Genomic DNA, 57,671 nt, shown 5'->3' with positions numbered 1-57,671 from the left:
ATCCTCTGTAATAAATCCTATCCCTGCTTTGATTGCATCAGAGGGATCTCTAATCGAGATTGGAGTGCCATCGATAAGTATTTCCCCGGCTTTACGTTTTGCAGCTCCGAATATAGTCTCCATGATTTCCGTTCTTCCTGCCCCCATCAGACCCGCAACACCAAGAATTTCCCCTGCTTTCACGTCGAAACTTACATCCTTGAAATGCCCTTCCCGTTCCAGGTTTTTCACTTCAAAAATCGTTTCCCCCAGTTGATGATTTCTTTCCGGAAACCTATCGCCCAGTTCTCTCCCGACCATCATTTTCACAATTTCATCAAATGATGTTTCATTCAATACTTTCATTCCCGCATATTCTCCATCCCGTAAAACAGTGATTCTGTCGCAAATATTAAATATCTCTTCCATACGATGAGATATATAAACCACTGCAACATTTTGACTCTGAAGAGAACGAATGACACTGAAAAGATTTTCAATTTCTTTATCCGTCAGAGCCGCGGTCGGTTCATCCATAACAATCATTTCAGCTTTAGTAGATAACGCCCGAGCAATCTCTATCATCTGTTGCTTACCCACAGATAAATCACCAGCTGTCTCATTCGGGTCTATATCTTCTACCCCAAGCATCGCGAGGTTCCGCTTTGTTTGTTCATACATTTCTTTTTGTCTCAAAATTCCGGTTTTCCCCCATGTCAATTCTTTACCAAGGAACATGTTTTGTGTAACTGTCAAGTAGGGGATAATGTTCAATTCTTGGTGAATAACGACAATGCCGTCTTTTTCAGCTTCTTTCGGACTGGAAAAATTCTGTTCTTTCCCTTTCACTTCAATTGTTCCTGCATCTTTACCGTGAATACCTGTAAGAATTTTTATTAAAGTCGACTTACCAGCTCCATTTTCTCCCATAAGTGCATGAACTTCTCCTGGTATCAAGGAAAATCGAACATCCTTTAACACTTGGTTTCCAGAGAAAGATTTATCGATCCCTTCCATAGAAACGAAAGGCTTATCGCTCATACAGTCACCTCATTCTCAAAAAATTACACCTGATTGTAAAATTGCATTAGCAAAAGGTGTCGCTTCTCCTGTGCGAATTACGAGTTTTGTTTCCGTCAACTTCTCCTTCAATTCCTTATGCTTAATAAAAGTTAGCGGAAGTCCGGTCTCACTGATAACCTTATGTACTTCCTCGTTATTATTTTTTATTTCTTCTGCAAGAGTCACTCTTTCAGTCTCCATCTCTTCAAGAAGAAGGGAAAACACCCTATTGAAAGAAGGGACGCCTATGTATAAAGATAAATCTACACATTCTACATTTTCCGGAATTGGAAGCCCACAATCCGCAATCACAATTGTATCTGTATGCCCTAATTTACTAAGAGCTGCATTTATATCTCTATTCAAAATACCGTGTTTTTTCATTTTAAATTGCCCCTAACACCCTGAAGATACTTTTCAACTTCTTCTTTTTCAGGCATTCCATTTTGGGCTCCGGCTTTTTCAACGGAGAGAGCTGCCGACGCATTGGCAAAATCTATAGCTTCATTCAATTCACTTCCAGAAGCAAGTTTTGCAGCCAAGCTACCATTGAATGTATCGCCCGCTCCGGTCGTATCGATTGCATTCACTTTATATGCCGCTACATGTTTTGATTGTTCATCTTGTGTGTAGCTGACCCCCTGCTCACCCATGGTGACGATTAATTTCTTTTGTAACCTTCCATCCATCCCTCCCGACGTAAGCTCTTTCACTTCTGTTTCATTAGGAGTGAAATATTTGATGGTTTCAAACAATTCTTCAGGGATTGGCTGGAATGGTGCAGGATTCAATATTGTTTTCACCCCGGCCTGATGAGCTAATTCCGCTGCTTTTATTACAACTTCGACAGGAGTCTCCAGCTGAAATAAAACAATGTCGGAATTTCTTATCGTCTCTTCCTGTTTTTTTATATCTTCCGGAGTGAGACTATGATTAGCTCCGGGGGTCACGATAATTCTGTTATCATTCTCAGCCAGTATGATAGTCGCAATCCCCGTAGGTACATCTTTTTTTCTTGTTACCAGTGACATATTTACCTTCTGTTTTTCTAAATGAGTCATCAGCTCCTGACCAAAACTGTCCACTCCAACTGCACCAATCAATGTGACATCTGCACCTGCACGAGTAGCTGCTACAGCCTGGTTCGCACCTTTCCCCCCTGGGTAAGTATGGAAGTCATCCCCCATCAATGTTTCTCCCTTTTCAGGCATTCGGGATGCAGAAACGACAAGGTCCATGTTTATACTTCCGACTACTGTAACTTTCGGCTTTCTCACGTCACTTCCTCCTTCCGTATAGTAGACCCGCGTTCTACAAGTTTTACTTGAAATTCTTTCATATCTATCAGGAGATCCGGATCTCTTATTTGTTGAATAAGCATTTCTACAGCAGCTGTGCCTATGTCATATATAGGTTGAGCCATTGTCGTCAGAGAGGGAGATGTTGTTTTGCCGAGCATGATGCCATCAAACCCTACAATGGATAGTTGATCAGGAATATTTATCCCGAGAGTTTCACATGCCTTTATCGCCCCTACTGCCATAAGATCGTTAGCAGCAAATAAGCCATCTATATCCGGATGGGCTTTTAACAACCTGGTTGTACTTGCCATAGCTTCCTCTATTCCGTATCCGCCTCTTTCAACCAGAGAAGACTGGAACCATGATTCTTGTTCCACTTCACTCATATAACCTCCTCTCCGTTGCTCAGCATTTCTAACGTCTTGAGGACCTGCTAAATGAGCGATTTTCTTACACCCTATTTCTTTAAGATATTTGACTGCTTCTTGCGCCCCTTCAAAATTATTCACTGTTACAGATGGTACTCCTTCATATAAAATTCTGTCCAGAGCTACTACAGGTATATTAAATTCCTTTATATACTCACTGATCATCGTACTCGAGACAATTACTAGTCCATCAAGTGACTTTTGTGTCAGGGCTTCCAAATACTTACGTTCTTTCTCTAAATCATCGTCGGTATTACAGAGAATGAAGGTGTATTCTTCCTTTTGTGCCACATCCTCTACAGCCCTCGCAAGTTCAGGAAAGTATGGGTTCATAATATCAGGAACAAACAGGGCAATTGTTTTTGATCTGCCTTTAAAAAGGTTTCTGGCTACGTCATTTGGTCGATAGTTCAACTCCTTAATCGCCACTGCGACCCGTTGCTTGGTTTCACTGTGGACATAACCATTACCATTTAGTACTCTGGAAACAGTGGCCGTGGATACTTGAGCCAACTTTGCTACATCTTTTATAGTGGCCATAATCTCTCACCCCTAGACATACAACTCATATGTAACCCGTTACACATGAGCCGAAAATTTTTTCTGTTTTTATACTGCTAATATGTAACCCGTTACATACAAAATAAAACGTTTTCAAAAGAAAGTCAATAACTCAAGTGAAACTTTTCTGAATTCTTTTTCGTATAAATAATTATAAGGAGTGATAGTTATGTTCACCATTGCAGATGAATTATTGCTATTGGCGTTACACAATAAAAAAGGATCAGTCGTATCAAGAGCCACTTCTTCCCTGAATTTCGGCCTTGCCGGAGCCTTCATCAGCGAACTCGCTCTTAAAGAACGGGTAGAAGTGAACGGCAAGAGGCTCGTCGTCAAAGATAGCACCCCTGTGGAGGACCCTTTTTTAAATGATATCTTCGAGCAGATCAAAAACTCCAAAAAGAATAGGAAAATCAGAACGTGGGTAGAGAAATTCGGTCATCGGATGAAAGACCGCAGAAAAGGCATGTCCCACCGTCTTGCCGAACAGGGAATTCTGGAAGAAAAACAAAAAGACTTCCTTGGTGTGTTCAAATGGAACATCTATCCTTCCCGCGATTATTCGTATGAACAGGAGATCCGCACAAGATTGACGGAAGCGCTAAAAACCCCGGAATCACTTGATGATCGCACACTTGTCCTTCTCAGCTTGATTGGTGCATGTGATATCGTAAAAGAAGTATTCCCGAAAGAAGAAGCCAAAGAGAAGAAAAAGCAGATAAAACAATGGACGAAGCAGAACCCTTATGGTAAAGCTGTAAACGATACAGTCCATGCTACGAATAATGCCGTCTATGCAGCAATAGGTGCGGCCGCCATTGCATCGAGCGGACCTTCCTAAAAAGGTTGCATGCTGTTTGCACCCCGGTGATACCCGTACCGGCGGGATAAGGAATGTAAAAAGAACCCCGTACACTGCCTTTATATAAGCATTGTGCGGGGTTTGTTTGTGTGATGGCTTTTGTATTCCGAGTTCTTTGTCGTTATTTAAGGCAAATCGTTTCCGGCAGCACAGTACAATTCATACCATTCTTCTCGCGTCAGTTCCACCTTCGACGGAAGAGATGATATGCTCTTTCGAAAAGTCGAAAAATCCGTCCCGGATCCCGCACTTCGACTGCAGAATCATTTTTTCACGTAATGAAGGTTCTATGGCATTAGCGAATACTTCCTCCGATTCCCCTTTTCCGTAGATATCGGCGTGATCGAAGAAGTCGATACCGAGGTCGAGCGACTTGTCGATCATAGCTCTCGCTTCTTTCGTGGAAAGGCCGGACATGCGCATGCATCCAAGTCCGACCTGTGGTACATTCAATTCACTTGTTCCAAGGTTCATTCTTTGCATTATGATTGTTCATCCTCCCATATCAAATTGACCGACTTTCAGCTGATGGTACACTTCATCTATGATTTCCTTATGCGTACCGGATGACATCATTTTTGCCGAAGCGATTTTCCTGTAGGTCTCCTTCGTCATTTCCTCACGCGCGTAAAGGCGATCGAGCATGGGAATACGGAATTGTTCCATCGAGAGATAAGCGATCATCAATGTATCTTTCCTGTTTTCAATGTAAACTTTCAATCCGATCAGTCTCGGGAACATCCCCTGTTCCACATCATACTTCAGATGAATATCTTCTTTGGCGGCATTTTCTGTAATCGGTAAGTGACTCGGGAGCGTAATGAAATAAACGAGTTGTTCAAACGAACAGTCGATCTTCTCAAGCTCCACTTCCAATTCTTTCATGTTCCGGCGAGCCGTAGAGCGGATTTCCTGAAAGTAAAAATACCGTCCGGTCAAGAGGACCGTCAAAAGAAAAGCGAAGCCCAGACTGATGATACTGAATCCACTCATAATACATACTCCTCTGTTGCCACGACTTTGTTTTTCCCGGAATTCTTAGCTTCATAAAGAGCCTCATCCGCAAGTTCGATAAACTGTGCCGCTTTCATCGAACGATCGATTTCCGTCGAGGACACACCTACACTTATCGTAAGTCGTTTGCCGGGCTGACTTGATTCGGAGGGGAAGACCGTTTTTTCCACCAAATCCCGGATTTTTTCAGCAATCTCCCTGGCATCGACCAAAGACGTCTCCGAAAGTAACAGAGCAAATTCTTCCCCGCCGAAACGATATGCAGCCCCGGAGGTCCCCACTGAACTACCGAGCATATCTGCCAGTTGAATCAGCACATCGTTTCCAAGCAGGTGGCCATTGGTGTCGTTGTAAACTTTGAAATGATCGATATCTAATAGAATAAGAGAAACCGGCCTCTGCTTCTTCGTCAAAAGGTATCGTTCAATATCCTCCTGAAAGATCCACTGATTGAAAAGACCTGTCAGTCCGTCTTTTTTAGCCATCTCTTCGATACGCTTGTACAATTGGGACTGGTACAGTGCAACAGAAGCCTGGTGTGTCAGCGGGAGAATCTGATCCACCCACTCCTCGGTGATCCGCTTTTTGCTCACCGGGTTATCGATGAACATCACCCCGATATCTCCCTGCTGATGAAAAAAAGGGATGACCGCGAACTCCTTCATTTGTAACGTACTTTTCAGTCTTTTCATCATGGGATCGTTTTCAATAATGCGTCTGCAGATAATCGGACGACGTTTCTGCACAGCCTGTTCGGCAATCGTGTTACCGGTCAGGCGCAGGGAAAGGTGTCTCACTTTTTCATTCAGGGGGTGATCGAGCGAGTTTTCCGTTTCCTTCATACGGAACAGATCATTCAGCTTATACTTATTTTCCGCAATCACTTGCCACGTCTTAAATCCTTCTTCCGGGGTTAATGGCCCGGTAGCCATCTCCCCTTTCAGATAGTTCCCGTCTTCGGAAAAAAGAAACACGGCCGCACGGTTAAAGCTGAAACCATACCCCGCCGTCACAGCAGTCAGCATAATTTGCAATACCTGGTCCTCCGTCCTCGTCTGCTGAATCTTGTAGCTGACTTCACGAAATATATTCAGCTGTTTAAATGCGTGTAAGGAAAGGTCGAGGCGGCGTTGACGCTGACACCGCAGCTTATCGATATAGTTCATAAGGAAGGCAAGTGAAACAGCGAACAGCGGATAAACCGTCATTTCTATCCACTCGAACGGAATGTCACGGCTCATCATATAACCTACAGCCAAAACATTAGTGAAAATAGTCCCATACAAGCGGAACGCGATAACTCCTATTCCGATAAACAAAAGTATAAACCACTCTATATCAAGAGGAGGATAAAGAAAGTCGATACATACAATGGTCACTGCACTGCCTGCAGTTACGATATACCGATTGAACCAGCCCTTACCTTTGAAACGAATGATATTCGTAAGCAGACCCAGAATAATCGTGAGTAATAAAGCATATGTATAAGCAGGCATAACGACCCTCTTTCCATTTATGTAGTATTAAATGCTCATTACATTTACTCTACCACAATTTCCCGATTATTGCTCTACAAAAAAATAATCTCCCTCCAAAATTATGGCAGGGAGATCAAAATGTATTTGAACGGAAAAATCCAAGAGTACCTATATTTATTTGATAACGAGTACGGGTTTCGAGGCCTTCTGTACAACGTTATTACTGACACTACCGAGAAGAAGCTTCTTGACACCGCCGAGCCCACGGCTGCCGATGACGATGATATCGACATCATTTTCTTCTGCGTATTCACAGATTCTCTCCCCAGGATTCCCTTCTGCATCTCCAACAATTACTTTTGTCTTAACAGTGATAGGGTCTTCCTTTTCAAGTTCTTTCTTAATAGCTGCCACTTCAGTCTCGTATCGTTCGGCTAGCTCTTTTCCTACGGATTCAGCCATCTTCGCATTCGTCACGGGGCCGGTAGTGCTCACAACAGTAATTATGTGGATTTCACCATCACGGGAATCCATCACCTGTTTTTTTGCTTCATCGACCGCGTGCTTACTCAAATCACTTCCATCGTATGCAACTAGAATTTTTCTAGTCATAATGCATCTCCTCCTTCATGATTTGGAACTATGTGCACTTTATATTATACTATACTATTCCCTTTATATGGTGGGGGGTTAAACGTACTTAGTCGTTTAATTGTGAATTACTTATGAATTTTTCTGTTCTGTTCATGTTACTTTTACGATTAGCTCTGTTATGGTTTATTGTTGATTTTTATCCCTACGGGTGGAAGCTTGCCGCGGGCATGACGTCAACTTCCGCGAACTCCCTGAAGAGGCAAAAGACATGGTCATGAATGCGGAAGTAGCTTTGAAAAACGGCCATTCTTTTATGATTTCAGATGTCCCGCCGGGTATTGGCATGCCTTTCCAGAAAGGCAACAACATTTCGATTACCATTACGACTGACGACAAAGAAGAAGCGAAAGCAATTTTTGGACAACTGGCTGAAGGCGGCAAAATCACTATGGAATTGCAGGAAACGTTCTGGAGCCCATCGTATGGGAGTGTCATCGATCGCTTCGGCATCGAATGGCAAATTTCGGTGGAACCAGTAACGGAAAAATAAACGCAGAAAAATCCCGTTTCCCGGAATATGCAGGGTAGACGGGATTTTTTCCTGCGTTGAATAAGTATTGTCGTTCAGTGCATGCTTCAAAGAAAGGGCAGAAAATAATAGTAACAGGAAGAAATAGGGAAGCTCCCCCCCCCCCCCCCTCACAATCACGCAACGTTCAAGTAACTATTCACATATAGGAAGCTGTCCGACTACATATGAACAAAAGCTAACAGAACTGAATTTTTTGTTATTTCCCGGGTAATACGTGCTGGAAGCATATAAATTGCAGGAATATCTTCTCTTCTTTACACTTAATCCTACATCAGTGACCAAAGGGGATAATGCTATCGTGAAGCAGGTATACAGTGACGTGTTCCAGTTCAGAGGCTCCCATTATGACTTCGGGTACCAGCAGGGGATTTGGCTGAAAGATTCACCGATTCTTCCTAACCGGAACAAGCAGTGGTCCGGTAGAAGAAACCGTCATTTCATCATAGATTACAATGAAATAAGAACTATATTCATGAAATTTTCCCCGGGGATCTGGGACGAAATTCACGGTCTCGCCGATGCCCTGGGTCTCCCTATAGAAGAAGCAGTGCAAAACTTCGGCGGCTACTATCTGGAATTCGGGAAAAGCGGGTGTTCTATCTATACAAATCCAAATATCCTCGTCCGGAACTACGACAGTGATCCTGTAGCCTATGAAGGGCGATACATGCTTTATCAGCCTACAGATGAAGGTTATGCCACTGTTGGTCCGTCCATGCAAATAACGGGGCGTACAGACGGTATGAATGAGCATGGCCTCGCCATGGGCTACAACTTCATCAATCGTATCGGGTCCGGTACAGGGTTTTTGTGTAATATGATCGGAAGAATGATTCTCGAAAATTCCCGGACCATTGAAGAAGCCATTGAATTATTGAGAAACATCCCTCACCGACGTGCTTTCAGTTATGTCCTACTCGATGCCACGGGGCGCTCGGTCGTCGTAGAAGCTTCCGCACGTGACGTGAAAGTGAGAGAAGGGAATATCAGTACGAACCATTTCCATCGACTCACCGAAGAGAATCGTTACCGGATGGACGATTCTATCAACCGTTATCAGACAATGGAGAACGCTTTGCCGGACGAGGTTTATAATTCGTATCAGCTTCTCAATAATACTAATGAGCAGGTGTTTTCTTATAAATACGGAGCCTGGGCAGGAACGATCCATACAGCCGCCTATGTTCCCGAGAAAAAGCAGGCGTGGCTTTCCCACGGTGCCGATCGGCTTCCGATCCTCTTCGACTTTGAAAGTTGGATAAAAGGGGAAAATACGAAAGTGAAAAAAATCAAAGGGTATCTCGACTCCCCTCATCCTTTCGTTAATATGGAATACCATTGAATCTCTTAACAAAACGAAAAGCCGAATCGGTAGTGAGAAACCGACCCGGCTTTTTGTTTTCAGTCATTTATTTCCGTTCTTCACCCAGGACCCTACTGCAATCGTACGTCTGGTCTGATGCTTAACGGCCTCTTCCACATCTTCCTGCATCTGACCTTCTCCACTCACCGTTACACTCGTACCGTATGGATTTCCGCCGGCAGCGAAGGTAGCGGGGTCGGAATAGCCGGGAGTCGCAATGATTGCTCCCCAGTGCATCATCGTCGTATACAGACTTTTCAGCGTCTGCTCCTGACCGCCGTGGGGGTTTTGAGCAGAACTCATAGCACTTACGACTTTATTCACCAGTTTTCCTTCCGCCCATAGTCCGCCGGCCATGTCGAAGTACTGCTTCATCTGGGCCGGTACGTTTCCGAAACGGGTCGGTGTACTGAACAGAATCGCATCTGCCCATTCAAGATCCGAGACCTCAGCTTCGGTCACTTCATCTTTGGTTGCCTCATAATGTGCTTTCCACGCCGGATTCTGTTCAATCGCTTCCATTGGTGCAATTTCCGGAGCCCGCACGAGTTTCACGTCTGCGCCATTTTCTTTGGCTGCTTCCTCTGCCCATTTGGCCAGCTCATAATTCGTCCCTGTCGAACTGTAATAAACGATTGCCAGCTTTACGTTTTCTATTTGCTCTTCTTTTTCCGGAGAGTCGTTGTCTCCTTTGAACATATCAAATAATCCCATGTTCTTTCACCACCAATTATAAGTATAGTCTTCAGTCCTTGTTCCTAATACTAGCATTGATTAAACCTTGAATTCAAATATCTTTATTTAAAGTGATTCGAATTATTATCAAAACGAGCTATTTTTCGATACTATATAAGAAAAAGGAGGATATGTAATGAACATATACGATATTACAGTCACAAAAGAAGACGGGGAAGAGTACAAACTCGACGCCTATAAAGGAAAGGTCATGCTGATTGTGAACACCGCTACGAAGTGCGGACTCCGCGGACAATTTGATGAGCTCGAAGAAATTTATAAGAAATACAATGATAAAGGACTCGTCGTGCTCGGCTTCCCGAGCAATCAGTTCGCTAATCAGGAACCCGGTTCAGCTCAGGAAGCTGCTGAGGAATGTCGCCTTTCCTACGGCGTGACCTTCCCGATGCACGAAAAAATCAAAGTGAACGGAAATGACGCGCACGAACTCTTCAAGCATTTGAAGGACGAAGCAGGTGGTATGTTCGGAGGCAGTATCAAGTGGAACTTCACGAAGTTTCTTGTCGACCAGGAAGGCAATATCGTGGAACGCTACGCTCCCCAGGCTTCTCCGATGAAAGCGGAAGACGATATCGAAAAGCTCGTATAAGAAAAAAACCATGAGTCCAGGATTCAACATCCTGAACTCATGGTTTTTTCATTTAGGTCGCTGCTTCTAGCAGCACTCATCCATTCCCAATAATACGAGGCGCGTGCCTTCTTCGGAATCCTCGCGGTCAAGCGTCAAACCTTCAACCTCTGAAGATACTTCGGGGTCGATTGCAACCGCGATTCCATTGCTTTCTTCCAGTTTATCCGCCGGCTCCGCTTCACCAAGAGCAAGGCCAAGTTGCGGACCGCAGCATCCTTCTCCCTGGGAGAATAAGCGAAGCCCTTCTTTCTGTTCCTCTTTCAATACCGTCGTCAGTACTTCTTTTGCCTGATCAGTGATTTTCATTGTGTCGTTTCCCCTTTTCTTTTGTGTAATTGCTCCTCTTTCATCCACGGGATGACAGCCATCTGTGCGGCTTGATGCCGGGCCACTTCATCGATCCAGCGATATTCCGCTTCGGCTCTTTTTTGCAGCAACGGGTCTTTCGTACCGGTTTCAGATAGACTTTGATTCACTATCCACCAGGAAGGTTCCATGGAGGCCCGCCGCAGATCCTCCTGAAGTCGTTCTGCTTCAAGTACCGGAGTCGCCTCCGGCAGAGTAACGATGAGAATTTCCGTTTCCTGCGGGTTCCGGAGCCTGGGCATCAGTCTTTTTACACTTTCAGGTACTTCTCCGGAAGACCGGTCCACTTCTTTGTGGTATCCTTCGGAAGCATCAAGAAGCAGCAGGGTGTGTCCGGTCGGCGCTGTATCAATAATCGTTATCTCTTCGGAAGCGTGATCCACCTTACTGGCGAATGCCTGAAACAGGGCGATTTCTTCGGTGCATGGAGATTCCAGATCCTCTTTCAGGTAAGCTAACCCGTCTGCATCAAGATGAGGAGCGTTTTTTTGAAGAATCTCTTCCTTGTACAATTCCACTTCTTCTTTCGGATCGATTGCATCTACACTCAACGTCTCCGGCAGATCTCCGTCCTCAAACATACCGAGGAGGTGTCCTGCGGGATCCGTCGTTGTTACGTGAACTTTTTCCCCCTTACCGGCAAGGCCCATAGCTATCATCGAAGCGACCGTCGTTTTACCGACGCCTCCCTTTCCCATCGTCATCAGGACTTTCGTTCCGTTCGAACGCACCCCGTCGATCACAGCTTCTATATCCTCATTCGTTTCTTCGCTCCGGATTACCGGAATGTCTTTATTCGAAGAAAATGTATAATGCTTCATCAGATACCTGAATTCCGTAATGCTCGTCAGTGCATAAGCGACGTAGGGCAACTGATAGACCGGCATCTGCTTCAGCGGATCCGGCAAGCTCTGTAATGCCTGCTGCTGTCTTTCATAGATTGCGCGGGAGGTAGCATCCTCTGCGATGAACTGTCCGAATACCCCGTTGATGATCAGTTGCTGGTTTTTCATACCGATATGCTTCAATTCCTCCGAAGACCGACCCGCCTCTTCCAATGAGAAACGGTCGGCACGGGCTACGAGGAAGAGAGTAGTGAATGTTCCATCAGCTAAAAGGGTCAGTGCTTTCTCATACTTCTCTTTTTTCTCCGACAGTCCGGATAGCGGACCGAGACAGGAAGCCCCGTGCGTACTTTCTTCGAGAAATCCGCTCCAGGCCGTCGGCAACTGCAACAGCCGGAGCGTGTGTCCGGTGGGTGCTGTATCAAAAACGACATGATCATACTGTTCATATATTTCGGGGTCCGATAAAATAGCCGTGAACTCATCGAAAGCGGCTATCTCTACGGTACACGCGCCGGAGAGCTGTTCTTCCATCTGGGAGACGACAGATTCCGGAAACGTACTACGGTAGGGACCGAGCACCTTTTCCTTATACTCCATAGCCGCCTGTTCCGGGTCGATATTACAGGCATACAGATGGGGAACCGTCTCTACGGATCGGGGGCGGCTGGATAATTCCTGTTGCAGCACATCCTGCAAATTCGAAGCGGGATCTGTGCTGACGAGCAGCACTTCTTTTCCTTCGTCAGCGAGATGAATCGCTGTGGCTGTGGCTGTCGTCGTCTTGCCGACGCCTCCTTTGCCGGTATAAAACAAAAACGGGGTACGGCTTACAGATGGATCGAATGGCTGGAACATAAATACCTTCCTCTCTATGTGAGGTCTGAAAGTTCGATCGTGACTTTTTGTGTCGGTCGTTCTTCGAGACTCCCTGCCTCGATACCGAACCACCCGGACAATTCTTCATTGGATGGATGCTTTTCTTTTTTCAATACTTCTCCGTCAAGAAGGGTGACAGGCAAAACGTCTGCGCCTTCTTCCTGCAACAGACGGTTCACTGTTTCATTTTCCGTAAATGCGCCCGGGTCCTCCGCAAGGTTAAAGCGCACTACGTCATACCCATGCTTCTTCAAAGAATGTACCGCAGAAGCGACACGTACGAGCTCCGGGTCCACCCCCGGTCCACAGACACCTGTGGAACAGCACATGGCAGGATCATATATCTCCAATTTTTTCATGATATTTTCCTCCGTCCCTTTATATAAGTATATGCTTATGTGTTAATAGTAATATATCTGACCTTTCTTGAAAACCCTCAACTTATTTTTTATGTATTCTATCAGCACACTCCTGACCTTTTTCATGCGTTCAGAGGAATATGCTCAGCACGAGCACTGTAAAACAAACATGATTGGGGTGCTCACACACTTATAAAGGTCGTGAGCACTTCATACATAGAGAAATGAGGTGTTCAGGGCTCCACCTCCACTTCCGACCACCTAATAAAATCCTTTCTTAAGGGCTTAGCCATCATTTATCGTTGATTTTTATGTTCGTTCTGTTCCAGGCAGGTATCTCCACCTTCCAGTTACATCATCAACGATCGCCTACACCAGAGCCGAAAAAAAGAAACCCCGCTTCTATAGCGGAGTTCCCTTCATAAATTATGCTTTTTTCCAGTTGCTGGTCAGTTCAACTCCAGCCGCTTCCATCGTTGTATAAACCGGGCAGCGCTGATCCGTAATTCTCTGAAGTTCTTCTATACGATCCGGAGACTCCGGTGTCTTCACTTCCGCATTGATCGTTACCGTCTGAAAGTAAGGGCGCATCCCTTCTTCTCCCTGCAAGCCACGCGGATCGATGGTGCCGCTTATATCAAAATCGATTCCCTGGAGATCAAAATCGATTTCATTGGCCACCATGGCTGCGACAACATTTTCACACCCGGCCAGCGCGGAGAGCATCATCGTCAGTGGATCGGGACCAGTATCCTGACCACCCATATTCGGTGGCTCGTCCACGACCATCGAGTGATTAGGTGTTTCCACGTCCGATCTCATCCCAGAGCCTTTCGATTCTATACGAAATGTCATTTCATTTGCCATTGTTCATCCCTCCTTCTCTCTTCATTCCTCGTTTCCTTAAGGGAAAAACAAATTCACGAAATTCCCCCTCACGTCCTACGCGATGATTTCAGCTGAAGGCTTTCCGAACATGTAGCCCTGAAACAATTGATATCCTTCCCGCTTCAACCACTCGAAATCTTCCGGTTCTTCGATTCCTTCCGCTAAAGGAACGGCTCTGTCCCGCTTCGCCTGGGCCAGAAATCTTTTCGCGACGCGTTTCTTTTCCTCATCTCCTGAGACTCCTTGCACGTATTTCATATCGAGCTTCATGTAATTCGGCTTGATGTCCTTAAGCATTTCCTTCGTGCTGAATCCTTCTCCGACATCATCAAGCGCATACTGGAATCCTTTCTTTCTATAGTACTCCAGTATGGTTTTCAGATGTGCGACATCTTCCACCTGTTCCGTTTCTACAACTTCAAACACCAGCTGTCTCGGGTCCACTTCAAGCTGCTCCGCCAACGCAGTTGTAGAACGAAGACCAAATTCCGGGTTATAAATCGATGTCGGAATGAAGTTGATAAACGCAAGTTTCCCTTTCAGATTCACAGAGTGTCGTACTGCCGTCATCCGGCACACAAGGTCGAGCGCATACAATCGCCCGCGCTCCTTAGCCGCACCGAATATTTCACCGGGAAATATCGTTTCCCCGTCCTCATTATAGAATCTCGCGAGCATTTCATATGCATACACTTCACCGTCCGCGGTCAAAATCAGTTGATAGTGACAAGTGACCAGTCGCTTTTTGATCACTTCATCAATCCATTTGTAATCAGACAACGCATAGATCTCCTCGATCGGATTTCATTCTTTATCCGGAACTTTATAAAAAATCAGGGAACGATCGAGATGGTCGCCGCTGAAATCAGCGAAGTCCACCGCGTCCCTCTCTTTCATGCGAAGTATGTAATTCTCCCCGTTCTTCTTCGTCTCCTCCGCTGGATGAATGACATCAGGCGAGGCATGGCTTCCAGGCTCTCTTCTCCCGTCACCTTCACCTCAACAACCAGTTCTCCTACTATACAGTTTTGACATCCCACTTGTCTTCTCCCCTTTGTTGTAGAGCTTAGTCTTCCATGTGAAAGACTTCTCTCACTCAAGATAAAACCGTTATAAACCATTTTATCATTTTTTACAATATACTGATACTTTATACCCAAAAAAGAGTTTCATATTCATCTCTCTTTCCTTTCAGAACCGTAAAGAAACAGAACCTCCGGAAAGAGATTCTGTTTCTTAAAATCAGGACAATTTGAATTTCTTCACTTCTTCGGCAAGTTCATCCGCAACTTTCGCAAGTTCTTCAGCACTCGAGGCTACGCCTTCCATGGAACCATTCGATTGTTCGGCGGACGCGGTCACCTGCTGGATGCCCGCAGCTGATTCTTCGGAAACGGAAGCGATCTCTTCGATAGAGCCGTTCATATCCGCGCTCGATGCTGAAATTTCCTTGAGACGAGATGAAATGCGATCTATTTTCTCCACCATATTCTTCACGGAACCGTTGATGGAGTCAAACGTCTCCCCGGTTTTCGATATCTGTTTCGATCCCTTCTCCACCTCTTCATATCCCTGTTCAAGAGATGAGGCTACAGTGCCGGATTCTTTCTGGATACCTTCTACGATTTTCGTAATGTCTCCGACAGAGTGGGTCACCTGATCGGCAAGCTTCCGCACTTCTTCAGCTACGACGGCAAAACCTTTGCCGTGTTCGCCGGCTCTTGCAGCTTCGATGGCGGCATTCAAGGAAAGCAGGTTCGTCTGTCCTGCGATGTCCTCGATGACCTGGACGAGCTGCGAAATTTCTTTCGACTGATTGTCCAGACCTTCCATTTTCGAGGCGGCATCTTTGACGAGATGGTCGATCTTCTTCATCTGTTCTACGGAATCCTGCATAACGGCGCGTCCTTCTTCCGATTGCTCGAGCACCTCTTTCGAAATAGAAGCCACTTCTTCCCCGTCTTCGTTCGCCTGATGCACTTTCACGCTGAAATCCTGCATCTGCTCCGACAGGCTCGAAGCATGCGTCGCCTGGGATTCCGAGCCGGAGGAGAGCTCCTGCATCGTGGAAGCGATCTGTTCACTTCCTTCTTTCACTTCGCTCGCGGACTGGTTCAGCTCTTCACTCTGGGCAATGAGGTTTTCGGAACTGACCGAGACCCGGCCCATCAGTTCTCTCACCGACTCCTGCATATCGTTCGTCGCCTGAGCCAGTTCTCCGGTTTCGTCTTTCGAGTTCACCTCGAGTTTCTCCCGGCTGACATCCCCTGCAGCGATCCTCTTCATACGTTCGGTCACTTGTACGAGAGGTTTCGAAATCCTGCGCGACAATATCATTGCGACAACCGCTCCGATGATGACCACGAGGATAGAAACGATGACACTCGTCACGAGAGTAGTACGACCATTGTCCACCACTCCGTTCCCTGCTTCCTGTATCAATCCTTCCCGCTCGGTAGCCATCTCTTCAAAACCGCTCATAATATCCCGGCCCATCGGCGTCGCTTCTTCGCGGAGAATCCCGAGCGCCTCTTCGGTATTTCCGTTCCGGTAAGGTTCGATGATTTCCGTCTGCACCATTTCTTCCCACGCCACACTTTCTTCGATCAAAGCGGCTGCTTCGGCTGAGTCACTGAGGCTGAGCACTTCTTCTTCAATAGCGATACTGCTTTGTGTATACTCATCAAAGCTTGTCAGGTATTCCTCCTCCTCAAACAGAACGTACCCTCTGATCAGCGCGATTCTCTGCGCCATATTAAAAGCGAGTTTTTCATCAGCGAACAGCAGTGGCAGCTGATGATCCATGATCTGCGTCGTGTTTTCATTCGAATCCTTCGTCTGTACGTAATTGAACACACTGAGGATCACCGTAAGCAAAATGAGTGCACCGAAACCAGCAAGAATCTTTCCCCGGATACTTTTCATGACTTTTCCCCTTTATAATTGATTTTTCATTTATTATATCGGACGAAAGATTCACATTCGTTAGTGTTCAAAACAATAAAAAAGCAACTACTCCTACCATCAGACCATACACGACGGCCGGAGCTACTGTTTTACGAATAATATCCCCTTCTTTCCCGGAAAGACCGACGACGGTACCGGCGGCTACCACATTGTGCACGCAGATCATGTTCCCCGCTGCCGATCCGAGGAGCTGCAGAGCGAGCACTGTCTGAAGATCGAGCCCTGCCTGTTCGGCGATATTATACTGGACCGGAGAAAAGGTGAGTGTCGAGACCGTACCGCTCCCGGTAATGAAAGAACCGATTTCCCCGAGAAACGGAGCGACGATCAGCCACATGAAGCCCAGGTTTTCAGAAAGTATTCCGGCGATATACTGAGGCATGCTGACGAGATCCGCAGCATTCATCCCAGAGTTTGAGAACACCTGCACGAGTGCGAGCGTGGCTAAAAGCGCAAGTCCGGCATCTTTCATCGAGAGCAGAGACTCCCGCGAAGCGTCTAAAAAATGACGGAACGGCTTCCGTTGCAAAAATACAGAAACGACCGTCGCCAGCACGAGTACAGCTCCCGGGGAATAAAGGACTTCCCAGGCAGAGGTGATGCCTTCAACGCCCAAAATATCCGTCCACGTCGCATCGACCCATGTCAAAGCAGCATTTTTCACGGAAGGGATGATTCTCGTAAGAAGCAGCAGTACTACGATGAGCACATACGGCGCCCAGGCGGAAATAAGAGACATGTCCGACTTCGTTTCTACCGTTCCCTCCTGTTTGGCGTCCATCCAGACACTCTTTGGAAGCAACCACCCTTTCTTCGCCGTCACTGATGCTATGAGTAGCCCTGTCAGACCTGCCAGAATAGCGACGAACTCGAACCCGAACAGAGAAGCGTATAGAAAAGCGGAACCTGTGTATACGACCCCGACCATAATGGCCCAAGGAAGAATTTCCACTATAGCTTTTATATTCCTCTTTTTACCGAAGAACAAAGTCAGTAATACAACGAGAGCAAGAGGAACGAATGAACCTACAAACATATCGATTTGTGTAACACGGATGGCGACTTCGTTGTAAAACTCAGTGCCCGCTTCCGGAAGGTTCCCGAGGCCTACCTGAATCGGTGTCCCTACCGCACCGAAAGGAACTGCTGTGCTGTCTGCCACTAAGGCCAGGGTCGCAGCGGCGAGCGGCGTGAATCCCAGAGCGACCAGAAGCGGCCCTGTAACTGCCGCAGGTGTCCCGAACCCTGCTGAGCCTTCAAGCAGGGACCCGAACAAAAACGCAACGATGATCGCCTGGACTCTCATATCAGGGGAAATATTACGGAACCCCTGATTGATCCGGTCGACAGCCCCCGTCCGGCGCAGGGTATTCAATAATACAATCGCCCCGAAAAGAATGAACAGAATCGTAAGCGTTTTGTGTGCTCCTTCAAGCACCGATGCCGCAATGACTCTTTCCTCCATTCCCCAAACCGTATAGGCAAGTACGACAACGAGAAATGCACTGTAGCTCATTCCTTTTTTAGCCGGCATACGGAGAATGACTAGAAATAAAAACGGAAATATGATAGCTGCTGAAGCGGTCAATAAAAGCATGATGTCCCCCCTCTTTTTTTTCTATATTCATCGTAACCCGGATCATAGCTATGTTACAATATATTTGTGAAATATTTCACAAATAATTCATCAGTTGATTTCTCTTTACTTACTATCCGTGACAGATTATAATTATTATAATCTAAAAACAATTTTAAAAAAGTGGGTGCTTCCATGAAGAAATTCATATTTCAGAGAGAAACGATCTTTGCGCTCGTGGGAGGAGTCTTTCTGCTGCTCGCCCTTACGACGTGGCAACTAAGCGTAAGTCTCGCCATCATTTTTTATATTCTCTCCTATATCACGGCAGGTTACTACAAAGCGAAGGAAGGTCTCCTGGAATTGCTTCACGACCGATCATTGAGTGTAGAAATACTTATGATCCTCGCAGCGATCGGGGCGGCCGTTATCGGTCATTGGGGTGAGGGGGCTGTACTTATTTTCATTTTTTCCATCAGCGGGGCTCTCGAGACATATTCCCTCGAAAAAAGCGAAAAGGACTTATCCCATCTGATCACGCTCGCACCTGAAGAAGCCATCCTGCAAAAAGAGGACGGTACCACGGAACGGATAGCAGTGTCCGCTCTTGAAGAAGGCATGAAACTCCTCGTAAAGAACGGGGAACGTGTACCGGCAGATGGAACGGTGAGCAGCGGCCACACCTCGATCGACGAAGCCTCCATCACCGGGGAACCGCTCCCTGTGGAAAAAACGGAAGGTGATGAGGTATTCAACGGAACGATCAACGGCAGCGGTACCATCCTTATGACCGTAACGAGGAAGGACGAAGATTCTCTCTTCCGGAAAATGATCAGACTCGTCGAAGAAGCGAAAGAGAACCGTCCTCCGTCCCAGCAGCTCATCGAAAAAATCGAAGGCCCTTATGTCATAGGAGTGCTTTCTGTCGTAGCACTCATGCTCCTCAGTCCGCTGGTGTTCGATTTCTCTTTTGAAACAGTCTTCTACCGGGCTATGGTGCTGCTCGTCGTCGCTTCCCCCTGTGCCGTCGTCGCTTCGATCATGCCGGCACTGCTCGCTGGTCTCAGTACCGGAGCGAGAAAAGGGGTGCTGATGAAAGGCGGTACCTATTTAGAAGTGCTTGCCCATGCGAAAGCCGTAGCTTTTGATAAAACGGGTACCATTACAAAAGGGGAGCCTGTCGTTACGGATTTTTATGTAATGGAGGAAAAGGAACGAAACGAGATCCTGGACAGCATCGTTTCTGTAGAACAGCAGTCGAGTCATCCACTCGCCAACGCTATCGTAGCTTATGGGATGGAGAAAGGGATGACAGGGACACAAACAATCGTGGAATCAGAATCGAAAACAGGGCTCGGAATTGAAGCATATACGGAAAACCACCGCTTCCGCATCGGTAACGCAAGGTTCATGAATAATATTCCGGAAGAACTGGAGGAAGGAAGAAAAAAATGGCAGTCTGAAGGAAAGACCGTCATGTTTCTCGAAAAGGACGGTCGTACCGCAGGACTTATCGCCGTCAAAGATGAAATCAGAGAAGAAGCGAAACAGCTGATCCAATCTCTCAACAAACGTGGCACCCGGACGATCATGATCACTGGAGACAACGAAGCGACTGCCGCCTCTATCAGTCGTGAAGCAGGCCTGACCGACTGGGTATCGGAATGCATGCCGGAACAGAAAGTGAAAGAAATCGAAAAGCTGAAAGAAACATACGACAAGGTGGTCATGGTCGGAGACGGCGTCAATGACGCACCGGCTATGGCTCAGGCAGACGTCGGTATCGCGATGGGATCCGGGACGGATGCAGCCATCGAAACCTCTGACATCGTCCTGATCGACAGCGATCTTGAGCAGATCAATCTTTCCTTCCGACTGTCGACACGACTGCGACGAATCGTTTTCCAAAACCTTACCTTCTCGATGTCGGTGATACTCATATTGATAGCCGCCAACTTTATGCAGAGCCTGAACCTCCCCTTCGCCGTCATCGGACACGAAGGAAGCACGATCCTTGTCATACTCAACGGCCTCCGCATGCTCAGGGAGTAAGAAAAGCGGAAGCTCCCGTTCAGAAATACTGGCCTAACCAGAACGGTCAGACAAAAAGTGTTTTTCTTTTTTCTGGTCCGGACTGGTTAGGCCACGAATTTCTGGGAGCTGTAGCTGGAGTAAGAAAAGCGGAGCCACCCGGTTAGAAGCTCTGGCTTAAGTGGGGGGTTCTCTTTTCAGGTGCTTTTTCCTGAAAAAGAAATCACCGCTTAAGACACGTGCTTCTGGGTGGCGTAGCTGGACAATGAAAAGCGGAGCCACCCGGTTAGAATCTCTGGCTTAAGTGGGGACTCTTTTCAGGTGCTTTTTCTCAAATCGGAAAACAAATCCACGTCCTCATTGTCGGAGTCACGAACGAATTTCAGCCATGAACCCGGCATAATATTCATTTATGACACGTTCAAACGGACAATCCGGTCACGAACACCTCAAAACGATATAAATTGTGGCGTTCAGCACCGGAATCCGGCTCTGAACCCGACGAGAACCATCGCAACAAAAAAACAGCGCATCCTTTAAAGATGCACTGCTTTAGCTCGACCGAATATCTACCTCATTTTCAATCAAACATCCATTTGCTTCATGAATTCTTCCACTTCCTTGATGACAGGAATCGAAATTTCCTCCTCATAAGGAATCCCCAATTTCTCGAGCAGAGGGAGAAGCCCATACGTTGCCTCCGAGACCTGAAGCTTCACACTTGCAGGCACCCCTCCGAGCTGTTTGATCGTCTCCAGAAACGCGTATTGCGCCCGGAAAGCCAGATCGTCAGGAGGAAAAGTATCATTATAAAGAATCCCTTCGCCCTGTTCATCAACGGCTACGAATACTTCGGGATAAAATGGACGTGTGTCGCCCCCTTCCACAGGTTCATGGAACGTAAACGTACCGATGACGAGTTGCATATCGAGTACCTTCTTCTCTTTCCGAATCCTTTTCTCCTCGAACTCAGAAAGAATCATCGGTCTCATTTCTCCGTCCTGATATTCCTCCGGCGAGATGGTCGTATCTATGAACTCATTTCCTGAAATAAGATTGGCATACCAATGCGGTTCTTCATACGAAGGGATGTGCAAGTTCCGGCTTCTCACGTCGAGCACTTTATCCAACGCGTACGCTGCGATTTCCGCTTCCTCTTCATCAATGAACCACGGGAAAAATCCAGGGCGGAAACTTCTGAACATTGGCCACTGTTTTTTGCCGCGGAAAGTGAAGCCATTGTCTTTCAGTAACTGATAATCTTCCTGTTCCAGTTCGTCCCGATCAGAAAACGAAATCAAAATCGACCGCTGTACGAACGGTACGTCCTCGGGCTCAATGGTTCCTTCCACCGTTCCTTCCAGCACATTGAGCCCGTCTTCCCCGATATAGACAGCCAGGCCGAACTCGTAACCGCCACCTCCGAGAACAGAGCAGAACACAAGTTGGTTCATCCAGGGGATCTCCAGAACGATGATCTGTTCATCCGTGTACTTTTTCCAGGGTTTTTTCTGTTTGAATTCCTTCGCCAGAGTAATCAGCGACTCCCAAACCGGGGAATCCTCTTCTTCCAGAATCATGCTATCTTCATCAGGGGCTTCGCCTATCGTTTCTTCGATCAAATAAGAACCAGTTAGAGGCCCCTCCCGCTTGTCTTCCACAAGTATTTTATGACCCCACCAGTCTCCGAGGTCATAAATATAGTCGATGGATTCGCCGACACGCAGATAATCAAGGAGAAGCGCTTCTTCTTCGTCCTTTACGTTTTCCCCTTTGAACTCGTCGGGATCAAAAATGGGCATGATCCGCTTCCTTCCAATCATGAACTGGTGAAGATGAGTGTCGCTCCACTCAAAACTTTCCCTGATCGCTTCATGCAACATAGCGAAATCTTCCTCTTCATCGATATGAATTACACGTTCCACTTTGTTTTCCACGTCCTGCAACGTTATTCGCAGTATATAAATCATTGCTTAGCTCCTCTCCTTTTCAGGATTCGTCGATGACATGGTGAGGGGTGATGATACCGAGCAGCTTTTCATCAGGGTGCCCCCGCTCCGTAATCAAAATCGCTTCCAACCGGAAGTTCTTATCCGGGTTCCCTTTCATCATTTCCATCGCCTGGTGGACGGTCGTTTTTCGACTGATAAACTTGTAATGATCGCGCCTCACTTCAACGGCCAGCACTTCACCGATGGTGGTGCCATTCAGATCCAGATGATTCCTATCGATATGAAAGGCGAGCCATTGAGTGATACCCCGCGGTGTCAGCAATCCTTTGAATCCATCCTTGCCGTAAACCGGGAACTGGGAAAATTCCTTCTCTTTCACGATGTCCAGCAGAGAGGACAGGGAATCATCAAGGTGAAACGTCTGGACGAACTTCTCGAACACCGGCACCACCAGTTTCGGTTTCGTCACCTCTATTTCTATATATAAAATATGATTCACCGTCTGTTCATGAGGTTCCGCAATGACGTAAGTAGGGGTGACTCTATTATGTACAATCGCATTGCGAAGCTCGGCGAACTCCAAAAGATCGTTCTGGAACCGTTTGATGGTGGCGTTCCGTTTACTGAAATAATTCACCAGTGAAGCGAAGGGTATATATTCTTCCCCTTCTTTCCAACGATTCAAGTGCTGATCGATACGGTTGTAGGCACTTAAAAAGATTTCTGCATTACTCCCCATCTTCTCTCCCCCCTCGTTATTTCAATAAAAGCGAAGGTCCGAGGAACCTCCGCTTCTTTTATTTTGCATGTGTCTTCTTTTGTTGCGGGAGCCCCGACCCTTCAGGCAGGAGACGGTCTCCTCTGTCTGTAAGAAACAGACCTCAGCAAAGTTCTATTTTTTCTGGAAGTAATCCATGAAAGCAGAGAAAATCTCTACACTTTGGTAAAAAAACACGCTCAGCGCCGTCATGGAGAACATAGCAATCATCAGCATCCTCATCATCAACATATCCGTTCACCTCCCCTTTCTATAAGTTATGCACGCTTATAGAAAACAGAAAGATACCCTCCTTCATAAAAGACGGGAGTAAGATGAACCGCACGTCGGATGCTCACTAATCGGGCAGAACCCGAAGCAGCTATCAAAAGGAAGAAAGCTGCTATAATTACAGAGGATGGAACTCCGGCATCCATCGGTAGCTCCTCTTCCTGTTGAACAGACGCTGAAGAGATTTCCCCCGGAGTTTTAAACACAAATCCTTCCGAGTGGCCCACACCGTGAAGACCTGAAAGCCCGGCAAGCACAAAAACCAGGAGAAAGGCAATGGTCTGTTTCTTCATGTTTTTCCTTCTTTCCAATCTATCCGGAATATTATCGTTACCTACCTTTTACTATACCATTCCCTGGCATTCTGATACAAAATTTTGTCCGCTTCCCTTCGCGAGAAATGTTCGGTGATCATAGTTATATCCGACCGCCGGAATCGACGTTTCGCACGTGTAGAGGGGAGATCCGTACCGAAAAGGAGAGCCTCCGGGTTGCGACGGTGAATTTCTTTCATTACCGGGATGATATCGAAATCCACCCTTCCGAACCCTGTCGCTTTCACCTTCACTCCCTCCTCGACCAAATCCATCAGTTCAGACAGCCCTCTCCGCGACAGACCCAGATGATCGATGGAAAACGCCGGAAGTTGTAAAAGTATCGACCTGATCTCCGGCAGATCGGCAACGTCCATATACAGCTCCACGTGCCATCCCACCAGAGTGAACACACGATCCGCGGTAGAAACGAGACGCTTCATCACTTCTTTCCCACCTCTATGAAGATTGAACCGTACGGCCCGTACCCCTTGTTGATGAAGGATCTGAATCTCCTCATCTGTAATGTCCTCCGGGAGCTGTGTCACTCCGACGAAGTTCTCCCCCAGTTGCTCAAGTGCATGGGTCAGATACGTCTGGTCCGTGCCCTGGAAAGACCCCGAGACTATAGCACCCCCTGCTACATCAAACGAAGAGGTCTCTGCCTTATAATCACAGGACGTGTAATAATTCGGCAGATAGCCCCCGTTCGGTATCAGAGGGTAGCCGGGTTCAATGATATGGAGATGAGAATCGAATATTTTCATGGATGCTTCCCCTCTTCTCTTACCTTTATTCGATCATCACATGACTCTCGACCATGATCCCTTCGAGTGCCTGAGTAGCCAGTCGATCCGCTTCCCAGTTTTCCTTGCGGGGGATGTGCTCATAATTCGGTTCGAGGCCGCAGACAGTGAGTTTGGCATCGATACGGTCCGCCCAGGCAAGAAGCGTCTCATCATAACAAGCCCATTCTTCGCTCATCTGATTGATCACCAGCCTCGAATCTCCCCGTATGACTGCCGGAAGATATCGCACACCGAGCATCTCCACTTGCTGGATAGCAAGATGCAGAGCGGCGTATTCCGCTTCGTTGCTCGACTCCAGTTCATCGACGAGAGCGTTTTTTCTGATGCGGAACGTGCTGCCGTTTTTATCATAGTAAATGATGCACCCGAGACCGGCGCGTTCCGTGTCCATTTCATACCCTCCGTCAAAATAGATCCTCACGTTATGCGGTTCCGTTTCGACCTGTTCGATATAAGTCTTCAGTTCTTTCCGTAACCGTTCCTGGTTATTCCGGTCCCGAAAAGTAACCTGGCGGATCCGGTCCACTTTATGAAGATCCGTTTCCAACTTCAGAGCTTCTTCAATATCCATCTCTTCCGTGCTGCAGGCAATGCTCGGCCCTTTCGGCACTTTATATAAATAATGCAGAGTGATTTTCACCTATATCTCCACCTTGTTTTTCGTTGATTATCATATACCCTTTTTCACACATTTAAAAAAGCAAAAAAAAAGAAAAAGCATCATGATGTGCTTTTTCCTCTCGTCTTCTCCCATTCGCTTCGCATAATACCCATTTTGACAGCATCGAAAAATTCTCCGTCCACTTTCCGGGCTTCCCGGACGCGGGCTTCTTCCTTCATTCCTGTCTTTTCGCCGACGTGGATCATTCTCGTGTTCCCTGACCACGTACTCATACCCAGGCGATGGAGACCGGTGGCTTCAAACAGATAATCGATCCAGTGCTGGTAGGCTTCCGTACCGTATCCCCCGTTCCAGAAATGTTTATCATAAATGACGATCCCCGTCTCCAGCCAATCCGTATTCGGGTCGATCCAGTAGGCGCCGACCGTTCCGATGACTTTTTTCTCCGCTTCTATGATGAGAGAACTCGGGACCCCTTCCATAATATAATAAAGCTGTTCCCAACTCTCATAGAATTCTTCTTTCGTCGCCTGCGGTTCAGGGATATAAGGGCCATTCCAATCTCTTGAAGCCTGTTCTTCCTCTTCGAACTTCCAATAATAAATTTCATCTATATCTTCCGCCGAGGCTTCTCTCAGAATCGTCTTCTTTCCTTCTATTTCAATCATTTCTTACCCTCCGTCTACCTATCGTCTCTTTTCTCTCTCTTGCCTCATTATTTCAAAGATGAAAGATTAAAGCAAAAAGAGTTTGGGACAAAACGAATAACAGCAATCAATAACCGTACATTCGAGACGATGCCCATCCTTTTATGAAGAACAACACAGAGACTCCTGCGGGAACAGCACGTGCTGAAGATCCCCATGATCAAGCGATTTTCTTGATTATGGGGCGGCTTGAAGCCGTGCCCGCGGAAAGCGATGTGTTGTTCTATTTATCCTTTTATAAACAGCGTACAAAACAAAAACCGAACACTATCGTTCGGTTTTTGTTTTGTACTATTTAATTTTGTCCCAAGCTCTTTCTTCAGAAACGTCATACCAGTAAATTGAAGAGCTCCTGATCTTTATTCAATTCCGTGTAAGTGAAGCCGTTCTCTTCCATCCGATGAACGAGCCCGTAGTAATCGTCGTACTGTTTCAGTTCGATGCCTACGAGCACCGGCCCCTTCTCACGGTTGTTCTTCTTCGTATACTCGAACCGGGTGATATCATCCGTCTCCCCGAGAACATTCAGCATGAACTCCCGGAGCGCTCCGGCACGCTGAGGGAAATTGACGATGAAATAGTGCTTCAAGCCTTCATAGATAAGGGAGCGTTCTTTCATCTCCTGCATCCGGGAGATGTCGTTGTTCCCTCCACTGATGACACAGACGATATTCTTCCCTTTGATCTCCTCACGATAAAAGTCGAGAGCAGCTACCGGCATTGCTCCGGCGGGTTCAGCGATGATCGCATTTTCGTTGTACAGATTAAGAATCGTTGTACACACTTTTCCTTCCGGTACACTCACGACATCCGACATGATTTTTTGAGCAATCCGGAACGTAATATCCCCGACACGGGCAACCGACGCGCCATCTACAAATTTGTTGATCGCTTCAAGCGTCACGACTTCCCCTTTCTCAAGAGAAGTTTTCATAGAAGCGGCTCCGGCAGGTTCGACTCCGATGATCTTCGTATCCGGAGACTGATCCTTCACATACGTTCCGACCCCGGAGGAGAGACCGCCTCCACCGACACTCATGAAAATGTGGGAAATCGGCTCGTCCATATCATCCATGATTTCTTTACCTACGGTGCCCTGGCCCGCGATGGTACGTTTGTCGTCAAAAGGATGAACGAACGTCATTCCTTCCTCTTCACACACTTTATGCGCTTCTTTATAGGAGTCATCAAAAGAGTCTCCGGTAATGACGATATCGACCCACATGCCTCCAAAGAACGCGACCTGTGAAATTTTCTGTCTCGGTGTCGTCGTCGGCATGAAGATCTTCCCTTTGATTCCAAGCTTCTGACAGGACATCGCGACGCCTTGCGCATGGTTGCCGGCACTCGCACACACCACGCCTTTTTCCCGGTCCGTCTCACTCAAATTTTTGATGAGATTGTATGCGCCGCGGATTTTGAACGATCGTACCGGCTGAAGATCTTCCCGCTTCAGATACACATTGCAATCATAGCGACGGGATAGCACTTCATCCTTAAGTAACGGGGAGTGGATCGCCGCCTCCTGCACTGTTTTCGAAGCTTCGCGAATGTCGTCTGCTGTAACCAGATTATCCATAACTTGAACCTCTCTTTTATTTACGCTCATAACCCCATCCTTCTCTCTACCGAATTTTAAGAACTATTTTAACATAGCAGACGGGGTTTGACAGCTTTAATTCTTTTTTTCCTTAGCCTCTCCCTATTCCTTCTCAGGAACATAGACATTCAATTCATTATGGAGGACACTCGCTTCAAAAGGCAGAGGCATCCCTTCATCCCCGTCTATATTCACTACGAGATCAAGAGAGGTGGATACTTCCATATCGGAAGCGGTGAAATATTCCACCTGCTCATTACTCTTCAATTCCCCTCTGAACAAATCGGGGATGAGCTTCGCCACTTTAGGAAGAGAGAACTCTTTCATGATGAAGACGTGGAACGCTCCGTCGTTCACCTCTGCGTGTTCAGCGAAAGACTCGATCCCTCCCACGGAATTCGTCAGAGCTACGAGTACCAGATACGCTTTTCCTTCCCATTGTTTTCCGTCGAAATCGATCGATAAATCAAAAGGGGTTTCATCCTTCATCGCACGCGCAACTTCAATCATATATGCGAGTGGACCTAACCTGGACTTCTGCTCCGGAGTCACCTTATACGTCGCTTCCGCAATGGCTCCGACAGCCAATACGTTCATAAAATAGCGTTCCCCGACGATCTTTCCGATGTCCACAGGCTTCGTATGCCCTTGTTCGAGCACTTTGATCGCTCTCTGTTCATTCATAGGTATCTCGAGAGCCCGGGCGAAATCATTGACGGTCCCGAGTGGCACAAACCCGAAAGCCGGCTTGTAGTCTTTCTCCGCAAGACCGTTCACGCTTTCGTTGATCGTCCCGTCGCCTCCCATCGAAACGAGCGTATCGTAACGATGCTCCGAGGCCTCCTCCGCAAATCTGGTCGCGTCCCCTTCGCCTTCGGTGTACTTGACGAACACCTCATCATGCTGTTTTTCGAGTGCGACTACCGCTTCCTCTTCGAATTGAAGCCCTTTTTCCTGTCCGGAAGAAGGGTTGATGATCAACATCGCTCTTCTCATGACCGATCCCTCTCTTTCTTTCCGAATTGCATATGTTCATAGCGTCCACGAGTGATTTGATATATGCCATATAAAACGAGTCCTAACGCGACGATCCCTAACAGCCAACGGCCATGCGGCTGGCTTGCGATTTCCGAAAGGGCTCCGTCCAACCCCTTCGCCTGGTTCGGATCGTGAGTGATCGCTGTCCGGATAAAGAAGAAACCGATGAGTCCGAGGACGATGCCTCTCGCCGTCAGCCCGGCAGCACCTGCATTTCTCGCGATTTTCTTTTCATGGTCATCCATATGTGTAAGCAGAAACTTCTTCATGAAGCGCCGCGTCAGACCGTTGACGAGTTCGTATACCCCGTAACCGATGATCACTGCGCCAACACCACCGAGAATCCATGGACCGAATGGTTGTTCCAATAGTCTTGCGGACATCGTCTGATTGGAGTTTCCGCCTCCACCTCCGGCTACGGCACTCACAGCTATTCTGATGGCCTGGGTCGCCAAAGTGGTATAAATAATAGCGGTAATAAGATAGCCGGACCTTTTCACAAGACCTTTAGGGTTTTTCCCTTCCCCCTTCGGATCGTAAAATGCTTTGATGAGCGCCCATCCTATATACATGAACAGACCGATACCCGTGAGCCAGACGAGGATATTTCCAAGGGGCACGAGCGCAAGGGAACGGAACATACCTGAAGTACCGGTAGCCTTCCCTCCGACCCCTAAGGCGGCCATAAGGGAGAGAATCCCCACCACCATATATACGAATCCCTTCGCCATATAGCCGGTCCTTGCGAATCTCCGCACCCACGGCTTTATTTCTTCTCTTACTTTGTCATCAGTGTGTATGGACATTCCCATCACCGGCTCCCCCATTTTTTCTGTATGTGCTACGAGCAAATTTCCCTGTTTTCACCTGAGGGAAACTCATATATATACCATAAGCAAAAGCGGAATCGTCACGATACTGAACAGCGTAGTTACAAGCGTAATGCCGGAGACGAGTTCCGGGCGTGAATCGAACTGCACGGCGTAGATAGTCGTTGTGGCCGCTGACGGCATCGCAGCCTGCACGACCAGCACACTCGCCATCAGATTACTCATAGGTAAGAGAAGCACAAGCATAAACGCGATCAACGGTGAAGCGACGAGCCGGACAGTGGCGGCGTAAGAAATCTTGGTCCATTCCAATGACTTCACACTGATTTCAGCCAGCTGCATACCAAGTACGACCATGATTGTAGGTACCGTGGCAGCAGCAACAAGTTCTATCGTACCCATCACGTTCCCTCCGATTGACATCCCGGTAAACTTCATAATCATAGCGATCAGAACGGCATAGGTCGGCGGCATTTTCAGCACAGATAAAAAAGCCATTTTCAGTCCGGCCGTGCCTTTAGCCGCATAGTAAACACCGAAGAAGTTCATGATGATCGCCTGCATCACCATCAGGGAAATCGCATAGATGAATCCCTGCTCCCCGAAAGCGAACAGGATGATCGGCGATCCGTAGTTCCCTGAATTCATGAAAGCCGTCGACAGGATCAGCGCGCTTTCCGTGGAAGCTCCGTACCCTTTCATCCAGGCGTAAATTTTATTCATGATCAGAATGATGAATAATAATAGTAGAGAAAATACCAGCATCATTATGTAATCTCGGTTCAATTCAGCATTATAGAACGTTTCGAACACGAGACAGGGGAGCATGATATACATCCCCACCGTCGACACGGAGCGGATATCCAGACGAGCTCTTTTCTGTATCACGAACCCTGCTAAAAAAACAGCAAGGACCGGTAACACTACTTCGACAAAAATTCCCATGTAACCCTTTCCTTTCTTTCAGTGAACGTCTTCTTCTTCCCACTTCCCAATATACCATAATTTTACCGTTTCAAAGGTCCTAGTAAGGGGTACTGACAGTTATTAAATAAAAGACAGAAAGGGCATCCTTTATGATCAACCTCAAAGAACTACTCCAATCCTATTACATAGATTCATCCGGCCCCTTATCGCTGCCGATCCGTCAGTTCAGCCTCCATTCTGCGGTACCCAACGAGAATGGTGTATTTTTCTGCAGATCCGGCAGACGCGACGGGCTGGATTTCGTAGAAGAAGCGATAGATAACGGGGCGATTTGCATCATCGCCACTGACCCGGCATTACTCGATAAGCAGAAAGACTTCCCTGACACTACATTCCTCGTCGTCTCTGAATTGCCTTCAGTAATTACGATATTACTCCATACAGTCTATCAAAATGTTTATGATGATATGGAATTCTACGGGGTGACGGGTACGAACGGAAAAACGACCGTCACTTATATGGTCTCCACACTTTTGAACCGGTTCGGTTTCAAAACAGGTTCGGTGGGCACAGAAGGGGTTATGACCCACGACATGCAGCATCTCGATTATCACAAAACCACTCCTACGACCCCGGAGGCACCGGAGCTCGCCCGTATCATCCGTCGTTTTCACGAAGAATCCTATCAATCGATGGTATTCGAGGCTACCTCTATCGCTCTGGATCAGAAACGTACAGACTTCTTTCCCGTGGATACCGGAATCTTCACGAACTTCAGTAGAGACCATATCGATTACCACGGTTCCATCGAGCACTATCTGGAGTCCAAAATGAAGCTTGCGAACGCGGCCGATACGTTGATTTACTCTCTCGATGAACCTGCATTCGAAGAATTGCACAATAAAGGAAAGCCGGTGATCACCTTCAGCCTGAAAAACCCGGAAGCAGACTTCTATGGTGAACAGATCACTTATAACGATAACGGGAGCCATTTCCTGTTGTATGCTAAGGGAAGAAAGTATGAAGTCTACACCCCCTTCATCGGCGAACACAACGTTTACAATATTTTGAGCGCCTTCGCCTTGCTTCACCATAAAGGGGTTCCCGTGCAGGCCATTGCAGAAGAAACTGCGAAACTTCCGCCCCTCAGGAACAGGTTTCAACTCGTCACGATGTGCGACAGACGCTTCATCCTCGATTTCGCCCATACACCAATAGCTTTAGAACAATCGCTTGATGTCGCCAGAAATCTGGCGGACGGGAAGCTCATCGCCATGGTGAACGGAATCGGGCTCCGAGGGCTTGATAAAGCTCAACGAATGAGTGAAAAAATCGGTCCGGCCATCGATGAGATCGTATTAGGAGCAGAGCAAGTCGGGTACACCGAGCCGCTCGACGTTCTGCAGGCTATGCAGGAAGCCCTCCCTTCACATGTATCACCGCACCAAGTGACGACGGCCGAAAGTCGGAAAGAAGCGATAGCGGCGTGTATCGAGCGCTCTTCGCCCGGAGACACCATTCTTCTGACCGGTATCAATGAACCACAGCATTATAAAGGGACGCTTATTCCTCATGACGACCTGGAAGAAATCAGCAATTATTTTCATTCTTTATGTCCCAAATTGAAAAAGACGATATAACCTTGCGCCGGTTAACGGTGCAAGGTTTTTTCATGACATTTTCTATTAACGTCGACGGAAGAAATGAAGCGGAGACTCCCCGCAGAGCAACGAAGATACTAAATGTCAGGCTCTATTAATGGTGAGTGTTGATATTTGTTCATGTTGAGAAGAGACAGGCGGCGACTCCGACGGGAACTCGGGTAGCTGAAGACCCCGCAGGGAAACGAGGAGGCTGAAGCATTGCCCGTGGAAAGCGTCCGCCTGGAGCGTTAAAAATTAACCACAGGCTTTAACAGAGCCAAATGTTAAAAAAGGAGACCGATTTCAATAAAGCTCGGTGAAAAAATCTGATTTTTCTCCCACTGCAGGTTGATTTTTTGAACCTGGTATATTAAGATAGCTTACACAATAAAACCAACTAAACTCATAAGCATTATGAATATTAAAGGAGAGAAGCGCATGAGCAGTAATACTACGTCGCCACTCGTTTATTTACATAACGTAAATAAATCTTTTCCTGCCACTAAGGAAGAAACACCTGTACTCAAAAATATTTCCATGCAGGTCAACAAAGGGGAATTCATTTCTATCCTCGGTCAGAGCGGATGTGGGAAGAGTACAATCCTTAACCTCATCGGCGGGTTTGAAACCCCCAGCACCGGAGAAGTGAAGATCAAAGGAGAGAAAGTGGAGAAACCGGGAAGACACTGCGTCATGCTTTTTCAGGAATATGGGCTGTTCCCCTGGAGATCGGTATTGAAAAATGTGGAACTCGGTCTGGAACCACTGGATCTGCAGCCGGAAGAACGCCGCAACAGAAGCCTTGAATACCTGAAACTCGTCGGACTCGAACACAATACCCACCAATTCCCGAGTGAACTTTCCGGTGGAATGAAACAGCGTGTAGCGATCGCAAGAGCCCTGGCGATGAAACCGGAACTGATTCTCATGGACGAGCCTTTCGCAGCTCTCGATACATTCAACCGCTACTATTTGCAAAATGAGCTCTTGCGCCTGCAGGAGAAAGAAGGAACGACGATTGTTCTCGTCACCCACGACATTGACGAAGCCATCTATTTATCTGACCGGCTTTTCGTAATGAAACCATCTCCCGGGATGATCAGCAAAGAAATGACGATTCAGACTTCAAAACCGAGAGACCGCAGTCATAGCGATTTCCAACACTACCGGAAAAAGATTTTCGAAGAATTCCAATTCAACCAGCCGATTCATCAACCGGAATTCAACATCTGAAGGGAGAAATATTTCATGAACAAATCAAGCGGAGCGACGATACTGATTATCCTTTCATTATTGATTACTTCCGCCTGTGGGTCCCATAGTCAGGCTGGGCATAAATCGAAGCTGAAAATAGGTTACCTCCCTATCACTCACGCCGCCCCTCTGTATTTCGAAGAGGAACTCGACGGAACGTATGTAGGCGGAACGGAGATTGAACTGGTGAAATTCGGGTCCTGGATCGAATTGATGGACGCGCTGAATACAGGAAGAATCGACGGGGCTTCCGCGCTGGTGGAGCTTGCGATGAAAGCGAAAGAAAAAGGAATCGACCTGAAAGCGGTGGCGCTCGGCCATAAAGACGGAAACGCAGCTGTCGTTTCTCCGGAGATCGATGACGTCCAGGACCTCAAAGGGACATCTGTCGCTATACCTCACACACTTTCTTCTCACAATATTTTGATGAAAGAAATGCTTGAAAAAGGCGATATGACTTACGATGACGTAAACATGATAGAAATGCCTCCCCCCGAAATGCCTTCCGCTCTAGCTACAGGACAGATATCCAGCTACATTGTCGCGGAACCTTTCGGAGCGATCGGCGTATCCATGAACCACGGAAAAGTCCTCTATCAATCAGAGGAATTGTGGCCGAATTCTCTGTGCTGTGCTCTTGTCCTTCGTGAAGAACTGATTGAGAACCATCCTTCCCTGGCCCAGGAATTCGTGGCAGGGTATGCGGAATCCGGGGCAGCTGCCGGCCACAGCGATGAAGAATCACGACACATTCACAAAGAATACCTGAATGTCACGGATGAAGCTTTACAGCTGTCCCTCGGTTGGATATCGTACGACGAATTGAAAATCAGAAAAGAGGACTATGAAATGCTGACGGAAAGTCTTCTGGAGATGGATTTATCCGAAGACCCGCCCACGTATGAAGAATTCGTCGATCCTACCCTGCTCGAGGAGGCTACGTCATGAATTCGCGCATTCTTTATAAAACCATCAACATTCTGGCCGCTATAGCAATTGTGCTCGTCGTCTGGCAACTCGTCATCTGGATCGGCGATTACCCGGAAGCGCTCCTCCCTTCCCCTTTGAATGTCGGCGCAGGCATCATCGAACTCGTTCAAACCGGCGTCATTTTCGAACACATCCAGATCAGCCTGTTCCGCTTCTTTACGGGATATCTTCTGGCCGTCATTTCCGCCGTGATACTCGGGTTGATTCTCGGCCGTACCGGGCGGGTCTGGGCCATTATAGATCCGATCGTGCAGGTGCTTCGGCCGGTCGCGCCAATCGCCTGGACGCCGTTCATCGTTTTATGGTTCGGAATCGGAAGCATGCCGGCGATCGTCATCATCTTCATAGCTGCGTTCTTTCCGGTCCTGCTCACCACCGTATCAGCGGTGAAACGGGTCGATGACACTTACCTGAAAGTAGCGAAGAACCTGGAAATCAAACAGCCTCAGCTTATGTATAAAGTTATCCTGCCTGCAGCCTTTCCTACGATTGTGAATGGTCTTCATATCGCAATAGGTACAGGATGGATTTTCCTTGTCGCTGGAGAAATGGTCGGGGCCCAGTCCGGTCTCGGCTATCTGATCATCGATTCCAGAAACGCGCTCGACCTCGATCTTGTGCTAGCAGGCATTGTATTCATCGGCATACTCGGATTACTCCTGGACAAAGCAGTCCACCTCTTTGAGGCGTGGGTAGGGAGACAATGGGGAAAAGCATGAACGGGGGAATCACCGGAAGCGAACGTAGGGAGGTTCCAGAGGATTACGCCATGCCCTCGGCAAGCGTCCGCCTGAATTTTTATTTTCAGGGTAGCCATAACAAAAAGGAGCCGGGTCTCCGACTCCTTCTTGACTATATGTCAGGAAGTGAGTTCTTCCCGCTCCTCTACCGGAAGTACAACCAGATCTTCTTCTTCCACACTCGTTTCACAGTGGGAGCAATAAAAAGTCTGTTCCACTTCATGGTTGCACGCATCGTGCACCAATTTCTTATAGCATTTCTTCAGGTTGTTCCTGCCCCAAATCAGCAGGGAGTGAAAAACCGGCTCCAGTTCACGGCCGCTTTGAGTCAGAGAATAGCTATATCTCGGAGGATGCTCTGAATAGAGTTCCACATAAACAAGCTCACTCGTCTCCAAATACTTCAACCGGTCCGAGAGAAGATTCGAGGAAATCCCCTTCAATCCTTTTTTGATTTCATTGAACGTAGAAGCGCCGGTTAGTATTTCATGAAGAATGAGCAACGTCCAGCGATCTCCGACGATATTCAGGGTCTGAGCGATATTGCAGGGCAATTTATAGTTTTCCTTCATTGATACACACCCTTCCTTCATAAGTAAATGCTAGAAATATTGTAACATAACCCCAATCATAAGGTTGTTTTTTTGAACTTAGTATAATAAGATAACCTCAAAGCTAAAACCAATTAAATTTATAGGCATTATAAACATAGGAGGTATTTTCATGAGTCTATTTTTAGTAGAAACCCCTCTCGAAGGTATATCAACCGAACAAGGTTTGGAAGCTAAGACGAATCAATTGCAGGAAGCTGTTCAAAAACAAGAAGGGAACCTGATTGAAGTGCAGGTCTCCAAAGACTTTTCCCGGGCCTTTCTCATTTTCGAAAGTGACGACGAAGAAGTCCTCACGGGAACATTGCAACAAAACGGAATCGAACCGGAACTCGTCAAACATGTCCGTCTCGTCGGTAAAGATCTCGAAGAAGTGAAACGACAGGCCAGCAACGTCAACTATCTTGTCCAGTGGAACCTGCCGGAAGATTTATCGATGGAGGACTATCTTGCGAGAAAGAAGAAAAACTCCGTCCACTACGCTGATGTTCCGGAAGTATCATTCGAACGCACATATGTCTGTGAAGACATGTCCAAATGCCTTTGTTTCTATGACGCCCCAGACGAAGACGCCGTTCAGCGGGCGCGGGAAGCCGTCAAAACACCGGTGGACTCCATCACGGAAATTTCCAAAGAAAAATAACGGAAGAAGAAAGGGGAGAATCGAAGGTATGGGGTACGAAGCAGCAGTCTATCAGGAAGAAACGTGGCAGACTCTCATCCAGGAAGAGCTGAAGCCGATCGTTTCCAAAATCGACATCGATCATCACTATCCCGAAAGCTTTTTAAAAAAATTAGGAGAATACGGATGGTTCCAGTCGACTTCGTTATCCTCTGCCGAAGTTTCTCTCCGGGAATTCCGACTCACCGAGGATGTCTCTGCCGTATGTATGACAACCGGCTTCACGCTTTGGTGTCATCTTGCAGCTATGACGTACCTGAGACACACGTCTAACGAATACCTTCAGAGCGAGGTACTCCCTTCGTTAGAAGATGGGACGGTCCTGGCCGGTACGGGACTTTCCAATCCGATGAAATTTTACGGAGATATGGAACGACTGTTGTTGAAAGCCGAGCGTACAGACGGAGGCTACAGTCTTTCCGGCACCCTTCCTTCTGTCTCCAACCTTGGAAGAGGTCACTGGTTCGGAGCTGTGGCCGAAACGTACGACGGCAGAAGGATCATGGTTTTCACCCCCTGTGACACAGAAGGCCTCGAATTGAAAGAAAAAGTGGATTACCTGGGCATCAACGGAAGCGCGACGTATCGTTGCAAATTCCGACAAGCATTCATTCCGGATAGATGGGTGATTTCAGAAGATGCCGATTCATTCGTGGAGGAGGTCCGCCCTTATTTTCTGATGTACCAACTCCCTCTTGGACTCGGGGTGACCAGATCCTCGATCGATTCGATGAAAAGAATCAGCAGGAAACAGGGCGGGTGCAATCAATACCTCCCCGTTCAACCCGAGGAAATCGAGACGGAGTGGGAGAAACTGAGAGGACGTGTGATTCAGACCATCACAGAAGGATTCACGTGGGAAAGCGCGGTCGATCAGCGGTTAGATGTAACATACCTTACGTTGAAAGCTGCCAATGCAGGTATGCTTCATAATGGCGGAGCCGGCTACCTTAACGTGAGCGCTCCTGCGAGGAGACTACGTGAAACCTATTTTCTCGTGAATCTCACCCCCTCCGTCAAACATCTGGAGAAAATGAAAAGAGTTTGGGACAAAACGAATAACAGCAATCAATAACCGAACATTCGAGACGATGCCCATCCTTTTATGAAGAACAACACAGAGACTCCTGCGGGAACAGCACGTGCTGAAGATCCCCATGATCAAGCGATTTTCTTGATTATGGTGCGGCTTGAAGCCGTGCCCGCGGAAAGCGATGGGTTGTTCTATTTATCCTTTTATAAACAGCGTACAAAACAAAAACCGAACACTATCGTTCGGTTTTTGTTTTGTACTATTTAGTTTTGTCCCAAGCTCTTTATTATGATTATCATATTATAGCATGGAAATAATAAAGCTGATAACTACAATCAAGCCGATGATCATCAATATAGTACGTAACATTCCTTCTCACTCCTTATCATATCGTGGATAATTTACCTTTCCTTATATCCCTTCTCTTGAAACATTTTCACGCTAAATTGCTCCCTTTTCCTTATGATCCAGCGTCTCTATATTTCGAAAAGTGAAGAGGTCTGCTACCATAGAAGGAGGAGGAGATACATATGGAAGATCATATTTGGCTACGCCCTCTTGAAAAAGAGGACATCCCGTTCATGCACAAACTTTACAACAAGAAAGAAATCATGGACTATTGGTTCATGGAAGCCCATTTTCCGAAAGAGCGGATCACCAGCGGATTTGAACAGATGAAAGATTCAGGCAGGCACCGTCGTTTCGTCATCTCCAAGGATGAAAAAAGTATCGGACTGACTGGCCTGTACGATATTGAACCGGTTCATCGCAACACGGAATTCGGCATCATGATCGATCCTGTCCACCAGGGGAACGGACATGCGGTAGAAGTGACGGAGATGATGGTCGATTACGCATTCCGTACGCTTAATCTCCATAAAGTCCACCTCGTCGTAGCAAAAGAAAATGAAAAGGCCGTCCACATTTATGAAAAAATCGGATTCCAGATTGAAGGCGATATGAAAGAACATTACTTCATCAACGGAAAATATCATGATGCTTACATGATGGCCATTTTTCAAGAGTCTTATAATAACTGATTAAAGTTAACCCTGATTTTCAAAGATCCTGGGACAAAAACGGCTTTTACGTATAAAAACCCGAACAATGTTGTTCGGATTTTTATATAACTTCGTTTATGGAATGATTCATAAGAAAAACACGGAGACTCCTATGGGAACAGCACGATCTGAAGATCCAATGGACAAGCGAATAGATTGATCCATTCAGCTGAAGCCGTGCCCATGGAAAGCGACCGCGGCCCCTGCAACCTTTTCAATTCCAGCCCTTTTATACAAGGCCTTCGGTTTTCCATTTATAATATTTATAAAGCGCCTGGGTCCCGTCATTCTCCCCGCCGTTTTCCTTCAGCCCTTCGAAAAGTTCCTTAGCCAGCCGGAGCCCTGGGGTGAATAGTTCCAGTCTGTCCGCAGAAGCGATAGCGATATCCATATCCTTGATGAAATGTTTTACGTAGAACCCTGGTGCAAAATCTTCCGCAATCATTTTCTTCCCGAGCTTCGAGAGGGAAAAGCTTCCCGCCGCTCCGTGTTCGATGCTTTCCATGACGATCGCCGGGTCGAGTCCCGCCTTCTCCGCATATGTAATCGCTTCAACTACCCCCATCATCGTAGAGGCGATAGCAATCTGATTACTCATTTTCGTATGCTGTCCTGCTCCGGCAGGGCCCTGGAGCACAACATTCTCCCCCATCGCTTCGAGAATAGGACGCACATGATGGAAAGATGCCTCCTCCCCGCCAACCATAATCGCAAGCTTCCCGGCCTCAGCAAATACATCACTACCCGACACAGGAGCGTCCCACGCGACCTGACCGTTACTTTTTGCTTTACTGGCGATCTCCGCTGCCAATTCCGGTGAGGAGGTAGTCATATCAATGAAAAATGTACCTTTAGAAGCATTTTCGATAATCCCTTCCGCTCCGAAATACACCTCTTCCACGTCGCTGGGAAAACCGACGATAGTTATGACAGCCTCCGAGACTCTAGCCACCTCTGCTACACTCCCTTTCCAAATCGCACCTTCATCAAGCAAGGGTTCCGCTTTCTCTTTCGTCCTTGTAAAGACGGATACTTCATACCCCTGTTTCATGAGATTCCTGATCATATGCTGCCCCATAACTCCCGTTCCGACAAAACCGATCTTTTTCAATTGATTTTTCCCCTTCCTTATGTGAACTTACAGAATATTGTAATCGTTTTCCACTTCTGCCTCAATGGTTCCGTCCCACTATAATTTTCGGATATTTTTTGTATTGCTTCAGATGAACCTATATAATATAAAGAGATCAAAAAGGAAGTAGAAGGAGAACATCAATGAGAATATTAAACGTGCTGGTCACCGGAATTGGCGGGCCGACAGCCCAGGGAATTTTGAAAGGACTCACCTCGCTTGAAGACGTCTTCATCGTCGGGGCGGACCGACGCGCACAGACGACAGGCAACCATTTCTGTGATAAGACTTACCGCATCCCTTCCCACCGTAATCCGGCAGCCTATAAAGAAAAAATCCAAGAAATTGTACATAAAGAAAAGATCGACGCAATTTTCCCTTCCCTTCATGAAGAAATAGACATCTACAAAGAATTCAGAGAAGACCTCCCCGCTTATGTCGCTCTTCCTGCAAGTGAAAATTATTCCATTCTTCAGGATAAAGAACAGGTTTACAAACATCTGGAAAAAGAAGGGTGCACTACTTACATTCCGAAATATTTCGGTTTCCAATCAAATGAAGAGCTTCTCTCTATCAGGGAAAAGCACTTCCCAGAAGGGGCTCCGATCGTCGTCAAACAAGTGAATGGACACGGCTCACTCGGATTTGCCATCCTTATGGACAGACCTCAATATCTCGAAGCGATGAAACAGGGTAAAAATAAAGTAATCCAATTCCGCGATTATATGGACCTCCACTATAGTGACAGACGGATTGCCATGGATCATCTCGAAGGAGACGAGTACAGTGTCGATGTATTCATACATGAGGGTAAGGTCATCGTTGCAGTACCGAGACTCAGACACGGGGTCTCCAATGGTATTGTGCTCGATGGGTTAGTCGTGAAGCATGAAGAGCTGATCGAAGTAGCTACCATAATCAGTGAGAAGCTCGCACGTAGTGGCTTTATGAACCTCCAATTCATGCATGACGGAAATGGCTATAAACTGACCGATATCAACCCCCGTTTTTGTGGCAGTCAGGTAATGAGCCTCGGTGCGAGCGTCAATTTCCCTTCTCTGTTCCTTCACTACAATGTCAAAAAAGAATACGTAGAAGTGAACCCCTTATGGAATACGAGAATGATGCGGTACCGGGAGACCGTCTTTTTTCATGACGAAGAATAAGCATGGTTAAAAAAACAGTCCTTCTTTTAATGGTCCTTACGGTGCTTTCCAAAATCTTCGGTTTCCTCCGTGACGTGACGCTCGCCTACGTCTTCGGAGCTTCAGCCGTCAGCGATGCCTATATTATCGCCATAACGGTACCTGTCGTGTTGTTCGGAGTGATTGCCACCGGTATTTCGACAGGGTACATACCGATTTACAGTCGTCTGGAAGAGAAAAAAAGTCCTGAAGCAGCCAAAACGTTCACGAATAATCTGATCAACGCGCTCTTTGTCGTCTGTATTCCACTGCTCCTGGCAGGTCTCTTTTTCACTGAACCGCTCGTCCGCGTGTTCGCAGCCGGATTTGAAGGTGAAACGCTCGACCTGGCTGTTTCCTTCACAAGAATCAGCATTTTCGGAATCTATCTCACTATCGTCATCCGTATACTGAGTGCTTACTTGAATTATCAAAAAATGTTCCAGGTACCGAACTTGATCGGGATTCCTATGAGTATCGTCGTAATATTGTCCATCTACATGAGTGACGTGATGGACAGGACGACTCTTCTGCCGCTCGGCTACGTAGCCGCTCTTCTCCTGCAGCTTATCATCCTCCTTGGTTTCGCGTTCAGAAAAAAATTCAAGTACAAGCCGATCCTCGATTTCAAGGACCCGGACCTCACCCATATGATGGCGCTCGCTGTACCGGTCATTATCGGTTCTTCCGCGACGCAGGTGAACAAGATCGTCGACCGCTCACTCGCCTCAGGCGTCGAGGTCGGCGGGGTGGCAGCCCTCAATTACGCTGTCTCCTTGAATGGCATCATCCACGGAGTCTTCGTCGTTTCGATCACTACCGTCATGTATCCATTGATTACAAAAATGGCGACCAAAGGGGATATGGACGGCCTGAAAAATTCCGTCCACCAATCCATCATCGGGGTGATTCTGCTTGTGGCTCCGGCTACTATCGGAGCCATGCTTTTCGCTGAACCGATTGTACGTCTTCTTTTTGACCGGGGCGCCTTCGATCAGCAGGCCGTCCTGTTGACGTCGGATGCCTATTTCTATTATTCTCTCGGAATGACCGCGGTCGGTCTTCGGATTGTTCTTTCAAAAGCATTCTACTCCCTTCAGGATACGAAAACACCGATGATCAATACCGGGGTGGCGATGGTGTTGAACATCATTCTGAATTTCATCCTTGTCGGGCCACTCGGTCTCGGAGGTCTGGCTCTCGCCACGAGTATCAGTGCATTTGTCGCTACGTTGCTTCTATTGATATCTCTCAGAAAGAAAATCGGCCGCCTCCGATTGAAACAGACGTTCCGATCTACAGGGAAAATACTTGCAGCTTCAGCCCTCATGGGAACAGCAGCGCATTTTTTCTATAACTACCTGACCCCTCTTACCGGTTTTTCCGCCGCTCTACTTATCACCATGACAGTCGCAGCTCCTGTTTATTTTGTGCTGTTGGTGATCCTCAAAGTGGAAGAGACAGCGTTTATACTGAAAAGATTCAAAAGGTAGAAGAAAAGCGGAAGCTTCTGTTGAGAAATGCTGGCATAAGTAGATCGGTCAGATAAAAGGCGCACTTTCCTGATCCGGGCTACTTATGACACGAATTTCTGGAAGCTGTAGCTGGACATAAAAGTGGAAAAGCCCGTTCAAAAGCTCTAAGGTAAGTGAACGACCCTGACATGAATTTCTGGAAGCTGTAGCTGGTAAAAAAAGCGATGCTATCCATACAAAAAACCTTTGCTGCTCCTAATAGGCAGCAAAGGCTTTTTTTAGGCTCTGTTATCGTTCCTAATTGATTTTTACCTCTACGGGTGGAAGCTTGCCGCGGGCATGACGAAAACTTCCGGAATCTCCCTACGTTCGACTCCGGTGATTTTCCGTTCATGCTTCTCCCGCAGGCGTCTCCACCCTTCGTTCTAAAATCAACATCAGGCTTTAACAGAGACGTTCATGCAAAGATATTTGCACCATGAGACATGAAAATTTTCGGGCTCTGTTATGATTCGAGTTTGATAGGGTGGATATAGAGAAAGGCGGCGACTCCGACGGGAATAGCAATAGCTGAAGACCCCGCAGGGAAACGAGGAGGCTGAAGCATTGCCCGCGGAAAGCGTCCGCCTGAATATTTATTTTCAGGGTAGCCTTTTCTTAAGACTCAGCTTTCTGTTTTCCAAAGTAGAAAATACCGACAGCCCATCCAATGAGAGTCATCACCGATGCAAAAATAAGGAAAGGGATCGGCCCTGTCGCGTAAATCACCGGTACGGAAAGGGCCGTGACAAGACCTCCGCCGAGGAAGGGTTCATAGATCAACTGCTTGTAACCGAAAGCTTCGAGAGCGGGCGTTTCGACGTTCGGGTCGACGATTCTCATAAGAAGAAGACCCGTAGCCGTAATACCCATCGACTGACCGAAGTCCCCGATCCCGCGCTCAAACCAATAGGTAGGAATCATTTTCTTCGCAAACATCTGGAAAGCCACTACGTTCCAACCGATTCCCGCTACTGCAAGAAGAAGGAACGGTATGAAATATTCGCCGATGACGGCGAGCGAAATCGTCGCAATCGCGGTGAGGATGAGGACATCAAGGGAGAGTCCCTGGACCCTCATCACCATCTGTCTGTCTACCAGATTGAAGCGGTCGAATCGATCCAAAAACATTTGCAACAGAATGCCGCCGATCATGGCAAGCGGGAACAAAGGAACATAAGTCATCACGTATGTATCCGTCCACGGCCCCCAGGTAATCGCTTCAAGACCGACAAGCCCCTGTTGGATACCATAGCCGATCATAATAGCGATACTGATCATGGCTACGTGAAAAGACAAAGGTTCTATCGACTCGGAGCGCACCGTCATTTTTCCGGCTGCTTCTCTGTTTTCGAACTCCCGGATTCCGAGTTTCTGTAGAACGGTGAAAGCTTCCTCATCCATATCGAGAGCTGTCTGCTTTTTTCTCGCAGCGATATTAATGAGAACAATACCGATGATAACTCCGGATAAAATACCGATGGTCGCCAAACCTACCGCAAGGTCATACGCCTCCGGGAACCCGAGTTCCTCGAATGTACTCTGCATTCCGGCAGCGGTTCCGTGGCCACCTTCAAAGCCGATTTCAATAAGTGCCCCGGCCATCGGAGGAATATCGAAAAACGGGGTAAGAATCAACAGTGCGATGAGCAATCCGACGACATATTGCCCCCAGCCGACCATCCAGCCGAAGGAGAGCTGCGGACCTCCATATTCCCATATCATTTTCAGCGAGGGTGTTTTCTTCCCGATGAATAACGAAGCGAAGATGACGTTGATCATCAGTCCAGGAAGTGCGGCCCACACCTCTGTGATACTATCTGTAAAAAGTCCTGTGGCCCAGAATGAATCGTCTCCGAGCAAAGGCGCCATAAGATTCCCGAGGACCTGTGGCCCGAGTATAAGTGCTGCGAACCCTCCAAGGATGGAACTTGGAAGGAACAGCGACTGGAACAACGGTACACTGACTCTGATAAGTTTTCCTACAAGCAAAAATATACCCATGACTAATAGAGCAAAACCTATTACGTTGGCTGTCATATTGATTCTCCTCTCTGCGTAAACTTCTTTTGTTTTTCCCACGGATGGTTGGAAATAAACGTCAGGAGAACCTTTCCTGCAAAATCAGTAGCAGTTGTGACGCCATGTAATCAGCGGAATATTTGTATCCCCCTTCCACCCACTCCATAATCATGCCGTAAATGGCATAGGCCTGGTACCCTGCCAGCAACTCTTTTTCTAATTTCAGCTCTTCCGTCCTCCGGTTGAAATCGGAAAGCAACAGTTCCTTCAGCTGATAAGTGATCATTTTTTGGAACCCCGGTAGCGCCTCGGAATGGATGACGACGTAATAAAAATCTTTATGGGCAAAAACATGATGAAAAATTTTGATGTTCTCCGGCTTCAGCGTATGAACGTGGAATGGTTTCACCTCATGATAAGGTTCTTCATACGCCTGTTTCAGGTCTTCGATCACGTCTTCGGTCAGTTCTTCAAGCAAAGCTTCCTTATCTTTGAAATGTGTATAGAAAGCAGCCCGGCTGTAATCAGCATTTTTAACGATATCCGTTACAGAAATATCCTTGTATTTGTACTCGCGCATCAGGTCTATGATCGTATCTTTGAACACCGCTTTCGTCCTCCTGATTCTCCGGTCCAAAACTTTACACCTCCGTAATTTTTGTATGATATTGTTCTTTTTCTTTCTTAATAGCAAAGAATCATCCATTAATAAACATTATGTTCGTTATTGTGAATTGTAGATGTTTCATAGGTCCATTATACTTGAAATACAGGTTAATAGACACCTGTCTAAAATTTCATTTCAGCACACATGAAAAGGAGTGACGGATTATGAAACTGAAAGACAAAACAGCGATTGTCACAGGGGCTGCTTCAGGAATGGGCAGAGCGATGGCTATTCTTTTTGCCAAAGAAGGAGCGAACGTTGTAGCCGCAGATATGAATGAACATGGTCTTCAGGAAGTAGTGAAAGAGATTAAGGATAAGGACGGGTCAGCTACTGCTGTGACAGTAAATGTTACTAGTCAGGAAGACATCGACAACATGGTCGATACGGCCGTAAAACAATACGGCACCCTTGATATTCTTGTGAACAACGCAGGGATTATGGATGGCATGGAGCCGGCCGGAGAAATCACAGACGAGAAATGGGATAAGGTGTTTGATATCAATACGAAAGGCGTCATGCGCGCAACGAGAAAAGCGTTACCGATTTTTCTCGAAAAAGAAAGCGGTGTCATTATCAATACCGCTTCTACCGGCGGTCTGAACGGAGCTCACGCAGGTGCTATCTATACGGCATCGAAACATGCCGTCGTCGGTTTCACGAAAAACACAGGATTTATGTATGCTGATAAAGGGATTCGCTGTAACGCCATCGCTCCTGGTGCCGTCGAAACGAATATCGGCTCGACGATGCAGGGAGCAAGCGAAGCAGGTATGAAACGTGCCGGGATGACTCATGGACTCAGCCCGCGTACAGGTTCTCCGGAAGAAATTGCAAAGGTGGCAGTATTCCTCGCCTCCGATGAAGCAAGCTTCGTCAACGGCACTGTTGTAACTACAGACGCCGGCTGGACCTCTTCGTTTTAAAAAGAAAAGCGAAAGCTTCCGTTTAGAAATACTGGCATAAGTAGATTGATCAGACAAAAGGTGCTCTTTCCTTTCTCTGATCCGAGCTACTTATGACACGAATTTCTGGAAGCTGTAGCTAGACATGAAAAGCGGAATCACCCTGCTTAGAAACCTAAGCGATAAGTAGACGTGTTCTCTTTTGGGTGTTTCCCCCAAAAAACATGGCTACTTATGGCTACGGTTTCTGGGTGATGAAGCTAGACATGAAAAGCGGAGCCACCCCGATTAGAAGTTCTGGCATAAGCACGAACCCTGATCGCTTCACTACGTTCACCGCTGAAATCCCTGGTGAACGTCGCAGAAAAATCATTTATGAGACATTCCATAACGAAAACCTTCGTTGAACGTATGGTAACTCAGACATATGTCACGTTCATCACCTTACAGTCCTGATGAATGCAGCACAAACATAAACAAGACGACTGGTCCATCTTATATAAAGACTCTGTTGAAGCCTGTCGTTGATTTTAGAACGAAGGGTGGAGACGCCTGCGGGAGTAGCATGAACGGAAAATCACCGGAATCGAGCGTAGGGAGATTCCGGAAGGTTACGTCATGCCCGCGGCAAGCTTCCACCCGTAGAGATAAAAATCAACTAACCACGATAACAGAGCCTATATAAAAAAACCACCGAATTCCGGGTAACCCCTGGAAAATTCGGTGGTTCTTTGCATTATTCCTTAAAAGAGCCCTCCATCAAAGACTCTTCGACAGGTCGACGCGGAGATGGCTGTTCCCGCTGCTGCATTTCTTCTTCGAGCTTTTCTTTTTCACCCTGATAACCGATAGCAACCAGTGCCTGGATATCGTATCTCTCCGGTATTTCCAGCACTTCACGAGCCTTGTCTTTGTAAAAACCGCCCATGGCATGCGTAATCAGACCATTTTTACGTGCCTGCAGAGAAAGGAATCCCCAGGCTGCCCCACTGTCGAAAGCGTGCGTCGCAGCATCTTTGTCGGAAATGATCAGCGCGAGTACCGGCGCTTTTTCACACCATTTCAAATTGCCGTCCATCACGAAAGAATGGAACCGTTCCCGGTCTTCTTCCGTTCTCGCAACGATGAAACGCCACGGTTGCATGTTCATCGAGGAAGGGGCCCAACGAGCCGCTTCAAATACACTCATGAGATCCTCCTGCGGCACTTCTTTCTCCTGGAATGACCGCGGAGACCAACGTTCGATAAACATGTCATCAATATCATAATCAGGCTGACGGTACTGTTTCACGTCGTTCGCATTCATAATCGTTCCTCCTCGTCCTTCGTTATTACACTTCTTCATTATAGCCAGCCATTTCTTTTCATTTCAAAACTTCTGCCTCTACATTTTCTTCCCGGTAACGGCACTCGTTATTTTTTCCCAGGCGGACGTCCCATCTCCTTTTCCTGCAACGAGAAGGTTCACGTATAAGGCGTCGATCACACTCATCTGGGACATCGCGGATGACAGACTCTGCGGACGATAATCCGCTTCTTCCGCAATCGTGGAGAGAACAACGTCCGAGCGTTCTCTTAACGGAGATTTCGCAAAATTAGTGATCGCTATCACCGGGACGTGATTGCTTTTCAAAATATGGAGCATATCGAGGACATCTTTGGTCGTCCCGGAATGGGAAATGAGGACAGCGACATCCGTACTTTTCATCTGAGAGGCGGACATCATCTGCATATGGGTGTCGAGCTGACTGAACACCGGAAGGCCGGTACGAATCATTTTATGATACGCATCCTGCGCGATGATATTCGAACCGCCGCAGCCGAAAAATTCGATCTTCCCCGCTTCACGGAAAAGTTTCACGGCTTTCGCTACTTCCTCCGCATCAAGTACTTCCATCGTCTCTTCAATAGTCCGCATGTTGGAACGGAACACTTTTTCCGTCACCTTCGCTTCATCATCGGTCTCAATAATGCTTTCGAGCTCTTCCTTCTCTGATCCGACCAACTCAGAAGCCAGTTCGATTTTCATATCCTGATACCCTTTAAAGCCCATCGTTTTGCAGAAACGGAAAACGGTGGAGACGGCGATGCCAATCTCATCAGCCACCTCATTGATCGTTCCCTTCACGATTCTTTCCGGATGCTCGATGATATAATCCGCCACTTTCCGTTCCGTCTGGGTGAATTGAGGATATTCCGAGCGGATCCGGATGAGACAGTGCTTCTTTTCTTTGGCCGCCATAGACTTCTCTCCCCTTCATTACTGGTAAGTTAATCATAATACGAATGAACGATGAAAGAAAAGAATTTTGCTATCGCTTACAAAAAGAAAAAAATTTTTCTGTAAACGATTGCAACGAAAATTTTTTTCATGTAGTATGAGCGATACAGAAAAAATTGAAATCACTTACATACACAGGAGGAACCAGTCATGTCATCAACTATGCTAATTCTGATCGCGGTCGCAGGTATTTTCGGACTATTATTTCTTGTTATTCGTACCAAACTGCACGCGTTCGTATCACTCATGATCGTCAGTCTTCTTGTCGGTATCGCCGCAGGCATGCCGCTCGGAGAAGTCATTGAAACCGTTGAAAGCGGAATGGGAGGCACACTCGGCTTCGTCGCCATCGTCGTCGGACTCGGGGCCATGTTCGGTAAGATGCTCGAAGTTTCCGGAGGAGTCGAACGTCTCGCTCAATCGTTACTGAGTAAATTCGGGGAAGATAACTCCCAGTGGGCACTCGGCGTCGCCGGGTTCCTCGTCGCAATCCCCGTCTTCTTCGACGTAGGTTTCATTATTCTTGTACCAATCGTTTACGGACTGGCGAAAAAAACCGGGAAATCCCTTCTCCACTATGGTATCCCGCTTCTCGCCGGTCTTGCCGTCACTCACAGTTACATACCGCCGACACCGGGACCGATCGCTGTTGCGGATCTCATCGGCGCGGACCTCGGCTGGGTCATTTTCTTCGGTATTCTTGCAGGTATCCCTTCCATGCTCATCGCCGGGCCTCTGTTCGGCCGCTACATCGGTAAACGGATCGATGTCGCAGTCCCTGATTACATGGATTTTGAAGAGAAAGAATATGAAAAGGACCTGCCAAGTTTCTGGATGATCACTTCTATCATTCTTGTACCGCTCGTGTTGATTCTGGTCAACACGGCCTCCACCATCATTTTCCCGGAGGGCAGTACAGTACGTGCGATTACCACGTTCGTCGGTAACCCGATTGTAGCCTTGACTTTTGCTACACTTCTAACGTTTACGCTTCTCGGTACGCGCCGGGGCTATTCCCGTCAGGAAGTTCAGGATATCGCAACGAAAGCGCTGGAACCAGCCGGTATCATCATTCTTGTCACAGGTGCCGGTGGTGTTTTCAAAGAAATGCTCATTCAATCAGGAGTCGGCGACGTCCTCGGGGAAATGATGGCAGGGTCTCCATTGCCTCCGATCCTTCTCGCCTTCCTGATCGCGGCTATCGTGCGCGTAGCTCAAGGGTCAGCGACCGTTTCGATGGTGACAGCTGCCGGACTTATTTCGCCGGTCATTGATGTCACCGGACTGGAAGGACCGGCTCTCGGTTTGATCGTCATCTCGATCGCCGCAGGTGCGACCGTCCTCTCCCACGTCAACGATTCCGGATTCTGGCTTGTGAACCGGTTCTTCGGCCTCGATGTGAAAGACACGTTGAAAACATGGACCGTCATGGAAACACTGATCGGCCTGGTCGGTCTGTCGGTTGCTCTGATTCTCGGTATATTCTTTATATAACAAAAACAAATGCGACACTCACGACGGATTTTCCGGCCTGAGTGTCGCATTTATTTATGTTTCAAGCTCTGTTCAAGCCTATTGTTGATCATAGGAACGGAAGGTGGGGACGCCTGCGGGACTGGCATGGAAGGAATATCCCCCGGAACGACCAGAGGGAGCTTCGGGAAATTTCCGCCATGCCCGCGGCAAGCTTCCACCTGAAGAGACGAATATCAACAACAAACGATAACAGAGCCATGTTTTAAGGTGTTCGGAATTCCGTGGAGATGATGAGCACAGGAATAACTGATTTTATAAGGTGCTCATATGAAAAAGAGAGCGCCGGCCACTTCAAAAAACAGAACACAAAAAAAGAGTTCCTCTCTTTTACGAGGTGAACTCTTTTTGGTTAATCCCACATTCCGATATTTTCCTTTTCAAGTCCCTTCTCCCGGCAGAACGGGCAGCGCGCCGTGTCCAGCCATTCCTCAGGTATCAGACGCACATTTTCGCTTCTGCACTCGGTGCAGCGTAACTCACTATGTGCTCGTGACCCGTCGGTGAACAAAAACTCTATATAAGGACGGCTCCTCAGGTGAAGGCACGTCTGACACTGTGTAAGCTGAAAGCAGAAATGGTAATCCGCCACTTCCTTCTCTTCCATCATCGCCTCCAGCTCCTGACGCTCCCAGTACGAAAATTCTCCCAGGCACCTCTCCAGGGAACTGTGACGCATGCCAATGCCAAAGCGGAAGTCCTCTGCAAAACCGCAGCTTGAACATCGTATATTCGTCATCACCCCATAGAACCGCCTCCTTATTTCAGTAGTTATTTCCATTATACTCTATTTCTACGGAAACCAATTAATGATATGTCGTGGATTCACTACTTTCGGAGTCCGCATAAGACTGGATCACGAAACCGTCCTGTTCGCTCCATTCGCCGTAGTACACATCTGAGACGTTATATCCCTCTTTTTCCAGTCCGTTTCTGAGCCAGTCTGCATCCTTCCCTATTTTCTTCAGGGTACCATGATTGATGCTGGCCTCATCGACGAGAAGATAGGACATTTCACTTTCACCGTAATTTATGTTCTGGTCCTCTTTCGACACAGGAAGGGACCCGGCTTTTTCCAGAACGCTGAAAGAGCCGTTATTCTCAAGCACCGCATACTCCACTTCGGCTATCGAAAAGATTCCTTGCATCCGCAGGAGTGTACGGACCTGTTCGGCTTCAAGAAGGTTCCGTTTCATCGCTTTTCCATTCAGTTTCCCGTTACTGATTATGATCGCCGGTTCGCCTTTCATCAGGTGTCTCCAGGTATCGAATTTCTGTGTCGTCCTCTCAACAATAAAAATCAACAATCCCCATACCGCTAAAGCGAACAACACTTCCCATAAGGAAGTCGTTGTAGAATACAGCGAATTATCCACGATTCCTCCGAGAATCAGTGTATACACGAAATCGAGCGGTGTGACTTGAGACATTTCTTTTTTTCCTAAAAGCCTGGTCACGATAATGATCGCCATCAGACTGATCGTAAGTTTAAGTAACGTATCTATGTATTCCATAAAATCCCCCTATTCTCATGATATGTACCCACTTATCTCCCTTTTCAAGCATAAAGAATTTGTGATGCATCATACAAATGAAAAAGCCGTCCCCGAGAACGGCTTTCTAGATATAATTCCCCTCAAGATTTTTCGTGAAAAGTTCCAGCTCTTCCGGAGGGAGCGGCTTCGAATAAAGAAACCCCTGGACAAAAGAAAAAATTTTTCCGTTCGTATAGAAAAATAAACGAAAAGGGAAGAGCATATTAAAGTCTATCCTGATTTCCAGAATACGGGGGAGCTAAATCTTAGCATCTGTGCTATGATAGGAGGATAAGTCTGTATAAAGAGGTTCTTAGCCTAACCCTCTCTAAAAAACTAAGGACGAGCGACGCCTTGCCTTAGGTGTCGCTTTTTTTAGTTGGACAGACTTTCCATATTCAATCTGGAAAGGAAGTTGACACATGAAACAAAGAGAAAAAGCGGTCGTCGTATTCAGCGGCGGCCAGGACAGCACGACATGCACCTTTTGGGCACTGAAACACTACGAGGAGGTTGAACTTGTAACCTTCGACTATAACCAGCGTCATAATGAAGAACTCGACGTTGCGAGAGAAATCGCGGACGACCTCGGACTGAAGCATCACGTCCTTGATATGTCGCTGATCAGTCAGCTGGCTCCGAATGCTCTCACTGACGAATCGATAGAAGTGAAAGACGGGGAAGACGGAGAACTGCCGTCCACCTTCGTACCGGGCCGGAACCTCCTGTTTCTATCGTTCGCTTCGATTCTCGCAAAACAGATCGGCGCCCGTCATATCGTCACCGGCGTATGCGAAACAGATTTCAGCGGGTATCCCGACTGCCGCGATGTATTCATCAAATCGATGAACGTAACGTTGAACCTGTCGATGGACGAGACGTTCGTCGTTCATACGCCGCTCATGTGGCTGGATAAAAAAGAAACGTGGCAGCTCGCCGACGAATTGGACGCTTTCGAATATGTAAGAGACCGGACATTGACGTGCTACCACGGCGTTCGCGGCTATGGGTGCGGCGAATGTCCATCCTGCAGGCTCCGTCAGAACGGACTCGATGCCTACCTCGCTGAACGTCAGGAGGAGCATGCCTGATGTACGGATTCACGATCGTAGAAAACTTGCAGAAAATCGATGAACATATCAAACGCCACGAACTGAACTATCACAGCAAGCGGGTCATGGTCAGCAAAGAATTCACTTTCGATGCCGCCCATCACCTGCACTGTTATGACGGCAAGTGCAAAAATTTGCACGGCCACACATATACAGCCGTCTTCGGAATCAGCGGCTACACCGATGACATCGGACTCGTCATCGACTTCGGGGACATCAAAACGATCTGGAAAGAACAGATTGAAGTCCATCTCGACCACCGCTACCTGAACGATACGCTGCCGGACATGAACACGACAGCCGAGAACATGGTCGTCTGGTGCTATGAAAAAATGGATGAGGCCCTGGCCGGCTATCCGAACAGCTGCCGCTTGGAATTCGTCCGCCTTTACGAAACACCGACAAGCTATGCCGAAGCACGACGGGAGTGGATGACACATGGCTAAATTCCCGGTACTCGAAATCTTCGGCCCGACCATCCAGGGAGAAGGTATGGTCGTCGGACGGAAAACGATGTTCGTCCGAACGGCAGGATGCGACTACAGCTGTTCCTGGTGCGACTCTGCTTTCACGTGGGATGGCAGCGCGAAAGAAGAGATCGAAAAACTCGAAGCGGATGAAATCATCACAAGATTACAGGAAGAAGGCGGCGACCATTTCGACCACGTCACGATTTCAGGCGGAAACCCGGCGCTTCTTGCTCGTCTGGATGAACTGATCGACCCACTTCACGAGCTCGGCATCGAGGTGGCACTTGAAACACAAGGCTCCCGCTGGCAGGACTGGTTCACCACGATTGATGACCTGACCATTTCTCCGAAGCCCCCGAGTTCGAACATGAACACGAACTGGGAGACGCTCGATTTGATCCTCAGGAAATTAAGGAAAGCCGGTAGATCGCGGAACGTCAGTCTGAAAGTCGTCATTTTCGATAAAGAAGACCTGGCCTACGCGGAATACGTCCATAAGCGTTATCCGAACCTCGCTTTCTTCCTGCAGGTCGGGAATGATGACCTTGAGGAGGATTCTCCATCAGACCTTGCGTCGACGTTGCTTTTGAAATACGAGTGGCTGATCGATCAGGTGATGGCCTCTTCCGCTCTGAACCGGGTGCGCGTCTTGCCTCAGGTTCATGCCCTTGTGTGGGGCAATAAACGTGGTGTATAAGAAGAAGCTCAAGGCCTATGCAGACCTTGAGCTTTTTTTATTTCCATATTTTCCTGTATTTCTTCGCGTATTTTTCATCATCGACACTGTCGATCAGACCTTTCGCCTGCTCCTCGATATATGGATCTTCTTCATGCTCGTATAAAGAACGCAGCCCTTTCAGAATATCTTCCCGAAGAAGCGTGTAATTCTTCTCTTCTTCACATGTATAGAATCGTTCGATCATATGACCTGTGACGAGATTTTTCTGCTTCTCTCCGCCGATCCCGACTCTCCATATCGCTTGCAGGGCGTGCCGGGCCGTAACGAATTTCTCATCTTTCGTCACCCGCCACACTTTATCGAAATCACGCAGAATCCGGTCTTCCGGGTCACTTTTGGCGAGATACGAAAGGAACTGGGCCGCCCGCGACCGTCTATGAGCATCTTCATCGTAAAGATGCGCGACCAGCTCATCCCATACTTCATACGCCCAGGGTACTTTCTTCTCCATTTCCTCCAGTAATGACTCAAAGGCATCCATCTGTTCCTGCTTTGATCCTTTTTCCAGTTGTTCAAAGAGTTGCTTCGTTCTTTCATCCATACGTTTGCGCCTCCTTTTTCCCTATTTTACCACGTTCGAAAGAGAAGAACGTACTAAGAGCATAATGTTTTTGTGAAATATTGAACAAAGTTATTGCTTTTTCCTCCAGAAGTGATTATACTTTAAATTACATCAGAAATTGTGAAGTAATTCACAATAACCAGGAGGAAACAATTATGAAAATTGCAGTTATCGGAAGCACACACGCAGGCACGGCTGCGGTTACTAATATAGCGAACCTTTACCCGGAAGCTCAAATCACAGTTTACGAAAGAAATGACACAGTATCTTTCCTTTCCTGTGGACTGGCACTTTACGTTGGCGGAGTTGTCGAAGATCCGTCCGGCCTTTTCTACACATCTCCAGAAGAGCTTGCAAACCTTGGAGTAACAATGCGTATGAAGCATGATGTAACGAATATCGATACCAAAACGAAAACAATAGAGGCTTTGAACCTCGTCACAGGTGAAGAAGTGATGGATACGTACGACAAGCTCGTCGTTACTACAGGGTCATGGCCGATCACACCGCCGATTGAGGGCATTGATTATGACAACGTACTTCTTGCCAAAAACTATGACCAGGCGAATACAATCATTGAACAAACGGCACCCGTACGTCACGTCACCGTAGTCGGAGCAGGCTATATCGGTGTCGAACTGGTAGAAGCATTCGCGCAGGCGGGTAAAGAAGTGACGCTGATCGACGGAGCGGACCGTATCCTGAACAAATACCTCGACCCCGAATTCACGAAAACCGTAGAGGACGAACTCACCTCCCGCGGCATCACTCTGGCGATGAATCAGACGGTCACGCGTTTTGAAGGAAAAGGAGGAAAAGCGACCCGTGTCCACACAGACAAAGAATCGTTCGATACCGATCTCGTCATCATGTGCGTCGGTTTCCGGCCGAACACTGCACTGCTTGAAGGGAAAGTGGATATGCTTGGTAACGGAGCAATCAAAGTGGATGACTACATGCAGACAAGCAATCCGAACATCTTCGCAGCCGGCGATTGCTGTGCGGTACGTTATAACCCGACAGGTGATCATATGTATATTCCGCTCGCGACCAATGCCGTACGCATGGGAACGCTTGTAGCGCGTAACATTGAAACGCCACTACTTCGTAATATCGGGACCCAGGGCACATCCGGCCTCCACCTGTTCGGCCTGAACATGGCTTCCACCGGACTAACAGAAACATCCGCTTCTCTTATGGACGTTCATGTGAAAAGTGTCACAATTGAAGATACACACCGCCCGGGCTTTATGCCTACTGCAGAAAACGTAACGTTCAAAGTGACATTCGACCCGGCCACGCACCGGATCCTTGGAGCCCAGGCCATCTCTAAAGCAGACATCACCCAGTCGATTAACACGATGAGTGTCTGCATCCAGAGCGGTATGACCGTGGAAGAACTCGGCTTCGTCGACTTCTTCTTCCAGCCACATTTTAACCAGCCGTGGAACTTCCTTAATCAGGCAGGTCTGAAAGCAGCAGAACCGGAACGTCCGGCTATGGCCTGATTCTATAAAGAAAAATATAAAAAACCTGAATTGATTGGTGGTGCACTCCGGAAGTTAGAGTAAAAATCTAACTTTAAGGGGGCCACTCTCCTTTGTGCCTTCAGGAGAGTATCAATCATGCTAGAAACAAAGAGTGTATCTTTGGACATGCTTGGATTTCCGCCCATGAAACCATATATATTCGTGTTCAGGTCCATTTCAAACAGATGATTGTCAGGAAATGCATTAGTCAGCCTTTCAAGGTATAGGTGCAGAATGTCAGTAGTGAACTGATTTTACAAGTAGAACTTCCTCTTTATCATGTTGCGGCTTACTCATTTTAAACATTAGAGGAAGCTTCTGCTTTTTTCAATATCAAGCACACTTGATTAGGGAGAACCTAAAAATAGAGAAACATACAAAAAATCCCGAATAGCCTACAGGAAAACGATAAATAGAATCCCTGCTATTAAGAGGTAAGAAGCTAAAAAGGTGAACCCTAATTTTTTAAAGAATACTTTTTTACCATTATCTCGGTTGTTTTTATATAGCCTCCAAATACCGATACAAGCTATAAACAAAAAGACTATACTTAACATTGTATAAGACATTTTTCATTTCCTCCTTTTATTGAGGAGTAATACCTTACTCTAATCAAACCTAGCCTTATTCGATTATGTCGACTGGTACAATAACATCCGCATTCACACGAGAAAGTTAGATTAGGTTACCTTACCCCAAGAGCTTATCGCCGGAAACACCTTAACGAAATGGGCTAGCTTTGTGTTGACAATCCATCCTTTAAGGCTTACAAAATTTACTGAATTACAATCGATTGGTTATCGCACGATATATTTTGCTGTTAATTGGACGAACAAGGAGATAAAGAACAACGCCCAATATTATTAAGGTCCCTACAAGATAAGTAGCAAACTGAAAGAACAAATCACCAGTACCATTCAAAATCCTACTCAGCCACAAAAATAGCAACGATAATACAAAGACTGAAATCCATAACGGGAATTTTTTAACTAAATTATCATCAACTTTAAAATTTATTTTATTTTGAAGAATCTTATATATAAGAGAAATTAATAAGAAGTAAGTGATTAATAAAATCACTCCAGTAAGTATAGCTCCCATCATATCACTCCTTACCTTTATAATAGCAAAGTAGTTGGAGCTACTATATAGCTCCAACTACTTAAATTTAAATATGACTAAATTCTCTGTGGGCTGCATTCACTTTCTGACTATAAGATATTATAGTCCAAATTGTACCAACCCCTGGCACAGCTTTAGCAAATTTCCCTGCGATTCTTTTTGCAGCAGTCCAAGATATTAACTCACCATTTCTTACTGCTGCTACTACAGCATCTAATAAACCAGTGATACCTAACGTAGCGATATCATATTCTGCTGATCTAACATTGTTTGCAGCAGCTTTGAAATCTCTATATTGATAATTCTTCGTTCTAGTGAATTTACTATCCGTAGGTATTATGGCCACAGCATCACCATCGGAATACTGCTTCCACCTTACATCAGCTATGTAAGAGCCCCCTGAACTTGTTACATAAGAAGCAGCTCTAACCATTTGATTCTCTGCATTTTTGGTACTTGGTGCCGTTTGAATAATTTCTGTTTCATTGCCATCTGTTATTTTCAAATCTTCCCCTTGCTCTTCGATAAATTGAACTTTTGTATCCACCAATTTCTTTTTATTATCGAGGACTTCATACTTTTTAATTTTAACCTTTTCTTTCTTCTCATTTAATCTCTTAACACTTTCGTGAAACTCGTATGTCTTCCCGTCAATAACTAACTGATAAACCACGGTGTCTTCGGTCTCTTTAATTAGTTTTTGTGTTTGTTGTTCCCCCTTATTTTCTTTAGCAACAACAGCATAAGGACCAGCAGCTGAAAATACTAAAGTAAAGGTTAGTAGTACAAAAAGAACTCTTCTAAACATCAAAAATACCCCCTTAAAATTTACAACCCTAAGATAACACTTTTTATGTAATTTATGTATATTTCTGACTCTCCCTAATCAAGTGTGCTTGACATTGAAAAAAGCAGAATCTTCCTCTAATGTTTAAGGTGACGAAACCAAAACATCGATAGAGAGGAAGATC

The 57,671-nt window shown here is 46.9% G+C and carries 57 protein-coding genes, 2 pseudogenes and 1 riboswitch (1 of these 60 running past the window's edge); of the genes and pseudogenes, 22 read left to right on the top strand and 37 right to left on the bottom strand.

Features of this window, described 5'->3' with window-relative positions:
* The 4 genes in view from BW944_RS03535 to BW944_RS03520 are tightly spaced (at most 15 nt apart) and all read right to left on the bottom strand, a layout consistent with a single transcriptional unit that may run on beyond the window.
* On the bottom strand, nt 1-1,020 hold the 5' portion of the coding sequence (locus BW944_RS03535; RefSeq protein ID WP_076556975.1) for a sugar ABC transporter ATP-binding protein. The gene continues 504 nt to the left of window position 1, outside the view; the window shows 1,020 of its 1,524 coding nt (coding positions 1-1,020); its start codon is at nt 1,018-1,020; its stop codon lies beyond the left edge, outside the window.
* A 15-nt stretch (nt 1,021-1,035) separates the two neighbouring features.
* Nucleotides 1,036-1,425, bottom strand: coding sequence for a D-ribose pyranase (rbsD, locus tag BW944_RS03530; RefSeq protein ID WP_076556974.1), 390 nt, complete (start codon nt 1,423-1,425; stop codon nt 1,036-1,038).
* Nucleotides 1,422-2,318: a ribokinase gene (gene rbsK / locus BW944_RS03525; RefSeq protein ID WP_076556973.1), complete on the bottom strand. Its 897-nt coding sequence runs from the start codon at nt 2,316-2,318 to the stop codon at nt 1,422-1,424. Before rbsK ends, rbsD begins: the two co-directional genes overlap by 4 nt.
* Entirely contained in the window at nt 2,315-3,310 is a 996-nt protein-coding gene (locus BW944_RS03520) for a LacI family DNA-binding transcriptional regulator (RefSeq protein WP_076556972.1), read from the bottom strand. The genes rbsK and BW944_RS03520 overlap by 4 nt, the downstream gene beginning before the upstream one ends.
* A 190-nt stretch (nt 3,311-3,500) precedes the next feature.
* Here BW944_RS03520 and BW944_RS03515 point away from each other — a divergent pair, with 190 nt between their 5' ends.
* Nucleotides 3,501-4,172, top strand: a complete 672-nt coding sequence (locus tag BW944_RS03515) for a GOLPH3/VPS74 family protein (RefSeq protein ID WP_076556971.1) — start codon at nt 3,501-3,503, stop codon at nt 4,170-4,172.
* Nucleotides 4,173-4,379: 207 nt separating this feature from the next.
* On the opposite strand, the pseudogene BW944_RS03510 reads toward BW944_RS03515, so the two are convergent.
* The 4 genes and pseudogenes from BW944_RS03510 to BW944_RS03495 form a co-directional block, all read right to left on the bottom strand.
* A pseudogene (locus BW944_RS03510) lies at nt 4,380-4,676 on the bottom strand (aldo/keto reductase); the annotation flags it as partial.
* Nucleotides 4,677-4,685: 9 nt separating this feature from the next.
* The gene (locus BW944_RS03505) at nt 4,686-5,186 is read right to left on the bottom strand and encodes a hypothetical protein (RefSeq protein WP_076556970.1); all 501 of its coding nucleotides are present in this window, start codon (nt 5,184-5,186) and stop codon (nt 4,686-4,688) included.
* The gene (locus BW944_RS03500) at nt 5,183-6,703 is read right to left on the bottom strand and encodes a GGDEF domain-containing protein (protein WP_076556969.1); all 1,521 of its coding nucleotides are present in this window, start codon (nt 6,701-6,703) and stop codon (nt 5,183-5,185) included. Before BW944_RS03500 ends, BW944_RS03505 begins: the two co-directional genes overlap by 4 nt.
* Nucleotides 6,704-6,859: 156 nt before the next feature.
* On the bottom strand, nt 6,860-7,297 hold the full coding sequence (locus BW944_RS03495; RefSeq protein ID WP_084193601.1) for a universal stress protein: 438 nt from the start codon (nt 7,295-7,297) through the stop codon (nt 6,860-6,862).
* 250 nt (nt 7,298-7,547) lie between these two features.
* On the opposite strand from BW944_RS03495, the gene BW944_RS03490 reads away from it, so the two are divergent.
* The gene (locus tag BW944_RS03490; protein WP_076556967.1) at nt 7,548-7,829 is read left to right on the top strand and encodes a VOC family protein; all 282 of its coding nucleotides are present in this window, start codon (nt 7,548-7,550) and stop codon (nt 7,827-7,829) included.
* A gap of 340 nt (nt 7,830-8,169) precedes the next feature.
* Nucleotides 8,170-9,213, top strand: coding sequence for a C45 family autoproteolytic acyltransferase/hydrolase (locus BW944_RS03485; protein WP_076557403.1), 1,044 nt, complete (start codon nt 8,170-8,172; stop codon nt 9,211-9,213).
* A 63-nt stretch (nt 9,214-9,276) separates the two neighbouring features.
* On the opposite strand, the gene wrbA is transcribed toward BW944_RS03485, so the two are convergent.
* On the bottom strand, nt 9,277-9,948 hold the full coding sequence (wrbA, locus tag BW944_RS03480) for an NAD(P)H:quinone oxidoreductase (RefSeq protein ID WP_200806491.1): 672 nt from the start codon (nt 9,946-9,948) through the stop codon (nt 9,277-9,279).
* A gap of 157 nt (nt 9,949-10,105) precedes the next feature.
* Here wrbA and BW944_RS03475 point away from each other — a divergent pair, with 157 nt between their 5' ends.
* Complete coding sequence (locus BW944_RS03475) at nt 10,106-10,579, top strand: glutathione peroxidase (protein ID WP_076556966.1); 474 nt, start codon at nt 10,106-10,108, stop codon at nt 10,577-10,579.
* Between the two features lie 66 nt (nt 10,580-10,645).
* Here BW944_RS03475 and BW944_RS03470 read toward each other — a convergent pair whose 3' ends face one another.
* The 7 genes from BW944_RS03470 to BW944_RS03440 form a co-directional block, all read right to left on the bottom strand.
* Nucleotides 10,646-10,927, bottom strand: coding sequence for an iron-sulfur cluster biosynthesis family protein (locus BW944_RS03470; protein ID WP_076556965.1), 282 nt, complete (start codon nt 10,925-10,927; stop codon nt 10,646-10,648).
* Nucleotides 10,924-12,690 carry an arsenical pump-driving ATPase gene (gene arsA / locus BW944_RS03465; protein ID WP_076556964.1) on the bottom strand — a complete coding sequence of 589 codons (1,767 nt, stop codon included), beginning with the start codon at nt 12,688-12,690 and terminating at the stop codon, nt 10,924-10,926. The genes BW944_RS03470 and arsA overlap by 4 nt, the downstream gene beginning before the upstream one ends.
* Nucleotides 12,691-12,704: 14 nt before the next feature.
* Complete coding sequence (gene arsD, locus BW944_RS03460; protein WP_076556963.1) at nt 12,705-13,070, bottom strand: arsenite efflux transporter metallochaperone ArsD; 366 nt, start codon at nt 13,068-13,070, stop codon at nt 12,705-12,707.
* A 426-nt stretch (nt 13,071-13,496) separates the two neighbouring features.
* Nucleotides 13,497-13,937 carry an OsmC family protein gene (locus BW944_RS03455; RefSeq protein WP_076556962.1) on the bottom strand — a complete coding sequence of 147 codons (441 nt, stop codon included), beginning with the start codon at nt 13,935-13,937 and terminating at the stop codon, nt 13,497-13,499.
* 75 nt (nt 13,938-14,012) lie between these two features.
* Nucleotides 14,013-14,738 carry an EAL domain-containing protein gene (locus tag BW944_RS03450; RefSeq protein ID WP_234983100.1) on the bottom strand — a complete coding sequence of 242 codons (726 nt, stop codon included), beginning with the start codon at nt 14,736-14,738 and terminating at the stop codon, nt 14,013-14,015.
* Nucleotides 14,739-15,200: 462 nt separating this feature from the next.
* Nucleotides 15,201-16,883: a methyl-accepting chemotaxis protein gene (locus tag BW944_RS03445; RefSeq protein ID WP_076556961.1), complete on the bottom strand. Its 1,683-nt coding sequence runs from the start codon at nt 16,881-16,883 to the stop codon at nt 15,201-15,203.
* Nucleotides 16,884-16,950: 67 nt separating this feature from the next.
* Complete coding sequence (locus BW944_RS03440) at nt 16,951-18,522, bottom strand: L-lactate permease (protein WP_076556960.1); 1,572 nt, start codon at nt 18,520-18,522, stop codon at nt 16,951-16,953.
* Nucleotides 18,523-18,696: 174 nt separating this feature from the next.
* Here BW944_RS03440 and BW944_RS03435 point away from each other — a divergent pair, with 174 nt between their 5' ends.
* On the top strand, nt 18,697-20,553 hold the full coding sequence (locus BW944_RS03435; RefSeq protein WP_076556959.1) for a heavy metal translocating P-type ATPase: 1,857 nt from the start codon (nt 18,697-18,699) through the stop codon (nt 20,551-20,553).
* A gap of 563 nt (nt 20,554-21,116) precedes the next feature.
* Here the strand turns inward: BW944_RS03435 and BW944_RS03430 are convergent.
* The 10 genes from BW944_RS03430 to BW944_RS03385 form a co-directional block, all read right to left on the bottom strand.
* A complete protein-coding gene (locus BW944_RS03430; RefSeq protein ID WP_076556958.1) occupies nt 21,117-22,502 on the bottom strand; it encodes a plasmid pRiA4b ORF-3 family protein in 1,386 nt (461 codons plus the stop codon).
* Between the two features lie 19 nt (nt 22,503-22,521).
* Entirely contained in the window at nt 22,522-23,223 is a 702-nt protein-coding gene (locus BW944_RS03425; protein ID WP_076556957.1) for a CBS domain-containing protein, read from the bottom strand.
* A 296-nt stretch (nt 23,224-23,519) separates the two neighbouring features.
* On the bottom strand, nt 23,520-23,825 hold the full coding sequence (locus BW944_RS03420; protein ID WP_076556956.1) for a hypothetical protein: 306 nt from the start codon (nt 23,823-23,825) through the stop codon (nt 23,520-23,522).
* A 41-nt stretch (nt 23,826-23,866) separates the two neighbouring features.
* Nucleotides 23,867-24,613, bottom strand: coding sequence for an amidohydrolase family protein (locus BW944_RS03415; protein ID WP_076556955.1), 747 nt, complete (start codon nt 24,611-24,613; stop codon nt 23,867-23,869).
* 25 nt (nt 24,614-24,638) lie between these two features.
* Nucleotides 24,639-25,295 carry a reverse transcriptase-like protein gene (locus tag BW944_RS03410; protein WP_076556954.1) on the bottom strand — a complete coding sequence of 219 codons (657 nt, stop codon included), beginning with the start codon at nt 25,293-25,295 and terminating at the stop codon, nt 24,639-24,641.
* An 80-nt stretch (nt 25,296-25,375) separates the two neighbouring features.
* Entirely contained in the window at nt 25,376-25,945 is a 570-nt protein-coding gene (locus BW944_RS03405) for a GNAT family N-acetyltransferase (protein WP_076556953.1), read from the bottom strand.
* A gap of 367 nt (nt 25,946-26,312) precedes the next feature.
* A complete protein-coding gene (gene ilvA / locus BW944_RS03400) occupies nt 26,313-27,593 on the bottom strand; it encodes a threonine ammonia-lyase IlvA (protein WP_076556952.1) in 1,281 nt (426 codons plus the stop codon).
* Nucleotides 27,594-27,686: 93 nt separating this feature from the next.
* Nucleotides 27,687-28,580, bottom strand: a complete 894-nt coding sequence (locus BW944_RS03395) for a diacylglycerol/lipid kinase family protein (protein WP_076556951.1) — start codon at nt 28,578-28,580, stop codon at nt 27,687-27,689.
* Nucleotides 28,577-29,434, bottom strand: coding sequence for a DUF1206 domain-containing protein (locus BW944_RS03390; RefSeq protein ID WP_076557399.1), 858 nt, complete (start codon nt 29,432-29,434; stop codon nt 28,577-28,579). The genes BW944_RS03395 and BW944_RS03390 overlap by 4 nt, the downstream gene beginning before the upstream one ends.
* A 66-nt stretch (nt 29,435-29,500) precedes the next feature.
* Nucleotides 29,501-30,397 carry an AEC family transporter gene (locus BW944_RS03385; protein WP_076556950.1) on the bottom strand — a complete coding sequence of 299 codons (897 nt, stop codon included), beginning with the start codon at nt 30,395-30,397 and terminating at the stop codon, nt 29,501-29,503.
* 131 nt (nt 30,398-30,528) lie between these two features.
* Between BW944_RS03385 and BW944_RS03380 the strand changes: the two genes are divergently transcribed.
* From BW944_RS03380 to BW944_RS03365, 4 genes are all read left to right on the top strand, one after another.
* Nucleotides 30,529-32,019, top strand: a complete 1,491-nt coding sequence (locus BW944_RS03380) for a Mur ligase family protein (protein ID WP_076556949.1) — start codon at nt 30,529-30,531, stop codon at nt 32,017-32,019.
* A 441-nt stretch (nt 32,020-32,460) separates the two neighbouring features.
* Nucleotides 32,461-33,255, top strand: a complete 795-nt coding sequence (locus BW944_RS03375; RefSeq protein ID WP_076556948.1) for an ABC transporter ATP-binding protein — start codon at nt 32,461-32,463, stop codon at nt 33,253-33,255.
* 15 nt (nt 33,256-33,270) lie between these two features.
* Nucleotides 33,271-34,224 (top strand): ABC transporter substrate-binding protein, encoded by a 954-nt coding sequence (locus tag BW944_RS03370; RefSeq protein ID WP_076556947.1) that lies wholly within the window; start codon nt 33,271-33,273, stop codon nt 34,222-34,224.
* Complete coding sequence (locus BW944_RS03365) at nt 34,221-34,985, top strand: ABC transporter permease (protein ID WP_076556946.1); 765 nt, start codon at nt 34,221-34,223, stop codon at nt 34,983-34,985. Before BW944_RS03370 ends, BW944_RS03365 begins: the two co-directional genes overlap by 4 nt.
* 140 nt (nt 34,986-35,125) lie before the next feature.
* Here the strand turns inward: BW944_RS03365 and BW944_RS03360 are convergent, their stop codons facing one another.
* The gene (locus BW944_RS03360; protein ID WP_076556945.1) at nt 35,126-35,578 is read right to left on the bottom strand and encodes a winged helix-turn-helix transcriptional regulator; all 453 of its coding nucleotides are present in this window, start codon (nt 35,576-35,578) and stop codon (nt 35,126-35,128) included.
* A gap of 151 nt (nt 35,579-35,729) precedes the next feature.
* Between BW944_RS03360 and BW944_RS03355 the strand changes: the two genes are divergently transcribed.
* The 3 genes from BW944_RS03355 (at nt 35,730) to BW944_RS03345 (ending at nt 38,372) form a co-directional block, all read left to right on the top strand.
* Nucleotides 35,730-36,260, top strand: a complete 531-nt coding sequence (locus tag BW944_RS03355; RefSeq protein WP_076556944.1) for a nickel-binding protein — start codon at nt 35,730-35,732, stop codon at nt 36,258-36,260.
* Between the two features lie 28 nt (nt 36,261-36,288).
* The gene (locus BW944_RS03350) at nt 36,289-37,374 is read left to right on the top strand and encodes an acyl-CoA dehydrogenase family protein (protein WP_076556943.1); all 1,086 of its coding nucleotides are present in this window, start codon (nt 36,289-36,291) and stop codon (nt 37,372-37,374) included.
* Between the two features lie 488 nt (nt 37,375-37,862).
* Nucleotides 37,863-38,372 (top strand): GNAT family N-acetyltransferase, encoded by a 510-nt coding sequence (locus BW944_RS03345; RefSeq protein WP_076556942.1) that lies wholly within the window; start codon nt 37,863-37,865, stop codon nt 38,370-38,372.
* A gap of 250 nt (nt 38,373-38,622) precedes the next feature.
* On the opposite strand, the gene BW944_RS03340 is transcribed toward BW944_RS03345, so the two are convergent.
* Nucleotides 38,623-39,504: an NAD(P)-dependent oxidoreductase gene (locus tag BW944_RS03340; protein ID WP_076556941.1), complete on the bottom strand. Its 882-nt coding sequence runs from the start codon at nt 39,502-39,504 to the stop codon at nt 38,623-38,625.
* 164 nt (nt 39,505-39,668) lie between these two features.
* Between BW944_RS03340 and BW944_RS03335 the strand changes: the two genes are divergently transcribed.
* Complete coding sequence (locus tag BW944_RS03335; protein WP_076556940.1) at nt 39,669-40,691, top strand: ATP-grasp domain-containing protein; 1,023 nt, start codon at nt 39,669-39,671, stop codon at nt 40,689-40,691.
* A 2-nt stretch (nt 40,692-40,693) separates the two neighbouring features.
* The gene (murJ, locus tag BW944_RS03330) at nt 40,694-42,202 is read left to right on the top strand and encodes a murein biosynthesis integral membrane protein MurJ (protein ID WP_076556939.1); all 1,509 of its coding nucleotides are present in this window, start codon (nt 40,694-40,696) and stop codon (nt 42,200-42,202) included.
* A 639-nt stretch (nt 42,203-42,841) separates the two neighbouring features.
* Here the strand turns inward: murJ and BW944_RS03325 are convergent.
* Both BW944_RS03325 and BW944_RS03320 read right to left on the bottom strand, forming a co-directional pair.
* The gene (locus BW944_RS03325; protein ID WP_076556938.1) at nt 42,842-44,263 is read right to left on the bottom strand and encodes a sodium/glutamate symporter; all 1,422 of its coding nucleotides are present in this window, start codon (nt 44,261-44,263) and stop codon (nt 42,842-42,844) included.
* Nucleotides 44,264-44,324: 61 nt separating this feature from the next.
* A complete protein-coding gene (locus BW944_RS03320) occupies nt 44,325-44,852 on the bottom strand; it encodes a TetR/AcrR family transcriptional regulator (RefSeq protein WP_159438139.1) in 528 nt (175 codons plus the stop codon).
* A gap of 224 nt (nt 44,853-45,076) precedes the next feature.
* Here BW944_RS03320 and BW944_RS03315 point away from each other — a divergent pair, with 224 nt between their 5' ends.
* Together BW944_RS03315 and BW944_RS03310 are read left to right on the top strand one after the other, a co-directional pair.
* Nucleotides 45,077-45,838, top strand: coding sequence for an SDR family oxidoreductase (locus BW944_RS03315; protein WP_076556936.1), 762 nt, complete (start codon nt 45,077-45,079; stop codon nt 45,836-45,838).
* A gap of 203 nt (nt 45,839-46,041) precedes the next feature.
* Nucleotides 46,042-46,224, top strand: coding sequence for a hypothetical protein (locus BW944_RS03310; protein WP_076556935.1), 183 nt, complete (start codon nt 46,042-46,044; stop codon nt 46,222-46,224).
* Between the two features lie 329 nt (nt 46,225-46,553).
* On the opposite strand, the gene BW944_RS03305 is transcribed toward BW944_RS03310, so the two are convergent.
* The gene (locus BW944_RS03305; protein ID WP_076556934.1) at nt 46,554-47,123 is read right to left on the bottom strand and encodes a nitroreductase family protein; all 570 of its coding nucleotides are present in this window, start codon (nt 47,121-47,123) and stop codon (nt 46,554-46,556) included.
* 78 nt (nt 47,124-47,201) lie between these two features.
* Nucleotides 47,202-48,059, bottom strand: coding sequence for a MurR/RpiR family transcriptional regulator (locus BW944_RS03300; RefSeq protein ID WP_076556933.1), 858 nt, complete (start codon nt 48,057-48,059; stop codon nt 47,202-47,204).
* A 189-nt stretch (nt 48,060-48,248) separates the two neighbouring features.
* On the opposite strand from BW944_RS03300, the gene BW944_RS03295 reads away from it, so the two are divergent.
* A complete protein-coding gene (locus BW944_RS03295) occupies nt 48,249-49,592 on the top strand; it encodes a GntP family permease (protein ID WP_076556932.1) in 1,344 nt (447 codons plus the stop codon).
* Between the two features lie 391 nt (nt 49,593-49,983).
* Here BW944_RS03295 and BW944_RS03290 read toward each other — a convergent pair whose 3' ends face one another.
* Both BW944_RS03290 and BW944_RS03285 read right to left on the bottom strand, forming a co-directional pair.
* Complete coding sequence (locus tag BW944_RS03290) at nt 49,984-50,373, bottom strand: hypothetical protein (RefSeq protein ID WP_076556931.1); 390 nt, start codon at nt 50,371-50,373, stop codon at nt 49,984-49,986.
* Between the two features lie 64 nt (nt 50,374-50,437).
* Nucleotides 50,438-51,145 carry a DUF421 domain-containing protein gene (locus tag BW944_RS03285; RefSeq protein ID WP_076556930.1) on the bottom strand — a complete coding sequence of 236 codons (708 nt, stop codon included), beginning with the start codon at nt 51,143-51,145 and terminating at the stop codon, nt 50,438-50,440.
* Nucleotides 51,146-51,466: 321 nt separating this feature from the next.
* Nucleotides 51,467-51,512: riboswitch (PreQ1 riboswitch) on the top strand.
* Nucleotides 51,513-51,588: 76 nt separating this feature from the next.
* On the opposite strand from BW944_RS03285, the gene queC reads away from it, so the two are divergent.
* Genes queC through queE form a run of 3 tightly spaced genes read left to right on the top strand, consistent with a single transcriptional unit; the run spans nt 51,589 to nt 53,445 of the window.
* Nucleotides 51,589-52,257, top strand: coding sequence for a 7-cyano-7-deazaguanine synthase QueC (gene queC / locus BW944_RS03280; protein ID WP_076556929.1), 669 nt, complete (start codon nt 51,589-51,591; stop codon nt 52,255-52,257).
* The gene (gene queD, locus BW944_RS03275; protein ID WP_076556928.1) at nt 52,257-52,724 is read left to right on the top strand and encodes a 6-carboxytetrahydropterin synthase QueD; all 468 of its coding nucleotides are present in this window, start codon (nt 52,257-52,259) and stop codon (nt 52,722-52,724) included. Before queC ends, queD begins: the two co-directional genes overlap by 1 nt.
* Entirely contained in the window at nt 52,717-53,445 is a 729-nt protein-coding gene (queE, locus tag BW944_RS03270) for a 7-carboxy-7-deazaguanine synthase QueE (protein ID WP_076556927.1), read from the top strand. Before queD ends, queE begins: the two co-directional genes overlap by 8 nt.
* 37 nt (nt 53,446-53,482) lie before the next feature.
* Here queE and BW944_RS03265 read toward each other — a convergent pair whose 3' ends face one another.
* Entirely contained in the window at nt 53,483-54,028 is a 546-nt protein-coding gene (locus BW944_RS03265; protein ID WP_076556926.1) for a hypothetical protein, read from the bottom strand.
* 176 nt (nt 54,029-54,204) lie between these two features.
* Between BW944_RS03265 and BW944_RS03260 the strand changes: the two genes are divergently transcribed.
* Both BW944_RS03260 and BW944_RS15435 read left to right on the top strand, forming a co-directional pair.
* Nucleotides 54,205-55,557, top strand: a complete 1,353-nt coding sequence (locus tag BW944_RS03260) for an FAD-dependent oxidoreductase (protein ID WP_076556925.1) — start codon at nt 54,205-54,207, stop codon at nt 55,555-55,557.
* A 636-nt stretch (nt 55,558-56,193) separates the two neighbouring features.
* Nucleotides 56,194-56,262, top strand: a pseudogene (locus tag BW944_RS15435) (IS3 family transposase); the annotation flags it as partial.
* 99 nt (nt 56,263-56,361) lie between these two features.
* Here the strand turns inward: BW944_RS15435 and BW944_RS03255 are convergent.
* A complete protein-coding gene (locus tag BW944_RS03255; protein ID WP_076556924.1) occupies nt 56,362-56,679 on the bottom strand; it encodes a hypothetical protein in 318 nt (105 codons plus the stop codon).
* A gap of 67 nt (nt 56,680-56,746) precedes the next feature.
* Nucleotides 56,747-57,508: a hypothetical protein gene (locus BW944_RS03250; protein ID WP_076556923.1), complete on the bottom strand. Its 762-nt coding sequence runs from the start codon at nt 57,506-57,508 to the stop codon at nt 56,747-56,749.
* Nucleotides 57,509-57,671 lie beyond the last annotated feature (163 nt).

This window comes from Salimicrobium flavidum (assembly GCF_900156645.1).
GTDB classification, from domain to species: domain Bacteria; phylum Bacillota; class Bacilli; order Bacillales; family Halobacillaceae; genus Salimicrobium; species Salimicrobium flavidum.
Note: the sequence above shows the minus strand (reverse complement) of the source record. Positions and strands in the feature narration are given on the sequence as shown.

Coding starts and splice junctions, on each gene's coding strand:
- rbsD (WP_076556974.1), bottom strand. CDS start 1,425: ATGAAAAAACACGGTATTTTGAATAGAGATATAAATGCAGCTCTTAGT.
- BW944_RS03520 (WP_076556972.1), bottom strand. CDS start 3,310: ATGGCCACTATAAAAGATGTAGCAAAGTTGGCTCAAGTATCCACGGCC.
- BW944_RS03515 (WP_076556971.1), top strand. CDS start 3,501: ATGTTCACCATTGCAGATGAATTATTGCTATTGGCGTTACACAATAAA.
- BW944_RS03505 (WP_076556970.1), bottom strand. CDS start 5,186: ATGAGTGGATTCAGTATCATCAGTCTGGGCTTCGCTTTTCTTTTGACG.
- BW944_RS03500 (WP_076556969.1), bottom strand. CDS start 6,703: ATGCCTGCTTATACATATGCTTTATTACTCACGATTATTCTGGGTCTG.
- BW944_RS03495 (WP_084193601.1), bottom strand. CDS start 7,297: ATGACTAGAAAAATTCTAGTTGCATACGATGGAAGTGATTTGAGTAAG.
- BW944_RS03490 (WP_076556967.1), top strand. CDS start 7,548: ATGGTCATGAATGCGGAAGTAGCTTTGAAAAACGGCCATTCTTTTATG.
- wrbA (WP_200806491.1), bottom strand. CDS start 9,948: ATGGGATTATTTGATATGTTCAAAGGAGACAACGACTCTCCGGAAAAA.
- BW944_RS03475 (WP_076556966.1), top strand. CDS start 10,106: ATGAACATATACGATATTACAGTCACAAAAGAAGACGGGGAAGAGTAC.
- BW944_RS03470 (WP_076556965.1), bottom strand. CDS start 10,927: ATGAAAATCACTGATCAGGCAAAAGAAGTACTGACGACGGTATTGAAA.
- arsA (WP_076556964.1), bottom strand. CDS start 12,690: ATGTTCCAGCCATTCGATCCATCTGTAAGCCGTACCCCGTTTTTGTTT.
- arsD (WP_076556963.1), bottom strand. CDS start 13,070: ATGAAAAAATTGGAGATATATGATCCTGCCATGTGCTGTTCCACAGGT.
- BW944_RS03455 (WP_076556962.1), bottom strand. CDS start 13,937: ATGGCAAATGAAATGACATTTCGTATAGAATCGAAAGGCTCTGGGATG.
- BW944_RS03445 (WP_076556961.1), bottom strand. CDS start 16,883: ATGAAAAGTATCCGGGGAAAGATTCTTGCTGGTTTCGGTGCACTCATT.
- BW944_RS03440 (WP_076556960.1), bottom strand. CDS start 18,522: ATGCTTTTATTGACCGCTTCAGCAGCTATCATATTTCCGTTTTTATTT.
- BW944_RS03435 (WP_076556959.1), top strand. CDS start 18,697: ATGAAGAAATTCATATTTCAGAGAGAAACGATCTTTGCGCTCGTGGGA.
- BW944_RS03430 (WP_076556958.1), bottom strand. CDS start 22,502: ATGATTTATATACTGCGAATAACGTTGCAGGACGTGGAAAACAAAGTG.
- BW944_RS03425 (WP_076556957.1), bottom strand. CDS start 23,223: ATGGGGAGTAATGCAGAAATCTTTTTAAGTGCCTACAACCGTATCGAT.
- BW944_RS03420 (WP_076556956.1), bottom strand. CDS start 23,825: ATGAAGAAACAGACCATTGCCTTTCTCCTGGTTTTTGTGCTTGCCGGG.
- BW944_RS03415 (WP_076556955.1), bottom strand. CDS start 24,613: ATGAAAATATTCGATTCTCATCTCCATATCATTGAACCCGGCTACCCT.
- BW944_RS03405 (WP_076556953.1), bottom strand. CDS start 25,945: ATGATTGAAATAGAAGGAAAGAAGACGATTCTGAGAGAAGCCTCGGCG.
- ilvA (WP_076556952.1), bottom strand. CDS start 27,593: ATGAGCGTAAATAAAAGAGAGGTTCAAGTTATGGATAATCTGGTTACA.
- BW944_RS03395 (WP_076556951.1), bottom strand. CDS start 28,580: ATGAGAAGAGCGATGTTGATCATCAACCCTTCTTCCGGACAGGAAAAA.
- BW944_RS03390 (WP_076557399.1), bottom strand. CDS start 29,434: ATGGGAATGTCCATACACACTGATGACAAAGTAAGAGAAGAAATAAAG.
- BW944_RS03385 (WP_076556950.1), bottom strand. CDS start 30,397: ATGGGAATTTTTGTCGAAGTAGTGTTACCGGTCCTTGCTGTTTTTTTA.
- BW944_RS03380 (WP_076556949.1), top strand. CDS start 30,529: ATGATCAACCTCAAAGAACTACTCCAATCCTATTACATAGATTCATCC.
- BW944_RS03375 (WP_076556948.1), top strand. CDS start 32,461: ATGAGCAGTAATACTACGTCGCCACTCGTTTATTTACATAACGTAAAT.
- BW944_RS03370 (WP_076556947.1), top strand. CDS start 33,271: ATGAACAAATCAAGCGGAGCGACGATACTGATTATCCTTTCATTATTG.
- BW944_RS03365 (WP_076556946.1), top strand. CDS start 34,221: ATGAATTCGCGCATTCTTTATAAAACCATCAACATTCTGGCCGCTATA.
- BW944_RS03360 (WP_076556945.1), bottom strand. CDS start 35,578: ATGAAGGAAAACTATAAATTGCCCTGCAATATCGCTCAGACCCTGAAT.
- BW944_RS03355 (WP_076556944.1), top strand. CDS start 35,730: ATGAGTCTATTTTTAGTAGAAACCCCTCTCGAAGGTATATCAACCGAA.
- BW944_RS03350 (WP_076556943.1), top strand. CDS start 36,289: ATGGGGTACGAAGCAGCAGTCTATCAGGAAGAAACGTGGCAGACTCTC.
- BW944_RS03345 (WP_076556942.1), top strand. CDS start 37,863: ATGGAAGATCATATTTGGCTACGCCCTCTTGAAAAAGAGGACATCCCG.
- BW944_RS03335 (WP_076556940.1), top strand. CDS start 39,669: ATGAGAATATTAAACGTGCTGGTCACCGGAATTGGCGGGCCGACAGCC.
- murJ (WP_076556939.1), top strand. CDS start 40,694: ATGGTTAAAAAAACAGTCCTTCTTTTAATGGTCCTTACGGTGCTTTCC.
- BW944_RS03325 (WP_076556938.1), bottom strand. CDS start 44,263: ATGACAGCCAACGTAATAGGTTTTGCTCTATTAGTCATGGGTATATTT.
- BW944_RS03315 (WP_076556936.1), top strand. CDS start 45,077: ATGAAACTGAAAGACAAAACAGCGATTGTCACAGGGGCTGCTTCAGGA.
- BW944_RS03310 (WP_076556935.1), top strand. CDS start 46,042: ATGGCTACTTATGGCTACGGTTTCTGGGTGATGAAGCTAGACATGAAA.
- BW944_RS03305 (WP_076556934.1), bottom strand. CDS start 47,123: ATGAATGCGAACGACGTGAAACAGTACCGTCAGCCTGATTATGATATT.
- BW944_RS03300 (WP_076556933.1), bottom strand. CDS start 48,059: ATGGCGGCCAAAGAAAAGAAGCACTGTCTCATCCGGATCCGCTCGGAA.
- BW944_RS03295 (WP_076556932.1), top strand. CDS start 48,249: ATGTCATCAACTATGCTAATTCTGATCGCGGTCGCAGGTATTTTCGGA.
- BW944_RS03285 (WP_076556930.1), bottom strand. CDS start 51,145: ATGGAATACATAGATACGTTACTTAAACTTACGATCAGTCTGATGGCG.
- queC (WP_076556929.1), top strand. CDS start 51,589: ATGAAACAAAGAGAAAAAGCGGTCGTCGTATTCAGCGGCGGCCAGGAC.
- queD (WP_076556928.1), top strand. CDS start 52,257: ATGTACGGATTCACGATCGTAGAAAACTTGCAGAAAATCGATGAACAT.
- queE (WP_076556927.1), top strand. CDS start 52,717: ATGGCTAAATTCCCGGTACTCGAAATCTTCGGCCCGACCATCCAGGGA.
- BW944_RS03265 (WP_076556926.1), bottom strand. CDS start 54,028: ATGGATGAAAGAACGAAGCAACTCTTTGAACAACTGGAAAAAGGATCA.
- BW944_RS03260 (WP_076556925.1), top strand. CDS start 54,205: ATGAAAATTGCAGTTATCGGAAGCACACACGCAGGCACGGCTGCGGTT.
- BW944_RS03255 (WP_076556924.1), bottom strand. CDS start 56,679: ATGGGAGCTATACTTACTGGAGTGATTTTATTAATCACTTACTTCTTA.
- BW944_RS03250 (WP_076556923.1), bottom strand. CDS start 57,508: ATGTTTAGAAGAGTTCTTTTTGTACTACTAACCTTTACTTTAGTATTT.